The organism is Mycobacterium alsense (assembly GCF_002086635.1).
Taxonomy (GTDB): domain Bacteria; phylum Actinomycetota; class Actinomycetes; order Mycobacteriales; family Mycobacteriaceae; genus Mycobacterium; species Mycobacterium alsense.
In genome coordinates this window covers 1-56,970 of sequence record NZ_MVHD01000013.1, presented here as the reverse complement: position 1 = coordinate 56,970, position 56,970 = coordinate 1, and the positions used below count along the sequence as shown (strand labels likewise).

At 69.7% G+C, this 56,970-nt stretch carries 52 protein-coding genes and 3 pseudogenes (1 of these 55 only partly in view); 21 read left to right on the top strand and 34 right to left on the bottom strand.

Features of this window, described 5'->3' with window-relative positions:
• On the bottom strand, window positions 1-1,667 hold the 5' end (the start) of the coding sequence (gene cobN, locus BST11_RS10305) for a cobaltochelatase subunit CobN (RefSeq protein ID WP_083137933.1). The gene continues 1,909 nt to the left of window position 1, outside the view; only the first 1,667 of its 3,576 coding nucleotides appear in the window; it begins with the start codon at window positions 1,665-1,667; the stop codon falls past the left edge of the window.
• 56 nt (window positions 1,668-1,723) lie between these two features.
• Here cobN and BST11_RS10300 point away from each other — a divergent pair, with 56 nt between their 5' ends.
• Window positions 1,724-1,924, top strand: coding sequence for a hypothetical protein (locus BST11_RS10300; protein WP_083137883.1), 201 nt, complete (start codon window positions 1,724-1,726; stop codon window positions 1,922-1,924).
• Between the two features lie 3 nt (window positions 1,925-1,927).
• Here the strand turns inward: BST11_RS10300 and BST11_RS10295 are convergent, their stop codons facing one another.
• A complete protein-coding gene (locus BST11_RS10295; RefSeq protein WP_083137882.1) occupies window positions 1,928-3,442 on the bottom strand; it encodes a molybdopterin-dependent oxidoreductase in 1,515 nt (504 codons plus the stop codon).
• Between the two features lie 143 nt (window positions 3,443-3,585).
• Here BST11_RS10295 and BST11_RS10290 point away from each other — a divergent pair, with 143 nt between their 5' ends.
• A complete protein-coding gene (locus BST11_RS10290; protein WP_083137881.1) occupies window positions 3,586-4,428 on the top strand; it encodes an SDR family oxidoreductase in 843 nt (280 codons plus the stop codon).
• A 60-nt stretch (window positions 4,429-4,488) separates the two neighbouring features.
• Here BST11_RS10290 and BST11_RS10285 read toward each other — a convergent pair whose 3' ends face one another.
• Complete coding sequence (locus BST11_RS10285) at window positions 4,489-5,163, bottom strand: alpha/beta hydrolase family protein (RefSeq protein WP_142276290.1); 675 nt, start codon at window positions 5,161-5,163, stop codon at window positions 4,489-4,491.
• A 79-nt stretch (window positions 5,164-5,242) separates the two neighbouring features.
• On the opposite strand from BST11_RS10285, the gene cobG reads away from it, so the two are divergent.
• From cobG to BST11_RS10270, 3 genes are read left to right on the top strand one after another with little or no spacing between them, the layout of a single operon-like run.
• On the top strand, window positions 5,243-6,352 hold the full coding sequence (gene cobG, locus BST11_RS10280) for a precorrin-3B synthase (RefSeq protein ID WP_083137880.1): 1,110 nt from the start codon (window positions 5,243-5,245) through the stop codon (window positions 6,350-6,352).
• Window positions 6,353-6,361: 9 nt separating this feature from the next.
• Window positions 6,362-6,988: a precorrin-8X methylmutase gene (locus BST11_RS10275; RefSeq protein ID WP_083137879.1), complete on the top strand. Its 627-nt coding sequence runs from the start codon at window positions 6,362-6,364 to the stop codon at window positions 6,986-6,988.
• The gene (locus tag BST11_RS10270) at window positions 6,985-8,460 is read left to right on the top strand and encodes a precorrin-2 C(20)-methyltransferase (RefSeq protein ID WP_083137878.1); all 1,476 of its coding nucleotides are present in this window, start codon (window positions 6,985-6,987) and stop codon (window positions 8,458-8,460) included. The genes BST11_RS10275 and BST11_RS10270 overlap by 4 nt, the downstream gene beginning before the upstream one ends.
• Before the next feature lie 4 nt (window positions 8,461-8,464).
• Here BST11_RS10270 and BST11_RS10265 read toward each other — a convergent pair whose 3' ends face one another.
• On the bottom strand, window positions 8,465-9,085 hold the full coding sequence (locus BST11_RS10265) for a flavodoxin family protein (protein ID WP_083137877.1): 621 nt from the start codon (window positions 9,083-9,085) through the stop codon (window positions 8,465-8,467).
• A gap of 39 nt (window positions 9,086-9,124) precedes the next feature.
• A complete protein-coding gene (locus BST11_RS10260) occupies window positions 9,125-10,681 on the bottom strand; it encodes a PPE family protein (protein ID WP_083137876.1) in 1,557 nt (518 codons plus the stop codon).
• On the opposite strand from BST11_RS10260, the pseudogene BST11_RS28930 reads away from it, so the two are divergent.
• Window positions 10,656-11,396: pseudogene (locus tag BST11_RS28930) on the top strand (DUF2275 domain-containing protein); the annotation flags it as partial. The gene BST11_RS10260 and the pseudogene BST11_RS28930 sit on opposite strands and share 26 nt — an antisense overlap.
• A gap of 225 nt (window positions 11,397-11,621) precedes the next feature.
• On the top strand, window positions 11,622-12,185 hold the full coding sequence (gene sigC, locus BST11_RS28495; RefSeq protein ID WP_240492201.1) for an RNA polymerase sigma factor SigC: 564 nt from the start codon (window positions 11,622-11,624) through the stop codon (window positions 12,183-12,185).
• Here the strand turns inward: sigC and BST11_RS10250 are convergent.
• Genes BST11_RS10250 through dprE2 form a run of 4 tightly spaced genes read right to left on the bottom strand, consistent with a single transcriptional unit; the run spans window position 12,182 to window position 15,568 of the window.
• A complete protein-coding gene (locus tag BST11_RS10250; protein ID WP_142276289.1) occupies window positions 12,182-12,910 on the bottom strand; it encodes a cobalt-precorrin-6A reductase in 729 nt (242 codons plus the stop codon). The genes sigC and BST11_RS10250 overlap by 4 nt on opposite strands.
• The gene (gene cobM, locus BST11_RS10245) at window positions 12,907-13,662 is read right to left on the bottom strand and encodes a precorrin-4 C(11)-methyltransferase (protein WP_083137874.1); all 756 of its coding nucleotides are present in this window, start codon (window positions 13,660-13,662) and stop codon (window positions 12,907-12,909) included. The genes BST11_RS10250 and cobM overlap by 4 nt, the downstream gene beginning before the upstream one ends.
• Entirely contained in the window at window positions 13,659-14,822 is a 1,164-nt protein-coding gene (gene cbiE / locus BST11_RS10240) for a precorrin-6y C5,15-methyltransferase (decarboxylating) subunit CbiE (RefSeq protein WP_083137873.1), read from the bottom strand. The genes cobM and cbiE overlap by 4 nt, the downstream gene beginning before the upstream one ends.
• Window positions 14,819-15,568 carry a decaprenylphospho-beta-D-erythro-pentofuranosid-2-ulose 2-reductase gene (gene dprE2, locus BST11_RS10235; protein WP_083137872.1) on the bottom strand — a complete coding sequence of 250 codons (750 nt, stop codon included), beginning with the start codon at window positions 15,566-15,568 and terminating at the stop codon, window positions 14,819-14,821. The genes cbiE and dprE2 overlap by 4 nt, the downstream gene beginning before the upstream one ends.
• 35 nt (window positions 15,569-15,603) lie before the next feature.
• Between dprE2 and BST11_RS10230 the strand changes: the two genes are divergently transcribed.
• A complete protein-coding gene (locus tag BST11_RS10230; protein WP_067327750.1) occupies window positions 15,604-16,014 on the top strand; it encodes a F420-dependent biliverdin reductase in 411 nt (136 codons plus the stop codon).
• 8 nt (window positions 16,015-16,022) lie between these two features.
• Here the strand turns inward: BST11_RS10230 and BST11_RS27100 are convergent, their stop codons facing one another.
• From BST11_RS27100 to BST11_RS10220, 3 genes are all read right to left on the bottom strand, one after another.
• Complete coding sequence (locus BST11_RS27100) at window positions 16,023-16,595, bottom strand: hypothetical protein (protein ID WP_142276288.1); 573 nt, start codon at window positions 16,593-16,595, stop codon at window positions 16,023-16,025.
• Between the two features lie 33 nt (window positions 16,596-16,628).
• Window positions 16,629-19,166 (bottom strand): TNT domain-containing protein, encoded by a 2,538-nt coding sequence (locus BST11_RS10225; protein WP_244897605.1) that lies wholly within the window; start codon window positions 19,164-19,166, stop codon window positions 16,629-16,631.
• Window positions 19,167-19,379: 213 nt separating this feature from the next.
• A complete protein-coding gene (locus BST11_RS10220) occupies window positions 19,380-20,507 on the bottom strand; it encodes a M24 family metallopeptidase (protein WP_083137871.1) in 1,128 nt (375 codons plus the stop codon).
• 103 nt (window positions 20,508-20,610) lie between these two features.
• On the opposite strand from BST11_RS10220, the gene BST11_RS10215 reads away from it, so the two are divergent.
• Window positions 20,611-21,567 (top strand): 5'-3' exonuclease, encoded by a 957-nt coding sequence (locus BST11_RS10215; protein WP_083137870.1) that lies wholly within the window; start codon window positions 20,611-20,613, stop codon window positions 21,565-21,567.
• A 3-nt stretch (window positions 21,568-21,570) separates the two neighbouring features.
• Here BST11_RS10215 and BST11_RS10210 read toward each other — a convergent pair whose 3' ends face one another.
• The 7 genes from BST11_RS10210 to pafA form a co-directional block, all read right to left on the bottom strand.
• Window positions 21,571-22,368, bottom strand: a complete 798-nt coding sequence (locus BST11_RS10210) for a DUF4333 domain-containing protein (RefSeq protein ID WP_083137869.1) — start codon at window positions 22,366-22,368, stop codon at window positions 21,571-21,573.
• A 54-nt stretch (window positions 22,369-22,422) separates the two neighbouring features.
• A complete protein-coding gene (locus tag BST11_RS10205; RefSeq protein WP_083137868.1) occupies window positions 22,423-25,200 on the bottom strand; it encodes a DEAD/DEAH box helicase in 2,778 nt (925 codons plus the stop codon).
• Window positions 25,184-26,140: a twin-arginine translocase subunit TatC gene (gene tatC / locus BST11_RS10200; RefSeq protein WP_142276286.1), complete on the bottom strand. Its 957-nt coding sequence runs from the start codon at window positions 26,138-26,140 to the stop codon at window positions 25,184-25,186. Before tatC ends, BST11_RS10205 begins: the two co-directional genes overlap by 17 nt.
• Before the next feature lie 46 nt (window positions 26,141-26,186).
• A complete protein-coding gene (gene tatA / locus BST11_RS10195) occupies window positions 26,187-26,441 on the bottom strand; it encodes a Sec-independent protein translocase subunit TatA (RefSeq protein ID WP_083137867.1) in 255 nt (84 codons plus the stop codon).
• Between the two features lie 71 nt (window positions 26,442-26,512).
• Window positions 26,513-27,478, bottom strand: a complete 966-nt coding sequence (locus BST11_RS10190) for a helix-turn-helix transcriptional regulator (RefSeq protein ID WP_083137866.1) — start codon at window positions 27,476-27,478, stop codon at window positions 26,513-26,515.
• The gene (locus BST11_RS10185) at window positions 27,475-28,476 is read right to left on the bottom strand and encodes a helix-turn-helix transcriptional regulator (protein WP_083137865.1); all 1,002 of its coding nucleotides are present in this window, start codon (window positions 28,474-28,476) and stop codon (window positions 27,475-27,477) included. The genes BST11_RS10190 and BST11_RS10185 overlap by 4 nt, the downstream gene beginning before the upstream one ends.
• A gap of 8 nt (window positions 28,477-28,484) precedes the next feature.
• On the bottom strand, window positions 28,485-29,843 hold the full coding sequence (pafA, locus tag BST11_RS10180; RefSeq protein ID WP_142276285.1) for a Pup--protein ligase: 1,359 nt from the start codon (window positions 29,841-29,843) through the stop codon (window positions 28,485-28,487).
• A gap of 107 nt (window positions 29,844-29,950) precedes the next feature.
• On the opposite strand from pafA, the pseudogene BST11_RS28490 reads away from it, so the two are divergent.
• Both BST11_RS28490 and BST11_RS28485 read left to right on the top strand, forming a co-directional pair.
• Window positions 29,951-30,226, top strand: a pseudogene (locus BST11_RS28490) (DUF222 domain-containing protein); the annotation flags it as partial.
• A 76-nt stretch (window positions 30,227-30,302) separates the two neighbouring features.
• Window positions 30,303-30,644 carry a DUF222 domain-containing protein gene (locus BST11_RS28485; protein WP_244897604.1) on the top strand — a complete coding sequence of 114 codons (342 nt, stop codon included), beginning with the start codon at window positions 30,303-30,305 and terminating at the stop codon, window positions 30,642-30,644.
• Between the two features lie 78 nt (window positions 30,645-30,722).
• Here BST11_RS28485 and BST11_RS10170 read toward each other — a convergent pair whose 3' ends face one another.
• Window positions 30,723-30,926, bottom strand: coding sequence for a restriction endonuclease (locus BST11_RS10170; protein WP_083137864.1), 204 nt, complete (start codon window positions 30,924-30,926; stop codon window positions 30,723-30,725).
• Window positions 30,923-31,519, bottom strand: coding sequence for a TetR/AcrR family transcriptional regulator (locus tag BST11_RS10165; protein WP_083137863.1), 597 nt, complete (start codon window positions 31,517-31,519; stop codon window positions 30,923-30,925). Before BST11_RS10165 ends, BST11_RS10170 begins: the two co-directional genes overlap by 4 nt.
• 212 nt (window positions 31,520-31,731) lie before the next feature.
• Between BST11_RS10165 and BST11_RS10160 the strand changes: the two genes are divergently transcribed.
• Complete coding sequence (locus BST11_RS10160) at window positions 31,732-32,961, top strand: cytochrome P450 (protein ID WP_083137862.1); 1,230 nt, start codon at window positions 31,732-31,734, stop codon at window positions 32,959-32,961.
• A gap of 53 nt (window positions 32,962-33,014) precedes the next feature.
• Window positions 33,015-34,217 carry a cytochrome P450 gene (locus BST11_RS10155; protein WP_083137861.1) on the top strand — a complete coding sequence of 401 codons (1,203 nt, stop codon included), beginning with the start codon at window positions 33,015-33,017 and terminating at the stop codon, window positions 34,215-34,217.
• A 211-nt stretch (window positions 34,218-34,428) separates the two neighbouring features.
• Here BST11_RS10155 and prcA read toward each other — a convergent pair whose 3' ends face one another.
• The 4 genes from prcA to dop form a co-directional block, all read right to left on the bottom strand.
• The gene (gene prcA / locus BST11_RS10150; protein ID WP_083137860.1) at window positions 34,429-35,211 is read right to left on the bottom strand and encodes a proteasome subunit alpha; all 783 of its coding nucleotides are present in this window, start codon (window positions 35,209-35,211) and stop codon (window positions 34,429-34,431) included.
• Window positions 35,208-36,110, bottom strand: coding sequence for a proteasome subunit beta (prcB, locus tag BST11_RS10145; protein WP_083137859.1), 903 nt, complete (start codon window positions 36,108-36,110; stop codon window positions 35,208-35,210). Before prcB ends, prcA begins: the two co-directional genes overlap by 4 nt.
• Window positions 36,107-36,301: a ubiquitin-like protein Pup gene (locus BST11_RS10140; RefSeq protein ID WP_067114400.1), complete on the bottom strand. Its 195-nt coding sequence runs from the start codon at window positions 36,299-36,301 to the stop codon at window positions 36,107-36,109. The genes prcB and BST11_RS10140 overlap by 4 nt, the downstream gene beginning before the upstream one ends.
• 84 nt (window positions 36,302-36,385) lie before the next feature.
• A complete protein-coding gene (gene dop / locus BST11_RS10135; RefSeq protein WP_083137858.1) occupies window positions 36,386-37,894 on the bottom strand; it encodes a pup deamidase/depupylase in 1,509 nt (502 codons plus the stop codon).
• 114 nt (window positions 37,895-38,008) lie between these two features.
• On the opposite strand from dop, the gene BST11_RS10130 reads away from it, so the two are divergent.
• Window positions 38,009-39,196, top strand: a complete 1,188-nt coding sequence (locus BST11_RS10130) for a hypothetical protein (protein ID WP_083137857.1) — start codon at window positions 38,009-38,011, stop codon at window positions 39,194-39,196.
• Between the two features lie 9 nt (window positions 39,197-39,205).
• A pseudogene (locus BST11_RS10125) lies at window positions 39,206-39,810 on the top strand (hypothetical protein).
• A gap of 25 nt (window positions 39,811-39,835) precedes the next feature.
• Here BST11_RS10125 and arc read toward each other — a convergent pair.
• Complete coding sequence (arc, locus tag BST11_RS10120; RefSeq protein WP_083137856.1) at window positions 39,836-41,665, bottom strand: proteasome ATPase; 1,830 nt, start codon at window positions 41,663-41,665, stop codon at window positions 39,836-39,838.
• Window positions 41,666-41,926: 261 nt separating this feature from the next.
• Here arc and lppK point away from each other — a divergent pair, with 261 nt between their 5' ends.
• Together lppK and BST11_RS10110 are read left to right on the top strand one after the other, a co-directional pair.
• Window positions 41,927-42,526 (top strand): lipoprotein LppK, encoded by a 600-nt coding sequence (gene lppK, locus BST11_RS10115; RefSeq protein WP_083137855.1) that lies wholly within the window; start codon window positions 41,927-41,929, stop codon window positions 42,524-42,526.
• A 6-nt stretch (window positions 42,527-42,532) separates the two neighbouring features.
• The gene (locus BST11_RS10110) at window positions 42,533-42,826 is read left to right on the top strand and encodes a DUF503 domain-containing protein (protein ID WP_083137854.1); all 294 of its coding nucleotides are present in this window, start codon (window positions 42,533-42,535) and stop codon (window positions 42,824-42,826) included.
• 36 nt (window positions 42,827-42,862) lie between these two features.
• Here the strand turns inward: BST11_RS10110 and trmI are convergent, their stop codons facing one another.
• Window positions 42,863-43,714, bottom strand: a complete 852-nt coding sequence (gene trmI, locus BST11_RS10105) for a tRNA (adenine(58)-N(1))-methyltransferase TrmI (RefSeq protein WP_083137853.1) — start codon at window positions 43,712-43,714, stop codon at window positions 42,863-42,865.
• Window positions 43,715-43,787: 73 nt separating this feature from the next.
• Here trmI and BST11_RS10100 point away from each other — a divergent pair, with 73 nt between their 5' ends.
• Both BST11_RS10100 and BST11_RS10095 read left to right on the top strand, forming a co-directional pair.
• Entirely contained in the window at window positions 43,788-44,657 is an 870-nt protein-coding gene (locus BST11_RS10100; RefSeq protein WP_083137852.1) for a RecB family exonuclease, read from the top strand.
• A complete protein-coding gene (locus BST11_RS10095; protein ID WP_083137851.1) occupies window positions 44,654-45,451 on the top strand; it encodes a thioesterase family protein in 798 nt (265 codons plus the stop codon). The genes BST11_RS10100 and BST11_RS10095 overlap by 4 nt, the downstream gene beginning before the upstream one ends.
• Here BST11_RS10095 and BST11_RS10090 read toward each other — a convergent pair.
• The 5 genes from BST11_RS10090 to metH form a co-directional block, all read right to left on the bottom strand.
• On the bottom strand, window positions 45,448-46,827 hold the full coding sequence (locus BST11_RS10090; protein WP_083137850.1) for an FAD-containing oxidoreductase: 1,380 nt from the start codon (window positions 46,825-46,827) through the stop codon (window positions 45,448-45,450). The two genes, BST11_RS10095 and BST11_RS10090, sit on opposite strands and share 4 nt — an antisense overlap.
• A complete protein-coding gene (locus BST11_RS10085) occupies window positions 46,824-47,339 on the bottom strand; it encodes a DUF4126 domain-containing protein (RefSeq protein WP_083137849.1) in 516 nt (171 codons plus the stop codon). The genes BST11_RS10090 and BST11_RS10085 overlap by 4 nt, the downstream gene beginning before the upstream one ends.
• Window positions 47,340-47,417: 78 nt before the next feature.
• Window positions 47,418-48,275 (bottom strand): ATP phosphoribosyltransferase, encoded by an 858-nt coding sequence (gene hisG / locus BST11_RS10080; RefSeq protein WP_083137848.1) that lies wholly within the window; start codon window positions 48,273-48,275, stop codon window positions 47,418-47,420.
• A gap of 2 nt (window positions 48,276-48,277) precedes the next feature.
• The gene (locus tag BST11_RS10075) at window positions 48,278-48,559 is read right to left on the bottom strand and encodes a phosphoribosyl-ATP diphosphatase (RefSeq protein ID WP_083137847.1); all 282 of its coding nucleotides are present in this window, start codon (window positions 48,557-48,559) and stop codon (window positions 48,278-48,280) included.
• Window positions 48,560-48,607: 48 nt separating this feature from the next.
• Window positions 48,608-52,270: a methionine synthase gene (gene metH, locus BST11_RS10070; protein WP_244897606.1), complete on the bottom strand. Its 3,663-nt coding sequence runs from the start codon at window positions 52,268-52,270 to the stop codon at window positions 48,608-48,610.
• Window positions 52,271-52,740: 470 nt separating this feature from the next.
• Here metH and BST11_RS10065 point away from each other — a divergent pair, with 470 nt between their 5' ends.
• A complete protein-coding gene (locus tag BST11_RS10065; RefSeq protein WP_067316773.1) occupies window positions 52,741-53,616 on the top strand; it encodes a PAC2 family protein in 876 nt (291 codons plus the stop codon).
• Window positions 53,617-53,644: 28 nt separating this feature from the next.
• On the opposite strand, the gene mshC is transcribed toward BST11_RS10065, so the two are convergent.
• Window positions 53,645-54,880: a cysteine--1-D-myo-inosityl 2-amino-2-deoxy-alpha-D-glucopyranoside ligase gene (gene mshC / locus BST11_RS10060; RefSeq protein WP_083137845.1), complete on the bottom strand. Its 1,236-nt coding sequence runs from the start codon at window positions 54,878-54,880 to the stop codon at window positions 53,645-53,647.
• 26 nt (window positions 54,881-54,906) lie between these two features.
• Window positions 54,907-55,719 (bottom strand): 3'(2'),5'-bisphosphate nucleotidase CysQ, encoded by an 813-nt coding sequence (locus tag BST11_RS10055; protein ID WP_083137844.1) that lies wholly within the window; start codon window positions 55,717-55,719, stop codon window positions 54,907-54,909.
• A gap of 114 nt (window positions 55,720-55,833) precedes the next feature.
• Between BST11_RS10055 and BST11_RS10050 the strand changes: the two genes are divergently transcribed.
• The coding region (locus BST11_RS10050; RefSeq protein ID WP_083137927.1) for a PE family protein at window positions 55,834-56,970 on the top strand (1,137 nt) is incomplete at its 3' end.

The following is a 56,970-nucleotide window of genomic DNA, read 5'->3' as shown; positions in this document are numbered from 1 at the left end:
GGGTCGTTGACCAGAAACGGGTAGATCATCGGCAGGTTACCCAGCGCCGCGTCGGGGCCGCAGGCCGCCGACAGGCCCAGCGTCTTGCCCGGCAGCCATTCCAGGTTGCCGTGCTTGCCCAGGTGCACCACCGCGTGCGCACCGAATCCGGTGTCCAGCCAGTGGTAGGCGGCCAGGTAGTGGTGGCTGGGCGGCAGGTCGGGGTCGTGGTAGATGGCCACCGGGTTTTCCCCGAAGCCGCGGGGTGGCTGGACCATCAGGACCAGGTTGCCGGCCCGCAACGCGGCGATGACGATCTCGCCGTCGGGGTCGGCGCTCCGGTCGACGAACAGGTCCCCCGGCGGCGGGCCCCAGTGTGCGACGACGGCGTCGGCGAGTTCGGCGGGCAGCGTGGCAAACCAGGCCCGATAGTCCTTGGCAGACACCCGGATCGGGTTGCCGGCCAGTTGCCCGTCGGTGAGCCAATCGGGGTCCTGCCCGCCCCGTTCGATGAGCGCGTGGATCAGCGCGTCGCCGTCGCCCGCCTCGACACCGGGCAGATCGCCGATCCGATACCCGCGCTCGCGCATCGCCCGCAGCAGCGCGACCGCGCTGGCCGGGGTGTCCAGCCCGACCGCGTTGCCGATGCGGGCGTGCTTGGTGGGGTAGGCCGAAAACACCATGGCGACCCGCTTTTCGGGCGGGGCGACGTGCCGCAACCGCGCGTGCCGGACGGCCAGGCCCGCGACGCGCGCGCAGCGCTCCGGGTCGGCGACGTACGAGATCAGCCCCTCGTCGTCGATCTCCTTGAACGAGAAGGGAACCGTGATGATGCGGCCGTCGAACTCGGGGACGGCGACCTGGCTGGCCACGTCGAGCGGTGACAGGCCGTCGTCGTTGTCGCGCCACTGGGAGCGCGGGCTGGTCAGGCACAGGCCCTGCAGGATCGGGATGTCCAGGGCCGCAAGGTGTTCGACGTTCCAGCTGTCGTCCTCACCGCCCGCCACCGCCGTGGCCGGCCGCAGGCCGCCTGCCGCCAGCACGGTGACCACCATGGCGTCCGCGTCGCCGAGCCGTTGCAGCAGTCCGGGTTCGGCGGTGCGCAGCGAGGCGCAGTAGACGGGCAACGGTCGTCCCCCGGCGTCCTCGACCGCCCGGCACAGCGACTCGATGTAGGAGGTGTTGCCCGCCAGCTGTTGGGCGCGGTAGTACAGCACCGCGATCCTCGGGCCTTCGGCGTCCCGGGCGTGCGGTCGCTCCAGCTCACCCCAGGTGGGGGTCACCACGGGCGGGGTGAACCCGAAACCGGTCATCAGCACCGTGTCGGAGAGGAAGGCGTGCAGCTGGCGCAGGTTTTCCACGCCGCCGTGGGCCAGGTAGATGTGCGTCTGCACCGCGATGCCGGCGGCCAGTGTGGACAGGCCGGTCAGTTCGGCGTCTGCCGCCTGCTCCCCGCTGACCAGCACCGCCGGGACACCGCTGGCGATCACGGCGTCGATCCCGCTCTGCCAGGCGCGGTAGCCGCCGAGGATGCGCACCACCGCGATCGAGGCGCCGGCCAGCAGCTCCGGCAGCTGCTCATCGGGCAGGCGTGAGGGGTTGGCCCACCGATAGTTCTTGCCGCTGGAACGGGCGCTGATCAGGTCCGTATCGGACGTCGACAGCAGCAAGATCGTCGGCTCGGCCACCCCCCATTCGTACCGCAGCCGCATCGGACGGCCGAATCGGCACGTAGGGTCCCCCTATGAGCAGAGGATTCGTCGTCACCTTCGCGCTCGGGCTGATCGTCGCGTTGTTCGGTGTGATCTGGGCGCTGCAGGGCTTCGGGGTGCTCGGCGGCAGCCCGATGAGCAACTCCACCACCTGGTCCGTCATCGGACCGATCACGGCGCTCGTGGGGATAGCGGTCGCGGTGATCAGCTGGCGGAAACTGTCGTCGAAATAGGCGCTACGCGGGCACGACGGCGAAGTTCACCGTGTGCCAGCCGGTGGCACCGTCGGGAACGGGACTGGCTTGTTGTTCGGTCTGGATCGCCCCGGTGTTGTCGATGGCCCGCACGGTGATGGTCTGTTTCCCAGGGCTTTTCGCCTCCCACGGAAAGCTCCACAAACGCCATGTCTCATTGGAATAGCTCGCACCCAGTTCGGCCGGCCGCCAGCCGCCGTCGCCGATGCGGACTTCCACCGCCCGCACGCCACGGTTCTGTGCCCACGCGACGCCGCCGAACACCACCGGCCCCACCGGCACCTTCTGGCCGCCCCTGGGCACGTCGATGCGCGACTCCGTCTTGATCGGCGCTTGCGCCGCCCAGCCCTGCCGGGTCCAGTAAGCCGTGGCCCTGTCGAACCGGGTCAGCTCCAGATCCACCACCCACTTGGTGGCCGACACGTAGCCATAGAGTCCGGGCACCACCATGCGGGCCGGATAGCCGTGCTCGACCGGCAGGGGTTGACCGTTGAGGCCGACGGCCAGCAGCGCGTCGCGCCCGTCCGTGAGGGCCTGCACGGGGGTGCCGGCGGTGAATCCGTCGATCGAGGTGGACAGCACCATGTCCGCGTCCCGGTGCACACCGGCCGCCGCCAACAGATCCGCCAGCCGATAGCCCGTCCAGATGCCCGTCGAAATAAGGTCGCCGCCAACGGGATTGGATACACACGTCAGGGTGGTCACCGTCTCGACGATACCGAAGCGGGCGAGGTCGTCGAAGCTGTAGGTGGTCTCGCGATCCACCATCCCATGGATACGCAGCCGCCAGTCGCCGCGGCCGAGCTGGGGCACGCTCAGCGCGGTGTCCACCCGGTAGAAGTCGGCGCTTGAGGTGATAAAGCCCGGCAGCGCCACACCTTTGGGCTGCACCGCGGCGGGTATGGGGCGCGCCGACGAACGTGGGGGCGGCAAAGCGAACGTCTTGCGCTCGGCTTCCACCGAATGCGCCAGCCGCGTGACGACCACCCCCGCTACCCCACTGACGACGCCCAATCCGAGCAACCCGTACATGACCAACCTGCGCCGGCCGGGATCCGGCCGCACCTGGTCGGCCGCGTCGTCGTCCGGCTCGGACCAGAAGCGCCGGGCCAGAGCGCGCAGGACCCCTACGCCACAGGCGGCGCCGACGATGGTGGGGATCGTGTCGAGCACCGTGCCGGCGGGTCGCGACAGCACGGCGACGCAGCCGAGGACGCCCGCCCCGGCAATCACGGCACTGCCGAACGGGCGGCGTCGAGTCTCGAAAGTCCCGGCGATCGCCGCGATCGTCGCGATCGCCACGAGCACGACGACGGCCAGGAACGGTTTGTCCAGCGGGCCGAGCGTTTGAATCGCCCACTCCTTGACCGGGCCCGGTGTCAGATCGACGACCGCGGCGCCGACCGCGGTGCGGGCATCGGCGCGGCCACCGAACGGGATGCCGGCCAGCTGGGCGGCACCGAGCGCGACGGAGGCCGCGGCGACCCCGGCGACCATCCGCTCATGAGACGAGGAACCGGGCACCGAACTGACTCTACTCGCGCTTCTCGTCACCGTCGCAAAAGCTTTGCGGCGCAGTGCCGGTGACGTCCGGCGCGGGAGGGGTTTCCACGGCTGCCGGCAGGCCGTACCGTGTAGCGATGAAGTCTGAGCCCCTCGCCCGAAATGTCGCCGGAAAAGTCGTCGCCGTCACCGGCGGCGCCCGCGGGATCGGCCTGGCCATCGCGACCGCGCTGCACGCCGCGGGCGCCAAGGTGGCCATCGGGGACATCGACGAAGCCACCGCCGGGCAAGCGGGTGAGCGGCTGGGCGTGGCGGTCTTTCGCCGCCTGGACGTCACCGACCGCGGATCGTTCACCGAGTTCCTCGACGCGGTGGAGAACGAGTTGGGCCCGCTGGACATCCTGGTCAACAACGCCGGCGTGATCGCGGTGGGCCGCGCCATCGACGAGCCCGACGACATCACCCGGCGCCTGTTCGATGTCAATGTGCACGGGGTCATCCTGGGCACCAAATTGGCGGCGCAACGAATGCTGCCCCGCCGCCGCGGTCACGTCATCAATATCGGCTCGCTGGGCAGCGTGCTACCCACCGAGGGCATCGCAACCTATTGCGCCACAAAGCACGCCGTCCTCGGGTACACCGACGCGGTGCGCATGGAGAATCGTGGCAGCGGGGTGAACTTCTCGGTGATCATGCCGACGCTGACGAACACAGATATGGTTGCCGGCGTCGGACACGCCAAGGGCTTCAAGAACGCCGAGCCAGAAGATGTCGCCCGGGCGGTCGTCGGGGTGATCGCCAAACCCCAACCACGAGTGGCCATCCCGCGTTCGCTCGGCGCCACCCTGTGGGCGCAGCGCCTGCTGCCCCAAACCGTGGCCGAGGCGCTCGGGCGCGCCTTGGGCACCGGGCGGGTATTCACCAGCGACCTGGAACGCGAGAAGCGCCAGGCCTATGCGCGACGCACGGGGACGTCGTGAACTCGTAGATAGTTCAACGCCAAAGTCGTTAGGCCGCGCAGGCCCGCGATCGCGTGGGCGTCATCGATCGATCAGGGCCGCGATGCGCGCGGCGACCTCCGCGGCCACCTCCAGCGCCCGCCCGCCCGTCGCCGGCTCGTAGCGATCCGCGACCGGGTCGTAGTCGGCGCCGGCGATCGACCCGTGATCGGCCGCCAGCTCGACCAGTTCCACCGGCCACCCAACCCGCTCGAGACCCGCGGCGAAGTCCCTGCTGGCCGCAACCGGCACGGCGTCGTCCGCGAGGCCGTGCAGCAGCGTGAACGGCGCCCCGACGCGATCGGGGCGCAACGCGTCGGCCGGTGTTCGGCCGGAGATCGGATCGGGGACCATGAACGCGCCCGCGAGGCACACCGTGTGCGCCGGCGCGACGCCGAAGCGCGCCGCATCGAGGGTCAGGGCCGCCGCGGCGCTCCCCCCCAGGGACCAGCCGACGAGCACCATCCCGTCGGGGTCGGCGGCGAAGTTGCGGGCGAAATCGAGCGAGGCCAGCAGGTCCGCGCGCCCACCGTCGCCGGAATGGGAGTTCCAATCCGGTGCCACCACCGCCGCGCCGTGACCGGCGAGCATGCCGGCGAGGGGGCGCACGGCCGCGCGCGCGTCGGGCTGCATGCCGTGCCACAGCAGCACCGTGGGTTGCGTCGATTCGCCAAAGACGTCGGCCCAACGGCCCGTTGCGTATTCCACCGCTTCCACCGGACGAGGGTGCCCACCGTGACCCGGATCCAACCCCGAATCGCCGCCCTCGGGAGCCGCCGAGTCGTACCGTGAATAGATGGCCCGATTCCGCGACACGGACGTCTGCCCGGGTGCGCTGCAGGTGCACCAGGCCGCCGACGGCGCCCTCGCACGGGTCCGGCTGCCGGGCGGCATCATCACGCCCGCCCAGCTGTCGACGCTGGCCTGCGTCTCCAAACAGTTCGGCTCGGCGACGCTCGAGCTGACCGCGCGCGGCAACCTGCAGCTGCGCGGGATCACCGACGTGGCGGCCGTCGCCGAGGCCATCACCCGAGCCGGGCTGGTGCCGTCCCCGACGCATGAGCGGGTCCGCAACATCGTCGCGTCGCCCCTGTCCGGCCGGGTCGGCGGGCGCACCGACGTGCGGGCGGGGGGGGGCGAGCTGGACGCGGCCATCTGCGCCGAACCCCGGCTCGCCGAGCTGGGGGGCCGGTTCTGGTTCGGCCTCGACGACGGGCGCGCCGACGTGTCCGGGCTGGGCGCCGACCTCGGCGCGCACGCGGTCGAGGACGGTGTCGCGCTGCTCTTGGCGGGGCGGGACACCGGTCTACGGCTGGCCGCCGGCGACGTGGCACGGTCGTTGGTCGCGTTGGCGTTGCGTTTCGTCGAGGTGCGCGGAAAGGCTTGGCGTGTCAGCGAATTGGCCGACACCGAGGAGTTGCTACCCGGTGTGACCCTCGGCGACGCGGCCTTCCCGCCGGTGACCAGGGCGCCGGTGGGATGGATCTGCCAGGACGACGGCCGGGTCGCGCTGGGCGCCGCGGTGCCGCTGGGCGTGCTGCCCGCGCGGGTCGCGGACTATCTGGCGGTCATCGACGCGCCGCTGGTGATCACGCCGTGGCGCTCGGTGCTGGTGTGCGACCTCAGCGAGGAGGTGGCGGACGCCGCGTTGCGCGTCCTGGCGCCGCTGGGCCTGGTGTTCGACGAGAACTCTCCCTGGCTGGGCGTCAGCGCCTGCACCGGCAGCCCCGGGTGCGCGTACTCGGCCGCCGACGTGCGGGCGGACGCGGCCGCGTCCCTCGACGCCGATGCGGCGGTGCACCGCCACTTCGTCGGCTGCGAACGCGCCTGCGGCAGCCCGCCGACGGGCGAGGTGCTGGTCGCCAACGGGCAGGGATACCGGCTGCTGCGGGAGGCCCGTGGCTAGGGTGAGCGAGTGCTCGACTACATCCGCGACGCGGCCGAGATCTATCGCCGGTCGTTCGCGGCGATCCGCGCCGAGGCCGACCTGACGCGTTTCCCGGACGACGTCGCTAGGGTCGTGGTCCGGCTGATCCACACCTGCGGGCAGGTCGACGTCGCCGAGCACGTCGCCTACACCGACGACGTCGTCGCCCGCGCCCGCGACGCCCTGCGCGCCGGCGCCCCGGTGCTGTGCGATTCGTCGATGGTGGCCGCCGGGATCACCACCGCGCGGCTCCCGGCCGACAACCGCGTGGTGTCGCTGGTGGCCGATCGGCGCGCGGCCGAGCTGGCCGCACGCCGGCAGACCACCCGTTCGGCAGCCGGAGTCGAGCTGTGGGCCGACCGGCTGGCCGGCGCGGTCCTCGCGATCGGCAACGCCCCCACCGCGCTGTTCCGGCTGCTGGAGCTGATCGACGAGGGGGCCGCCCCGCCGGCGGCGGTGCTGGGCGGCCCGGTCGGATTCGTCGGGTCCGCGCAGTCCAAGCAGGAACTCGTCGAGCGTCCGCGCGGGATGTCCTACCTGGTGGTGCGGGGCCGACGCGGCGGCAGCGCGATGGCCGCGGCGGCCGTCAACGCGATCGCGAACGACGCCGAATGAGCGCCCGACGCGGCACACTCTGGGGCGTCGGGCTGGGGCCCGGCGACCCGGAGTTGGTGACGGTCAAGGCCGCCCGGGTGATCGGCGAGGCCGACGTGGTGGCCTATCACAGCGCGCGTCATGGCCGCAGCATCGCCCGCGGGATCGCCGAACCATACCTGCGACCCGGACAGATCGAGGAGCACCTCGTCTATCCGGTGACCACCGAGACGACCGAGCACCCCGGCGGCTACGCCGGCGCGATCGAGGACTTCTACGCCGAGGCCACGCGGCGCATCGCCGCGCACCTCGACGCCGGTCGCGACGTCGCGCTGCTCGCCGAGGGCGACCCGCTTTTCTACAGCTCGTACATGCACCTGCACACCCGGCTGACCGAGCGGTTCAACGCCGTCATCGTGCCGGGCGTGACGTCGGTGAGCGCCGCCTCGGCGGCCATCGCGACACCGCTGGTGGCCGGCGACGAGGTGCTGTCGGTGCTGCCGGGCACGCTGCCCGTCGCCGAGCTCACGCGACGGCTCGCCGACGCCGACGCCGCCGTCGTGCTCAAGCTGGGCCGCTCCTATCACAATGTGCGGGAAGCGCTTTCGGCGACGGGTCAGCTCGACGACACGTTCTACGTCGAGCGGGCCAGCACCTCCGGGCAGCGGATACTGCCCGCCGCCGACGTCGACGGCACCGGCGTGCCGTACTTCTCCCTGGCCATGCTGCCCGGCGGCCGGCGGCGCGGATCGACGGCCGGCACCGTCGCCGTGGTGGGCCTGGGACCCGGCGGCAACGACTGGATGACGCCGCAGAGTCGACGCGAGCTGGCCGCCGCGACCGACCTGGTCGGCTACGCGGGCTACCTGGATCGCGTCCCGGTCCGCGACGGGCAGCGGCGCCACCCCAGCGACAACACCGACGAACCCGCGCGGGCGCGGCTGGCGTGCGCGCTGGCGGAGCAGGGGAAGTCCGTCGCCGTGGTGTCGTCGGGCGACCCGGGCGTGTTCGCGATGGCGACGGCCGTTCTGGAGGAGGCCAAACAGTGGCCGGGAGTGCGGATCCGGGTGATTCCGGCGATGACGGCCGCGCAGGCGGTCGCCAGCCGGGTCGGCGCCCCGTTGGGTCACGACTACGCGGTGATCTCGCTGTCCGACCGGCTCAAACCCTGGGACGTGATTTCCGCGCGGCTGGCCGCCGCGGCCGCCGCGGATCTTGTGCTGGCCATCTACAACCCGGCGTCCAGGGCGCGGACCTGGCAGGTGGGCGCGATGCGTGACGTGCTGCTGGCCCATCGCGAGCCGGGCACGCCGGTGGTGATCGGCCGCAACGTGTCCGGAGACGACGAGGAGGTCCGCGTGGTGCGGTTGGCCGACCTCGACCCCGCCGACGTCGACATGCGCTGCCTGCTGATCGTCGGATCCTCGCAGACCCAATGGCACACAGACGATTTCGGCGACCGGGTGTTCACGCCCCGTCGCTACCCCGCCTAACCGCCTACTCGTAGGGCGGATAGGGGTGTTGCCGCAGCACGCCGGCCAGGTGCACCGCGTTGCGGGCCGCTGACGCGGTGGTGGTCGCGATGACTTGGGGCACCTCGTCGAGGTCCTTGAAATCCCCGCCCTGCATCGCCTCGCCGTTCCAGTACGTGCAGCCCTGCGCCGGGATCGAGAATCCGACGTCGTTGAGCGCCTGGAATAGGTCGGCGACGATCTTGTGCGCGCCGTCCTCGTTGCCCACGACCGCGGCCAGCGCCACCTTGCCGAGCGTTTTGGGTCGCCCGGCCTCGTCCTTCTCGGAGAGCTCGGCGTCCAGTCGCTCCAGGACGCGCTGGGCGACGCTGGACATATGACCCACCCAGGTCGGCGTGGAAACCACGAGAATGTCTGCGGCCCTGATCTTTTCGAGCAACCCCGGCCACTCGTCGCCGGGGCCCATGTCCGCCTCGGTGCCGGGCAGCAGGTTCAGGTCGACGCAGCGGACCTTCTCGCCCTCGGCGCCGGCCTCGCGAAGCTGCTCGAGCACCCGGTCGGCCATCAGCTCACTGCTCGACGGAGCGGGGCCCTTCTTCAGCGTGCACACCAGGGCGAGGGCGCGCTGTCGCGGTGTTGAGGTCATGCCGGCGCATACCCCGGTGGCGCGGCGGCAAACCGGGTATCAGTCGGTCCCGTCGCCGTCCCACGTGCCCGGCAGCATCGGCAGCGCCGGCCCGCCGCTCCACCCGGCGCCGGACAGAGTCGCCAAACCCGCCGCCCGTCCGGCGCCGGATTTCACTGCGGCCCCGGCGAATCCGAACGGCTCGGCACCGGCGTCCGACGGCCCGATGAGCTCGGGTTCCAGGTCCATGTATTCGTAGCGGTGGGCGCGGTCCTGCGCCGTCGCCCGGAGCCGGCGCTGGTCGCGCCGCCGGCCGGCCGATGCCTCCGTGGGCGCGGGGACGTCGGCGTCGTCGGGCGCGGGTTCCTGGGAGCGGCGATGGGCGCGACCGCCGGCGCTGCCGCGCGCCGACAGCCCCGACAGGCCGACGGCATACAGGACGTCGGACAGGCTCGCGCCGATCCCGTCCGTCACGGTCGGGCCGAAGCCCGCTCCGGGCCCGGCCCCGGCGGTTCCCCCGCCGATCGCCGGGGCCGGACTCGGCGCGGCAGCGCTCGGTATGGCGGGGCCGCTGCTCGCGCTCACGGGGGTGCTGCCCGCGGCCGCGGGAGCCGGCATGCCCGCCGGTGCGGGGGCCGGGGCCGCCACGCCGCTCGCCAGGGGCGTCGCCACCGAGACCGGGACCGCGATGCCGGCCGCGGCCGCACCGCCCGCCGCCGCCCCGGCGGCTCCGGCGACCGGAAGCGCGAGCAGGGCCGGCGCGAGCGAAACGGCGAGTTGAATCGCCTGCTGCCCGAACGGCCAGAAGATCATCGCCGTGTGGAAGACGGCCCAGCCGATCGCGGTGGCGAGGGCCGGGGTCATTCCCGGGATCTGCATCAGGGGGCCACTGATCGAGTTGACGAACGGCACCGCCGGGATGGGCCAGCCGGCGGGGTTGAGGTCCTTGGACACCGGCCACGCAAAGTTTTGGGTGTATTGCTGCAGGTAGTACGTGAGCTGGTCCTGCCAGGACTTGGTCGCGGCCGGCGCCACCGCATCGGAATGGGTGGCCGCGGCGGCGCCGGACGCCTCTCCCCCCGGGGCGACGATCTGCGGCGCCGGCGCGGTCGGTGGGACCGCCGCCAGCGTCGCGCCGGTGACGACCTGGTAGGTGGTCATCGTCTCGGCGGCCTGCACCCACATGCGCGCGTAGTCGGCTTCGTTCACGGCGATGGGGATGGTGTTGATGCCGAAGAAGTTGGTCGCCACCAGCGCCGCGTGTACGGCGTGGTTTGCGGCGAGTTCGGCCAGCGTGGGCATGGCGGCCAGCGCGGTGGTGTACGCCGCGGCCGCCGTCTGGTGCAGCGAGGCGGCGGCCGCGCTCTTGGTGGCGCCCTCCGACAGCCAGCTCAGGTACGGCGCGTGGGCGGCCACGTAGCGTGCCGCCGTCGGACCGTCCCAGGACGCCTGTGCCGCGCCCAGCAGCACGGTGAGTTCGTCCGCGGCGGCGGAGTATTCGGCGGACATCGACGACCACGCCTCGGCGGCGGCGAGCAGCGGCCCGGGCCCCGGACCGCTGCTGAGCAACGTGGAGTGCACCTCGGGAGGCATGGCGATCCACATCGGGGCGGTCATCGTCGGCGGCCTTCGCTTAGGGGCACAAATACCTCTTCGGTGGCTGTCGCGGCTGCTTGCCTCCAGTGGTCGGTTTGTCGAACGGTTTGGTTCCCGCCTTTTGTCTTTTGACTTCTTTGCGCGCCGACCGAGCATGCGCAACGATGCAGGGATGCGGTGTGACGTTGCGCGTGAGGCGCTTTCTGCGCGACTGGACGGCGAGCGTCCGGAAGTGCTCGCGCAACAGGTCGACGCCCATCTGGAGTCCTGCCGGCGGTGCCGCACCTGGCTGATCGGCGCGGCGGTGCAGACCCGGCGGCTGGCGTCGATCGAGCCGGGCGAAGGACCGGACCTGGTCGAAAAGATCATGGCGAGGCTCGACCAGCAGGCCCCGGCCTACCAGCGGTCGATGCGTTGGTTGCGGGCCCGCTACCGGCGTTGGGGGCTGATCGCCGTCGGCGTGTTCCAGGTGGCCATCGCGGCGGCCCAGGTCAGCGGCATGGATTTCGGGATGGTGTCGGACCACATGCACGGCGCGATGTCGGGTGCGCATTTGATGCACGAATCGACGGCGTGGTTGCTGGCGCTGGGCCTGGCCATGGTCGCCGCGGGCGTGTGGCCCGTCACCGCGATCGGCGTGGCGGCGATCACCGGCGTGTATTGCGTCGCGCTGCTGGGCTACGTGGTCGTCGACGCCTTCGCCGGCGAGGTGACCGCGGCGCGCGTCGCGAGCCACATGCCGCTGCTGTTGGGCCTGGTTTTCGCGCTGTTGGTGGCGCGCGAGCGGCTCGGGGCCACCGGCGCGCGGCGCGCGTCGGACGCCGACACCGACCACCGCGGCCGGCCGCCGGAGCCGTCGAGCGGTCGGCGGCACCGGCATCTCTGGCCGATCAACGGCTCGACCCCGTCTACGACGACCCGTCGTAGACTTCCCCTGCCCACGCAACTAAGGTGGTTGGCCATGACCGCGTCAAGCGACGACGAGGCCGTTACCGAGCTGGCCTTGGCCGCCGCACGCGGCAACGCGCGAGCGCTGGAGGCGTTCATCAAAGCCACCCAGCAGGACGTGTGGCGCTTCGTCACCTACCTGTCCGACGCCGGCACCGCCGACGACCTGACGCAGGAAACCTTCCTGCGCGCGATCGGCGCGATCGAGCGGTTCTCCGGGCGATCCAGCGCGCGGACGTGGCTGCTGGCCATCGCCCGCCGCGTCGTGGCCGATCACATCCGCCACGCCCAATCCCGGCCGCGCGCCGCGGCCGGCGCCGATCCCGACCACTTCCTGCGCGGCGACCGCAACGCTCGCGGATTCGAAGACCTGGTCGAGGTGACCACGATGATCGCCGACCTGACCACCGAGCAGCGGGAAGCGTTGCTGCTCACCCAGCTGCTCGGCCTGCCGTACGCCGACGCCGCCGCCGTGTGCGGCTGCCCGGTGGGCACCATCCGCTCCCGCGTCGCCCGCGCCCGCGACGCGCTGCTGGCCGGCGCGGAGGGCACGGGGCGCTCGGACCTGACCGGCTAACCCAGCCGCGCGACCCATTCGGCCGCCTCCTGCACGGTGCCGACCGCCGTCACCCCATCGGGTAGCGGCGGCCGCGCGACCATCACCACCGGAATGCCCAGCGCCGCGGCGGCATCCAGCTTGGCGCGGGTCATATCGCCGCCGCTGTTCTTGGTGACCAGTGCGTCGACGCGATGCCTACGCATGATGGCGATTTCGTCGTCGTAGCGATACGGGCCGCGCGACAGCAGGATGTGGTGATGGCGCGGCAACGACACCTTGTCGGGGGCGGTGACCGCGCGGATCAGAAACCACGCGTCGCTGCGGGCGAAGGCCCTGGCGCCCGACCGGCCGGTGGTGAGAAATACCCGCGAGTACGCGTGGCGTGCAACGGCTTTCGCGGCTTCGATGTCCGATGCGACGACGATCGCCGCTCCGGGCTCCCACGGCGGGCGGGCCAGCACCAGGTGCGGCATCCGCAGCTCGGCGCACACCTCGGCGGCATGCGCGGTCATGGTCGCCGCGAACGGGTGGGTGGCGTCGACGACGGCGTCTACTCGCTCGTCCCGCAGCCAGCGCCGCAGGCCGTCGACGCCGCCGAACCCGCCGATGCGCACCGGGCCGTCCGGCAGCGCGGGATCGGGGACGCGCCCGGCCAGCGAGCTGACGATGTCCACCTGCGGGTGCAGCGCTTTCGCCAGTGCGCGGGCCTCGGCGGTGCCGCCGAGCAGCAGGAGCCGCATCAGTGCCGGCTCCCCCGGATTCGCCCGCTTGAATACAGGTAGCTGTCGGAGAACCCCTCGGCGGCCAGCACGTCGCCGACGACGATCACCGCGGTCTTGGTGATGTCGGCGTCGTGCAGCTGCCCGGCGATGTCCGCCAGCGTGCCGCGCAGCACGGTCTCCCGCGGCCAGCTGGCGAAAGCCACCACCGCCGTGGGCGTTTCGGGTCGGTAACCGCCCTCGAGCAGCTGCGGGACGATGGTGTCGATCTGGGCGGCGGCCAGGTGCAGGACCAGGGTGGCCCCGGATCGTGCGAGGGCGGCCAGCTCTTCGCCGGGCGGCATCGGCGTCGACAGGGTGGCCACCCGGGTCAGCGTCACCGTCTGCGCCACCCCCGGCACGGTGAGCTCACGCTTCAAGGCGGCCGCCGCGGCGGCGAAAGCCGGTACGCCCGGCACGATTTCGTAGCCGATGCCCAGCCCGTCGAGCCGGCGGCACTGCTCGGCCAGCGCGCTGTAGAGCGAAGGGTCACCGGAGTGCAGCCGCGCCACGTCGTGGCCGACGGCGTCGGCGTCCGCGATTTCGGTGACGATCTGCTCCAGCGTGAGCGGGCCGGTGTCGATGACGTTCGCGTTGGGCGGACACAGCGCGAGTAGGTCGTCGGGCATGATCGACCCCGCGTAAAGGCACGTCGCGCATCGGTGCAGGAGCCGTTGACCACGCACCGTGATGAGGTCGGCGGCGCCGGGGCCGGCACCGATGAAATACACCGTCACCTGGTCACCGCCCATTGGGTGACCGGCATCTGCGGGCGCCATCCGGTGAAACCGCCGAGCGGCTCACCCTGGTAGTGCTGGATGCGTCGCAGCTGCCCGCCGAGCCGCGAATATGACTGTGCGAGAATGGATTCCGACTCGGCCGTGACGGCATTGGCGACCAGTCGTCCGCCTTTAGCCAACTTGTCGAGACAAACGTCCAGCAGACCGGGTTGGGTCAGGCCGCCGCCGACGAAGATCGCCGACGGCGCTTCGGCGCCGTCGAAGGCCTTGGGCGCCTCGCCCCGGACGTCGATGCTGACGCCGAAGGCCGCGGCGTTGGACCCGATGTTGCGGCGGCGCCCCTCGTCGCGCTCGAACGCCACCGCGCTGCACCCCCGCCAGCTCAGGCACCATTGGACGCCGACACTGCCGGAGCCGGCGCCGACGTCCCACAGCCGCTCCCCCGGGCGCGGCGCCAGCGCGGCCAGCGTCACCGCCCGCACGCCGTGTTTGGTGATCTGGCCGTCGTGGGCGAACGCGTCGTCGGGATACGACGACACGCGTTCATCGGGCAGGTAGCGCACGGCGATCACGTTGAGGTCGTCTGCGTCTTGTGGCACGCGGGCCCACTGTCGCGCGGCGCCGTCGCGGCGGCGTTCGGTTGGGCCACCGAGGTTTTCGAGCACGCTGAGCTCGGAGTCGCCACGACCGTGGGCGTCGAGCAGCGCCGCGAGCTCCCCGGGGGTGGACCCGCTCTTCGACAACACGATGGCCTGGCCACCGCGGCGTACCGCGGTGTGCGCCGGCGCGGTGACCAGGCTGATCACCTCGGTGTCGTGAAGGTTCCAGCCCATCCGGGCGCACGCCAGCGCGACCGAGGACACGTGCGGCAGCACCCTGACATTGCCGGGGCCGTGCAGCCGGATCAGCGTGCCGCCGATGCCGTGCAGGAGCGGGTCGCCGCTGGCGACGATGTGCACGTCGTCGCCGGGGGGCAGTTCTTGCAACGCGGGCAGCAGCGGTGACGGCCATTCCCGCCGGGACGCGGGCACCGTGTCGTCGAGCAGGGCGAGCTGTCGTGTGGACCCATAAATGACTGTGGCCCTTCGAAGTTCGGCACGCGAGGTTTCGGACAGCCCCGCCATGCCGTCGGCGCCGATGCCGACCACGACGATCATCGCGGCATCCTGCGCCAGACGAACTGCGGCAGCATCCGCATCACGACGGACGCGGGCCGCAGCGCCCACGGGACCCACACCGTGCGCCGGCCCTTCGCCAGCGCACGCGCGGTCGCGGCGGCCACCCGCGCGGGCGTGCTCGGCAGCGGCGCGGGCGTCATGCCCCGCGTCATGCGCCCGACGACGAACCCCGGCCGCACGATCAGCACCCGCACGCCGGTGCCGTGCAGCGCGTCGGCCAGCCCGCTGGCGAAGCCGTCCAGGCCGGCCTTCGCCGAGCCGTAGACGTAGTTGGCGCGACGCACCCGCGCCCCGGCGATCGAGGAGAACACCACCAGGGCGCCCGTGCCGGCGTTGCGCATGGCGGCCGCGAGGTGGGTGAGCATGCTGACCTGGGCGACGTAGTCGGTGTGCACGACGGCGACCGCGTGCGCGGCGTCGGTCTCGGCGCGAGCTTGATCGCCCAAAATCCCGAAGGCAAGCACGGCGGTCCGGATGGGTCCGTGCTCGGCGACGATGTCGCTGACCAGGGGGCCGTGTGAGGCCAGGTCGTCGGCGTCGAACTCCCTGGTGTGCACCGCGGCGGCGCCGGCGGCCTTGACGGCGGCGACCTCGTCGTCGAGCTGGTCGGCCTTGCGCGCGGCGAGCACCACCGTCGCTTGTGGGGCAAGGCGCCGCGCCAGCTCGATGCCGATCTCGCTGCGACCGCCCAGGATTAATACCGGACCCGCGCCCGTGTCGTCCACGGCTGCGATTATCACCTGCGCTAGCGTGAGCGATGATGGCGAACACCACTACGCGGCTCACCGACGATGCGCTGGCCTTCCTGTCAGAACGTCACCTGGCCATGTTGACCACGCTGCGGGCCGACAATTCGCCGCATGTGGTCGCCGTCGGTTTCACCTTCGATCCCAAGACGCACATCGCGCGCGTCATCACCACCGGCGGTTCCCAGAAGGCCGTCAACGCCGACCGCGCCGGGCTGGCCGTGCTCAGCCAGGTCGACGGCGCCCGGTGGCTGTCGCTGGAGGGCCGCTCGAAGGTCAACAGCGATGCCGATGCCGTGCGCGACGCCGAGCTGCGCTACGCCCAGCGCTACCGCACCCCGCGCCCCAACCCGCGACGGGTCGTCATCGAGGTGCAGGTGGAGAGGGTGCTCGGGTCGTCGGATCTGCTGGACCGGAGCGAGTAGTTCGGCGGTTACCGCGATTCGGTGTTGATGCGCGACGTAACGCTTTCGGGGAAGCCATCGAGAAGCACGGCGTCCAATTCGCTATAAGAGAGCGGGAGTAAGTGGCTGCAGCGCATGTCCGCGCGCGTCATGACGAAATATGCGTTGGGATTCGTTCGGAGCACATACCTGACCACCCTGTCACTTTGAACGTCCGCATCTACTTGCGGGTCAAGACCTGCATTATCCCATTTCCAACCCACCGGATCCATTCGACTGTCTATTCGTAGCGATTCCGCTATCGAATAGATTATAAATTTCCCAGCATCTTCGATTCGGGAAAAAATGCCCAGCGAGGATTCTACGGGAACCGCACGTCTTTCAGTTGACGTCCGCAACACCCGATAACATCCCTCAGCTGTCGCTTCGAGGATGTAGCCCCACCAGTCCGGAGAAGGGTAGCCGAAGCGGAAATATAACCGCCCACGATCCCAATGCACTTCGTCGGGAGGAGGTTGTTCCGCATATCCGTATATTTGCCGCCAGCGGTTGTACCAAACCGCTAATTCGGCGATCTCTGGATCGTCCCGGTCCAGAATCATAGTCCAAACTCCTTTAAGCTCATTGATAGCCTATCATTCTTGCGGACTGATCTCCTGAATAAGTCGTTCCAAAATCAGTTCCGCCACCGGAACAGGCTCTCCGATGCCTTTATCGAGTACAACCCACTGGTCCCCACCCCCGGGCTGACCGAATGCGTCTTTGGCGGGACCATGCTGCACAACCCAATCTCTTCCGGGAGGGATTTCTCGACCAGTACCTTCGAATAAATGGTATTGAGCTGCCAACCCGGGCGGCGTAGCGCGCTCTGCCAGCGGGACCCCCTCCAACGATAAGAATCCACCATGATTTGAACCGAGGCGATCGAGGCGCAGGCCATTGGGGATATGGGTAGTTTCAGCAGGCACTCCTGCAAATCCATTGTTTGGTGCTTGATTAGCCCAGTCCCACGAGATTTGGCCGTCTAGCCCGCGGATCGTGAACTCTCGGCCGAACTCGTCCACCGTGCGCCCGGCCAGGGGTTCATAGCCGTCGAGGATGCCGTGTGGAACGCCTCCGTACGCCAAGCGCTCGAGTTCAGCGCCGGGATGCTCCAAGAGCTGCAATGCATCTGGGGCCGGCAACGCGTAGTCGACCCCGGGCAGCTTCGCGAGCGTGGCTGGCTCGTGAACGACGCCGGCTCCGTCAGGCGCGTCGCCGGTGGCGTCGCCTCCGTCGGGACCCCCGTGCTGGCCGTTAGGACCTTCATCCGCTGGGCGCGAGTGCGATAGACCATCGCCAGGCCCCCAACCGTGCGGCGACCGTCCGTGTGGTCGCCCGCTCAGTGCGCCGTCGTTACCCGGCGCGGGCCAGCCGCCGGGCGCCGGCGGTTCGGGAGGGTGGGCCGCCGGAGGCGTGAAATGCGGTGCGGTGAACGAGGGCGCCGACGGCGGAGGGTGCGCGGCGATGGGCGCGGAGTCGGCGCGCGAAGCGCTGGGCGACCGCGGCACGTGAACGGGTGAGTGTTCGACCAACGGCGGGACGGTGGAGGGCACGCGCTCGCCGACGGCGGCGGGCACCGGCGCCAGCGGTGGCCCGCCGGCGGGCGCCGCTACCGGTTCGTGCGGACCTGCCACCGGCTCGTGCGGAACGCGGGCCGGTGCGGGGGCAGCGTCCGGACGCTCGGCCGGCCCGGGCGCGTGCGGTGCACCCTGCGCCATATCCGGCGGGCGGGGCGCCGACTCGGCGGGAGGGTCCAACGGCTTGGGCGCAGGCGGCTCCACCGGGCGCCCGCCGAACGCGGGGTCGACCTTGGGCAGGTTGTCGGCGACGCCGTCGAGGCTTCTGGTCAGGTCGCCGCCCGCCTCGGCGAGGTCGGCCAGCTCGCCGCGAATACCGGCGAGGCCCTTGAGCCCGTCGACCGCTCGCGCGCCACGCCCGGCAGTTTCCGCCGCGGCCCCGGCGCCGCGCGCGGCCGCACCGGCGCCGTCGGCCGCCGCACCGGCTTCACCCCCGCCGGGAGCGAAGAGCAACGCCGCGTCGAAGAGGTTTTCGCCAAAACCCAATCCCGGCCGGGCCGTACTCCAATCATCCAGGTGCAGCAGGGATTTCAACATCTGTATGTTGGCTCGCGATGCCTCCTGGGGATTGAGGACGCCGTTGATCAGGCTGCCCTTCCACAGGCTCTTCCCCATGTCCGACCAGGTGGCCGCGGCGCCCTCAGGATCCACGACGAACCACCGCGGATCGAGATCGCTCAGCGCCAGCGCCGTGCCAACGGCCCCCTTGAGCACACCCTCGTTGGTGTTCACCCACGTGTCGAACACGGTCGCGACCGGATTGCCCACCTCGTCGCCCATGAACTGGATCAACTCGCCGCGCACGTACTTCTCGAATTTGACGACGAGGCCGTCGGCCGCCTGCATGCCGAGCTTCATTTCCTGTTCGCCGGCCCGGGCCTCGCGCCCCAAGTGGTGCAGCACCCCGTTGATGTCCTGCGCGATCTTTTTGATCTCTTCGAGGGCGTCGCCCTTGACGATCAGCATCAGGTCGTGCCCGATGTCGGTCAGCGACCCCAGCCGGTGCAACAAATCCCGGATTGCGTTCCGGGCGCCCTCGACCTCGTCGGCGAAACCGTCGAGGGAGGCAGCGAGCTTTCCGGACGCGTCGGCGATTTTGCCCATGCAGTCGCCGATCTGGGACAGCGCGTCGTCGATCTTGCCGCCCTCGGGGATCTGCTGCGCGTCCAGCAGCGACTTGGCCGCGGTGAGCGCGCTTCGCATCCCGCCGGCCGCCCCGGCGAATCCGCGCCAACGAGTCGCGGCCGCGCGTATCCCGGCCAGGTCGCCGTCGGGCCAGAGGTCGTCGACGAACGACTGCACCACCGCCCACAGCAGCGGCGGCGGATCCCCCTTGCCCCACGTCCCGGGCGCCCCGGGCGCGGTGATCTTGACCGGCGCCGGTGGCGCCCGCAGCGCGTCGCCGCCGCCGCCGAGCGTCGACGCGGCTTCGGCCCTCGAATAGTTCGCCGCGCCCTGCTGAATCAGGGCCCCGCTCTGCCGGCACGCGTTGATGGCCGCCGCCACGGCTTTCAGCAGCGACCCCGCCGCGTCCTGATACGCCAGGCCGAACACCGTCCCGGCCGCATCCAGGCCGGTGTGAGCGGCAAAACCCGACGTCAAGACCGTCAGGTTCGCGGCCAACCCCCCGCCGGCGGCGCCCACGGCGCTGCCCACCGCGAACAACGCCTCCGGGTCAACCACCAGCGGAGGAGCCACGCGCGGAATTCTCGCCCAGCTCGTCGCGCGCCGCTATTCACCCGGGCGCGCGTCGGGGTCGCCAGCCAGTCAGGACGCGGGAACGACGATCAGGTCGTGCGGCCGGTTGTTGACCGCCTCGGCGCCGTTTTCGGTGACGACGACGATGTCCTCGATCCGCGCGCCCCACCGGCCCGGAAAGTAGACGCCGGGCTCGACGGAAAAGGCCATGCCCGCCGCCAGCGGCAGGTCGTTGCCGGTGACGATGTAGGGCTCCTCGTGCACCGACAGCCCGATGCCGTGCCCGGTGCGGTGCACGAAAGCCTCCGCAAGCCCGGCGCCAGCCAGCACGTCGCGGGCGGCGGCGTCGACCTGCTCGGCGGTCGCGCCGGGACGCACCGCCTCGACGGCCGCGCGCTGAGCGCGCTGCAGCACCGAATAGCGTTGTGCCACTTTGGCTTCGGGCTCCCCGATGCTGTACGTGCGGGTCGAATCGGAGTGATATCCGGGTTCGTAGGCGCCGCCGATGTCGACGACGACAATGTCACCCACCCGCAGCTCCCGATCCGAATAGCCGTGATGCGGGTCGGCGGCGTGCGGCCCGGAGCCGACGATGATGAACGCCACCTCCGAATGCCCTTCGGCGACAATTGCTTCGGCGATGTCGGCGGCGACGTCGGCCTCGGTGCGGCCCGGGCGCAGGAAGTCGGGCACGCGGGCGTGGACGCGGTCGATGGCCGCACCGGCCTTGCGCAGCGCGTCGATCTCACACTGCTCCTTGACCATCCGCAACCGGCGCAGCACGTCGGTGGCCAGCACCGGCGGCACCCCCAGCACGTCGGCCAGCGGCACCAGGTGCAGCGCGGGCATGGAATCGGTGACGGCGGTCGCCGCGGGCCCACCACCGAACGCCGCGCATACCAACGCGTAGGGGTCGTCGCCGTCGACCCAATCCCGCACCGCCAGGCCCAGTTCCGCGACCGCCGACCCCTTCAGGGAGGCCAGTTCCAGCCGCGGCACCACGACCGTCGGGTCGCCGGAGGCCGGCAACACCAGCGCGGTGAGCCGCTCGAGGGTCTGGGCGCGCGATCCGATGAGGTAACGCAGGTCGTAGCCGGGGGTGATCACCAGGCCGGCCAGGCCCGCGTCGGCGGTTGCGGAGGCGGCCGCGGCCAGGCGACGCGCATACACGCCGGCGTCGAATCGGTGAGAATCCATGGCAGCCAGGCTAACCTGGCCGGCCGAACGGCGACTTGTCGTGTCGATTCCGCGAGATTGTCGACAACAACTCGACGCTGGGCGCCATGAGAAGATAGCCGGCATGCCCGCACCCGTTTTGCTGCTCGACGGCGCCAGCATGTGGTTCCGCTCGTACTTCGGGGTGCCGTCGTCGATCACCTCCCCCGACGGCCGGCCCGTCAACGCCGTGCGCGGATTCATCGACGCGATGGCCGCGGTGATCAGCCAGCAGCGCCCGGCCCGCCTGGTGGTGTGCCTGGACCTGGACTGGCGCCCGCAGTTCCGGGTGGACCTCATCCCGTCCTACAAGGCGCACCGCGTCGCCGAACCCGAGCCCGCCGGCGAGCCCGACATCGAGGAGGTGCCCGACGACCTGACGCCGCAGATCGACATGATCATCGACCTGCTGGACGCGTTCGGGATCCCGACGGCAGGCGCCGACGGTTTCGAGGCCGACGACGTGCTGGGCACGCTCGCGGCGCGGGAACGCACCGACCCGGTCGTGGTGGTCAGCGGCGACCGCGACCTGCTGCAGGTGGTCTCCGACGACCCCGTCCCGGTACGGGTGCTCTACCTGGGCCGCGGGCTGACCAAGGCGACGTTGTTCGGGCCGGCGGAGGTCGCCGAGCACTACGGCGTGCCGCGGGAGCGGGCGGGGCCGGCCTACGCCGAGCTGGCGCTGCTGCGCGGAGACCCGTCCGACGGCCTGCCCGGGGTGCCGGGCATCGGCGAGAAGACGGCGGCCACCCTGCTGGCCCAGCACGGTTCGCTGGAGCGGATCCTGGCCGCCGCGCACGACCCAAAGTCGAAGATGGCCAAGGGTTTGCGCGCGAAGCTGCTCGGCGCGACCGACTACATCGAGGCCGCGGGCACGGTGGTGCGGGTGGCCACCGACGCGCCGGTCAGGCTGTCGACGCCCACCGACGCCCTGCCGCTGGCGGCCGCGCACCCGGGACGCACCGCCAAACTGGCGACCGAGCTGGGCGTCGGGTCCCCGATCGCCCGCCTGCAGAAAGCGCTCGACGCGCTGCCCGGGTGACCCCTACTGGGGCCGGCCCACCTCGTAGGTGCCCTTGTTGTCCTGGAAGGTCACGGTGACGCGCTTCTTGGCGCCGTCGATGCTGACGTCGCAGTCGAAGCTGCCGCCCTTCTTGACGACGGGATTTTGGCCGTGGTTGCACTGGACGTCCTTGACGTTCTTGGCGCCGTAGCCGTTGGTCTCGTCGCTGAGCACCTGCTGAACGCCCGCCTGGGCCTTGTTGATGTCCAGTTTGGTGGTGACGAAGAACCCGGGCTGCCAGAAACCGAGCACCAGCACCACGGCGATCACCAGGAGCGCGATCCCGGCGGCCACGCCCCCGATCAGCGCCGTCGGGCGCTTCCTGCCGGGCTGCTCGTACGGCGGGTACTGCTGCGGATACTGGCCCGGCTGGCCGTACTGGCCATACTGGCCCGGCTGGGCGTACTGGCCCGGCTGGGCGTACTGGCCGGGCTGGGCGTACTGACCCTGGCCGTACTGGCCCTGGGCGTACTGGCCCTGGCCGTACTGACCGGGCTGCGGGTACTGGCCCGGCTGCGCGTACTGGGTGGGCTGGCCGTAGCCGGGCTGCTGGGAGTACTGCTGTGGGTACGCCTGCTCCGTCGGCTGCTGGTATTGCGGGTAATCCACGGAAGGCGTGGCGGGGGTGGGCGGCGTGTAGGCCGGGGCCTGCCATGTCGCGTCCTGGCCGGGGTGCTGCTGCCAGGGCGATCCCACCTGGGTGGGATCCGACGACTGATCGCCGGCCTGGCCGGACGGTTGCCACTGCTGGCCCGGCTCCGATCCCTGCGGTCCGCTCATCGTTTCTCCTCAATTCCCATCGGTCCTGGCCCGTAACGGTAGCTCGCGCCCAGCCTACCCGGCGTCAACTGCGACGACGCCGCGCCGAACGTCGCTGATCGCGCGCTTGGCGGTCGCGCGCAGCTCGGCTTCCGGCGCGGCGTTGCGCACCTGGTCCAGCAGGTCGAGCACCTGGCGGCACCACCGCACGAAGTCGCCCGCCGATAGGGGCGCGCCGGCGCCCGCCGACGGGTGGGCGTCGGCGGCGGCCAGCGCCGCGGTCAGGTCTCCGGTCCGGGCCCACCGGTAGATGACGTGGACGAAGCCGTCGTCGGGCTCGCGGCTCGGGGCGATCCGGTGCGCCTGCTCGTCGGCGCGCAGCGCGCTGGACAGCCGCGACGTCTGCTGCAGCGCCCGGCGCAACGGCTGCGTGGGCACCTCGGCGGCCAGCGCGGCGCCCGCGCCGTCACCGCCCCGGGACTCGTAGAGCACCGCCGACACCACCGCCGCCAGCTCGGCCGGTTTCAGCCCGGCCCACGCACCCGAACGCAGGCATTCGGCCACCAGCAGGTCGCTCTCGCTGTAGATGCGGGCCAGCAAGCGGCCGTCGTCGGTGACGTGCGGGTCGGCGGCCGGACCCCGGATGAAGCCGCGTTCGGTGAGCAGGCCGACGATCCGGTCGAAGGTGCGGGCCAGCGAGTTGGTGGCGGCGCCCACCTTTTTCTCCAGTTGGGCGTTGTCGCGTTCGATGCGCAGGTAGCGCTCGGCCTGGCGCATCCGGTCCTCGAGGCCCGGGCCGTTGTGCGCGGGGTGCCGGCGCAGTTGTTCCCGCAGCGACGACAGCTCCGGATCGTGAAACGCCCCGTCGTTGTCGCCGCGCCCGCCGGGGCGGGCGGCCGGAAGGTCCAGCCCGGTCCGCCCTTCCATGGCCTTCCGCAGCGCGGAGGCAAGGTCGCGCCGGACCCGTGGCTGGCGGTGCTCCACCCGCTTGGGCAACGACATCGACCCGACCGGACCCGACGCACCCGTGTAGTCCGCCGACGAAATCCTTCCCGCCCAACGGTTTTCGGTGAGCACCAACGGTCGGGGGTCGTAGCTGTCACGGGCCGATTCCAGGACCACCGCCAGTCCGCCGCGGCGGCCGTGGGTGATGTTGATGATGTCGCCGCGACGCAGCGCGGCCAGCGCGTCGGTCGCCGCCTGCCGCCGCTGCAGCCGCGACGCGCGGGACTGCGCGCGCTCCATCTCGGAGATGCGCGCGCGCAGCCGGGCGTATTCGAAGATCGGCGCGTCGTGCCCGCCGAGCTCGCCGGCGATCTCGTCGAGCATGAGCTTGCCGCGCTCGATGCCGCGGACCAGGCCGACGACGGAGCGGTCGGCCTGATACTGGGCGAACGACTGCTCGAGCAGCTCGTGCGCCTGCTCGGGGCCCATGTGCTGCACCAGGTTGATCGTCATGTTGTACGACGGGGCGAACGAACTGCGCAGCGGGAAGGTGCGGGTGGAGGCCAGGCCGGCCACCGCGGCGGGTTCGGTGGTCTCCTCGCTGGGGTTCCACAGCACCACCGCGTGCCCCTCGACGTCGATGCCGCGCCGGCCGGCGCGGCCGGTCAGCTGCGTGTACTCGCCCGGCGTCAGCGGCAGGTGCTGCTCGCCGTTGAACTTGACCAGCCGCTCGAGCACCACCGTGCGGGCGGGCATGTTGATGCCCAGGGCCAGGGTCTCGGTGGCGAACACCGCCTTGACCAGGCCGGCGGTGAACAGCTCCTCGACCGTGTGCCGGAACGCCGGCAGCATCCCGGCGTGATGGGCCGCCAGCCCGCGCAGCAGCCCCTCGCGCCACTCGTAGTAGCCCAGCACCGCGAGGTCGGAGTCGGCCAAGTCGCCGCAGCGGTGGTCGATCACCTCGGCGATCTGCGCGCGCTCCTCCTCGGTGGTCAGCCGCAGCGGCGACCGCAGGCATTGCTGCACCGCGGCGTCGCAGCCGGCCCGGGAGAACACGAACGTGATCGCCGGCAGCAGCCCCTGGGAGTCCAGGATCGCGAGCACGTCCGGCCGCGCCGGCGGGCGGTAGAGGCGCGGCCGGCCGGCGCCGGCGCGTCCCCGCCCCGCCTGGCGGCGGGGGGCGCGCCAGTCCGACATCCGGTCCGCCTCGCGGCGATGCGCGATGTGGCGCACCAGATCCGGGTCGACCCGCGAGCCTTCGGCGTCGTAATCGAAGAGGTCGAACAGGCGCTTGCCCACCAGGACGTGCTGCCACAGCGGGACGGGCCGGTGCTCGTCGACGACGACGGTGGTGTCGCCCCGCACGGTCTGGATCCAGCCGCCGAACTCCTCCGCGTTGCTCACCGTCGCCGAGAGGCTGACCAGCCGCACCTCCTCGGGCAGGTGCAGGATCACCTCCTCCCACACCGGGCCCCGCATCCGGTCGGCCAAAAAGTGCACCTCGTCCATGACCACATAGGAAAGCCCTTGCAGCGCAGGCGAATCCGCGTAAAGCATGTTGCGCAGCACTTCGGTGGTCATCACCACGACGGGCGCGTCGCCGTTCACGGACATGTCCCCGGTCAGCAGCCCGATCCGGTCGCGGCCGTAGCGCGCGGTCAGGTCGGTGTGCTTCTGGTTGCTCAGGGCCTTGAGCGGCGTGGTGTAGAAGCACTTGCCACCGGACGCCAGCGCCAAGTGCACGGCGAACTCGCCGACCACCGTCTTGCCGGCGCCGGTCGGTGCGCACACCAGCACGCCATGACCGTTTTCCAGCGCCGCGCAGGCCCGCTGCTGAAAGTCGTCGAGGGTGAAGCTCAGCTCGGCGGCGAACCGGCCCAGTTCAGTTGGTTCACGTGACGTCGTCATGAGTTCCGGCGGTGACCGGTGCCTCCTCAATCGGCGCGGGCGGCTCGATGACCGAGGCCTCGTCGTCGGGGATCGCGGCCTGGGCTTCGCGCTTGGCTTTGCGCCTGTCGTGCAGCCGCGCGGTCTGGATGGCGAACTCCAGGAGCACCGACAGCGCCATCCCGAGCGCCGTCATCGAGAACGGGTCGGATCCCGGCGTGAACACCGCCGCGAAGACGAACATGGCGAAGATCAGCCCCCGCCGCCACGCCTTGAGCCGCTCGTAGGAAAGCACGCCCGTCATGTTGAGCATGACGATCAGCAACGGGAACTCGAAGCTGACGCCGAAGACCACCAGCAGATTGATCAGGAACCCGAAGTACCGGTCGCCCGACAGCGCGGTCACCTGCACGTCGCTGCCGACGGTCAGCAGGAAGCCCAGCGCCTTGGACAGCACGAAGTACGCCAGCACCGCGCCGGCCAGGAACAACACCACCGCGGGGATCACGAACGCGACGGCGAAGCGGCGCTCCTTCTGGTAGAGCCCCGGCGTGATGAAGGCCCACAGCTGGTAGAACCACACCGGGCAGGCCAGGACGATCCCGGCGGTCAGCCCGACCTTGAGCCGCAGCATGAACTGGTCGAACGGCGCCGTGGCAAGCAGCCGGCACTGCCCGTCGGCGCTGATGCTCGCCCGGGCCGATTGGGGCAGCGAACAGTACGGGTGGCGCAGCCATTCGCCGAGGCTTTCCAGCCCGAAGATCGGGTGCGAGTACCAGACGAAGCCGAAAATCGTGGTGAGCAGGATCGCGGCGAGCGCGATCAGCAGCCGGGTGCGCAGCTCGGTCAGGTGGTCGACCAGCGACATCGTCGCGTCGGGGTTGATGCGACTGCGCCTGTTGCGAGGGTTGAGCCGCTTCAGCAGGCCGGCGGTGCGCGCTGAAACCTTGAAACCTTTCACGCTTTAGTGCTCGGTCACTGGCGCTGGGGCACCGCGGGCGACGCGGCTACGCCGGGCGTGCTTCGGTGTGCCCCTGCTCGGTGGTCGAAGGCGGGTCGACCCGCTGCGACTGCACTGGCTGGGGGGTCTCGATCGAGGGTGCCTCGGGCTTGTGCTCGGTCTGCATCTCACGGATCTCGGACTTGAAGATGCGCATCGACTTGCCCAACGAGCGCGCCGCATCGGGGAGCTTCTTGGCACCGAACAGAAGGACCACGACGACCGCGAGGATCGCCCAGTGCCACGGACTAAGACTGCCCACTTTGATTACCTCCAGACGTCCACCCGATGCTACCGCAGCGCGGCGGTGCGCCGGTGTGCCCGCGCCGGGCGTTATGCGGTGACGTCCTGGTAGGAGCGCAGGGCGGCCGCGGCGGCATCCCGCACCCGTTGGGCCAGCGACTCGGGTTCCAGCACCCGCACGGCCGCCCCGAAGCCGAGCACCAGTCGCGTCATCCAGTCCTCGGAGGCGTACGTCATGACGGCCTCGCACGAGCCGTCCGGCAGCTCGCGCACGTCGCGCATCGGGTAGTACTCGAACATCCACGCGGCCGACGGCGCCACCCGCAGCCTGGCCGACGGCAGGGACGGGTCGCCCTCGAACAGGGAGGTGTCCGGCGGCGCGTGCAGCGCCGGCTCGGGCGCGGCGGCCGGCTCCCCCAGCTCGCGGGCCTCGACGATCCGGTCGAAGCGGAACAAGCGAACCGCCTCGACATCCCGCGACCAGGCCTCCAGGTAGCTGTGGCCGCCGATGAGCAGGACGCGGATGGGGTCGACGACGCGGCTGGTCAGGGTGTCGTGGGAGGCGGAGTAGTAGTCGATGCCCAGCGCGCGCTGGTACTGCACGGCCGTGCGCACCGCGGCCGCCGCCCGGCTTTCGGCGGCGGCGCGCTCGTCGACGGCCGCCGCCGTGCCGTCCTGCCCGACGGCGCCGGCGGCCGCCTCGATCTTGGCGATCGCGCTGCGCGCCGCCTGCGGATCGACCACGCCCGGGATGTCGGCCAGCGCCCGCAGCGCCACCAGCAGCCCCGTCGCCTCCGGTGACGTGAGCTTGAGCGGCCGGTCGATGCCCGCCGAGAACGTCACCTCGATGGTGTCGCCGGAGAACTCGAAATCGATGAGGTCGCCCGGGTAGTAGCCGGGGAGGCCACACATCCACAGCTGGTTGAGGTCGTCCTCCAGCTGCTTGGCCGACACCCCCAGGTCGGCGGCCGCCTTGGCCCGCGTGACCTTCGGGTTGGCCTGGAAATAGGGCACCATGTTGAGCAACCGGACCAGCCGGGTCGATATCGGCGTCACTGCGGGCCTGCCTGAGCTTTCAAGCGGGCCAGCACGTCCTCGCGCAGGGACTCCGGTTCGAGCACGACGGCGTCGGCCCCGTAGCCGGCGACGTCGCGGGCCAGCTGGTCGGCGAATCCGAAGTCGAGCTCGATCACGTCGCCCGAGCGGCCGCCCAATTGCCGTGCGGCCGTTGCCCTTCCGGCGCGCCGCAGCGCGGTCGCCCGCCCGTCGGCGACCCACACGCGGGCCGGGCCGCCCGCCGGCGCCGCCGAGACCTCGGTGACCGTCTGGGCGACGATCTTGCGCAGATCCACGTCTGGCACGGTGACCGCGCCCGGCGGGCCGATCGGCGTGACGTCGGAACCGATCCGGGACAGCCGGAAGGTGCGGGTGGCGTTTCGGTCGCGGTCGTGGCCCACCAGATACCAGCGGCCCTTCTCGGTGACGACGCCCCACGGCTCGACCGTGCGCATGGCGTAAGGCTCGGCCCGCGAGGGCCGATGCGGGAAGCGCACCGCTTGGCGGGAATCGATGGCGGACAACAGGATTTCGAGAACGTCCTCCGACCCGCGCAGGCCCGGCACCCCGGCCGGGGACGCGATGGCCACCGGGGCCGCGGAATCGGGGGCGTCGACGTCCACCCCGGCGGCGCGCAGCTTCAGCAACGCGCCCTGCGTCGCGGTGATCAGCTCGGGCGACTCCCACAGCTGCGTGGCGACGGCGACCGCGGCCGCCTCGTCCGGGGTCAGGTCGACCGGCGGCAGCGCGTAGGCGTCGCGGTTGATGCGGTAGCCCTCGGTGGGGTCCGTCACCGACACCCGGCCGACCTCGAGCGGGATGCCGAGGTCGCGCAGCTCGTTTTTGTCGCGCTCGAACATCCGCGAGAAAGCCTCGGCGGTGGGGCTGTCGGAATAGCCGGCGACGCTGGACCTGATCTTCTCGGCGGTGATGTAGCCCCGGGTGGACAGCAGGGCGATGACGAGGTTGACCAGCCGCTCGACTTTCGAGATCGCCATTCGCCGGTTTACATGCTCGCGATCAGCCGCTTGACCCGCTCGTCGACGGACCGGAACGGGTCCTTGCACAGCACCGTGCGCTGGGCCTGGTCGTTGAGCTTGAGGTGCACCCAGTCGACGGTGAAGTCGCGGCCCGCCGCCTGAGCGGCGCTGATGAACTCCCCGCGCAGCCGGGCGCGGGTGGTCTGCGGCGGGTGGTCGACGGCCTCGGCGATGTCCTCGTCGGTGGTGACGCGGGTGGCCAGGCCCTTTCGCTGCAGCAGGTCGAAGACGCCGCGGCCGCGCTTGATGTCGTGGTAGGCCAGGTCCAGCTGGGCGATCTTGGGGTCGGACAGCTCCATGTCGTAGCGGTCCTGGTAGCGCTGGAACAGCTTGCGCTTGATCACCCAGTCGATCTCGGTGTCCACCTTGGCGAAGTCCTGGCTCTCGACGGCGTCGAGCTGGCGGCCCCACAGGTCGACGATCTGCTCGATCTGGGCGTTGGGCTCCCGGGTCTGCAGGTGCTCGACGGCGCGGCTGTAGTACTCGCGCTGGATGTCCAGCGCGCTGGCCTGGCGCCCCCCGGCCAGCCGCACCGGCCGCCGGCCCGTGATGTCGTGGCTCACCTCGCGGATGGCGCGGATCGGGTTGTCCAGCGAGAAGTCGCGGAACGGAACGCCGGCCTCGATCATCTCCAGCACCAGCGCGGCGGTGCCCACCTTGAGCATGGTGGTGGTCTCGCACATGTTGGAGTCGCCGACGATGACGTGCAGCCGCCGGTACTTCTCGGCGTCGGCGTGCGGCTCGTCGCGGGTGTTGATGATCGGGCGGCTGCGGGTGGTCGCGCTGGAGACGCCCTCCCAGATGTGCTCGGCGCGTTGGGAGAGGCAGAACGTCGCGGCCTTGGGCGTCTGCAACACCTTGCCGGCCCCGCAGATCAGCTGGCGGGTGACCAGGAACGGCAGCAGCACGTCGGAGATCCGGGAGAACTCGCCGGCCCGCACGATCAGGTAGTTCTCGTGGCAGCCGTAGGAGTTGCCCGCGGAGTCGGTGTTGTTCTTGAACAGGTAGATGTCGCCGCCGATGCCCTCGTCGGCGAGCCGCTGCTCGGCGTCGACGAGCAGGTCTTCCAGCACCCATTCACCGGCGCGGTCGTGGGTGACCAGCTGCACCAGGCTGTCGCATTCGGCGGTGGCGTACTCGGGGTGGCTGCCGACGTCGAGGTACAGGCGGGCGCCGTTGCGCAGGAAAACGTTGGAGCTCCGGCCCCAGGAGACCACCCGGCGGAACAGGTAGCGGGCGACCTCGTCGGGAGATAGGCGACGGTGGCCGTGGAACGTGCAGGTAACACCGAACTCGGTCTCGATTCCCATGATTCGCCGCTGCACGTAATTGAGGGTACTGGTTGTCTCGATGCGGCGGTGGGCAGCCGCGCGCATTGGTGGAGCGCGCCGCCGACCGGTCTTGTCAGCGGTGCCGGGTACTCCGCGAAAGTATGTTCGAATTGTCGTTGCCGGACCCTGCGGAGCTGCGCCGCTCCGGTGATGCCGCGCTGGTCGCCGCGATCGAGGAGTGTGCGCGCGCGGAGGCGGCCGCCGGCGCGCGGCGCCTGTCGGCGATCGCCGAGCTGACCCGGCGGCGCACCGGCAGCGACGAGCACGCCGACTGGGCCTGCGACGAATGGGATTGTGCGGCCGCGGAAGTGGCGGCCGCGCTGGGCCTCAGCCACCGCAAGGCCTCGGGCGAGATGCACCTGAGCCTGGTGCTGAAACGATTGCCGGCGGTGGCGGCGTTGTTCTTCGCCGGGCGGCTCAGCTCGCGGCTGATGTCGGTGCACCGACGCGGCCATGCTGGATCGGCGCCTGCTGCAGATGGCCCATTCGGTGTGCGACGACGACCCCCGCACCATCGCGCAGCGCCGCGCCGATGCGCTGGCGGCCGGCGCCGACCGGCTCGCGTGCGCGTGCGGGAGCGCCGACTGCCTCGTCGGTGCGGGCGCCGATGAGCGAGCGACCAATGTCGTTCTTTATCTCATCGGCGAGGCCGCGGCGTTCGACGCTCAACCCGACCCGCACATGTCGGGCGAGCGGCCACCGGGGCGACCCATCACGCCGGGCATGACCCTGGAAGAGATGATGACCCCGACCCCGAGCCCGACCCGCCCGCGACGTCATCGCCGGCCGCGCTGATCACCGGTGGCGGCGTGGTGTCGCCGGCGCTGGTGGCCGAATCGGTCCGCGGCGGCGCCAAATCGTTCTCTGCGAACTTCAATGCACGGGCGAGAACCGACCAGTCGTGAGGGATACGCCACGACTTGTCTGGGCACCCTGCAACACTCCGACAAGGGCTTGTATGTCTGGACGTTGCACAGTCTTTTCTTTGTCGTACCGTTTCGCCTTGACCCCAACGTGGTCTAGACCGAGGGCATCCTGGCGGACGATCCCGTCGGCAGCGATGTGGAGGCAGGTCAATCGGCGTCCGGAGGGTCACCCTCAAGTTCGCGGATGTAGCGTTCGGCGAATTGAATGGTTTTGGCGTGGCCTAGAGTCACACCGAGTGTCTCTTCGATAGCCAGTACACCGGTCACGCTGCGCATCAACGTCATCACAACTTCGGGTGGCACTTCCTCTGGCGGGATTCCGTAGCGTTCGAGAATGCCCGACAGGGCTTGAATTTGCTCGTTGCGTAACAATTCAACATATCGCGCGAGCTCGTCTTTTAAGGCTTTGCGGCGGTTGGCGAGAGCGATGAACTCAATGCCAAAAATGATCACCCGCGTGTCGGTACCGATACGCCACAGGGCCCATAGCGGTTTGTCGGTCTTGAGCGCCTGACGTTGAAGTTCGAGTCCTTGATCTGCGCGCCGCCGTAGGACCGCGAGGAACAGATCGTCCATCGTGCCGAAGTGGTAGGGGACCAACTGCGACCTCAGGCCGGCTTTCTTCGCGACATTACGACCCGTGACAGCAGAGTAGCCGTCTTCCAGCAACAATCGTTCGGCGGCGTCGAGAAGCAGCTGACGGGTCTTCGCGTCCGGCGACCCGGTTCTTCGCGGCGATGCCACCCACTTGCTCGATTCGTGCGACTGACCTGATTTTCGGCTGTCATCCTAAGCCATCTTGAACAAGGAGCTCGCCTTGGCTAATGTTAAGCAGGTGCTTAAAACACCTGTAGAGAGGGGCCTTTGCGAGGACTGGGTCCTGTTACGACCCTAGGCGCGTCGCCTGGACACGCGGTCGGCGCCGCATCGGTAGCGATGGAAAAGGAGCTACACCATTGAGTTCGTCGTCGAGTACTCCTACTGTGCCAGCACCTGTCGAATTTGATCCTTACTCCGACGTCTTCTTCGATTCACCGTTTGAGACATATCGACGGATGCGCGATGAAGCGCCTGTGTACTACAACCCAAAATATGACTTCTATGCGCTGACTCGGTACGACGATGTCGCCTCGGCTTACAAGGACACCGCCACGTATTCGTCAGCCCACGGTGCCAGCCTCGATCAGGTCAAGTCCGACGACATGCATGTCCGCGACCTCAAACTCATCATCATGATGGACCCGCCCGAACACGAGCGCATGCGCAAACTGATCAGCAGGGCGTTTACCCCGCGCGCGATGGCGGCCCTCGAGTCGATGGTTCGCCAGCAGATCAGCCAAGTGCTGGCGGTGCTAGATCCGGCTTCGTTCGACGCTGTAGCGGATTTTTCAGCTCTATTTCCAGTCGAGATCATCACCGCTATGCTCGGTGTCCCCCCGGAGGACAGGCAGCAGGTTCGACAGTGGATCGACCTCGGCCTGGAACGAGAACCAGGCAACATGGGGCTTACGCAACAGAGCATGGACGCCATCCTGCAGACCGGCGCGTACTACTACCAACTGGTCCAGGAGCGTCGCGCAGGTCCCCGAGACGACATGATCAGTCGATTGATCGACGCCAAAATCCATGACGATGGCAAATCGCGAAGGTTAGACGACGTCGAGATAGCTGGATTTGCAAGCCTTCTCGGGGGGGCCGGCGCAGAGACGGTGACAAAACTGGTCGGCAACGCGGTAGTCATCTTCGCCGACCACACCGAGCAGTGGCAACTGCTGCGACGCGACCGCACCAAAATCGGTGCTGCAGTGGAAGAACTCTTACGCTACGAAGGCCCTTCCCAGTACAACGTGCGGTACACCCTGCGCGAAGCGACCCTGCACAACACGACGATTCCGGCAGGAAGCGCCGTGCTCCTGATCAATGGATCAGCTAACCGCGATGAGCGGGCCTTTCCGGACCCGGATCGGTTCGACATCAACCGCCATCGAAAGTTCGGTTACAACATTGGATTTGGGTACGGAGTTCACAGTTGTCTCGGTGCGGCGCTGGCAAGACTTGAAAGTCGAATCGCGCTGGAACTGCTGCTCGACTTCATTCCTCAGTATGAAGTCGATCGAGCCGGCCTGCGTCGGGTGCACATGACCAACGTATCGGGTTGGTCCAACGTGCCGGTACACGCGCAATAACATTCGACCCCCAGCCGTTGCGACTTACCACCACGAAGGGACCTTCACCACACATGACGCCGAGCACCTCAACGAATGTCTATTTCGACCCGTATGACACCTCGCTGATCATCGATCCCTATCCGACGTATAAGCGGTTGCGCGATGAAGCGCCGCTGTACCGAAACGACCAATATGACTTTTTCGCGCTCAGCCGCTTCGCCGACGTGGAAAAGGGGCTCCGCGACCACGAGACGTTCAGCTCATCCCGAGGGAACGTACTTGAAGTGATCAAAGCGGGGATAGACATTCCGTCAGGTCTCATCGTCATGGACGATCCGCCCCGCCAAACCATCCACCGCAAATTGTTGTCGCGCATGTTCACACCGCGCAAGATCGCGCAACTGGAGCCCATGATCCGTGGATACTGCGTGCGCAGCCTGGACTCCCTGGTCGGCGCGGGGGAGTTCGATTTCGTCGCTGACCTGGGCGCGCAGATGCCGATGCGTGTGATCGGAATGCTGCTGGGCATTCCCGAGGAGCGGCAGGAAGCCGGGAGAGACCGCGTGTTCGCGACGGTCAACGCTGAGAGCGGTGGCGGGATGTCTCTCCCGACGGCGGGTTTCCTGGACGACGAGTTCATCGCGGAATACGTTGACTGGCGCGCCGAAAACCCATCCGACGACATCGTTACGGAACTACTGAACGTGGAATTCGAGGATGAAATCGGAGCTCGTCGGCGGCTGGATCGAGCGGAAATACTCGCTTATGTTGCGCTCCTCCAAGTGGCAGGCAACGAAACAACCACGAAGCTCATCGGATGGGCTGGCAAGATACTTGCCGAAAACCCCGATCAGCGCGCACAACTCGTCGCCGACCCCTCGCTGATCCCTAGCGCGGTCGAGGAGATCCTCCGCCTGGAAACCCCCGCACCGCGTGTGGCTCGGTATGTCACGCGCGACGTCGAGTTCTACGACCAGAGCGTGCCTCAAGGCAGCATCATGATGTTCCTGATCGGTGCCGCCAACCACGATCACCGGCAATTCCCTCCCGACGGAGACAGTTTCGACATCCACCGTTGCGGCAAGGCCCATATCAGCTTCGCCGCAGGCGCGCATTTCTGCCTAGGTGCCGCCCTGGCGCGTTTGGAAGGCAGGATCGCCTTGGAGGAGTTGCTGCTTCGTTTCCCGGAATGGGATATCGACCTGTCGAAGGCCATAATGTCGCCCTCGTCAACCGTGCGCGGTTGGGAGAGAATGCCGGCCATCATCCCCTGAAGATCGTCTACCCTGGCTCGACCCCACCTCGGCCTGGCTGACTGTCAGCCGGGCCATCGGTACCTCCGATCGTGGCGTTCCCGTTGATGAGCGGCAGGTCATCGCGGCGGCCAGCTCATCGTCCAAACGCATCCAAAACCGCCTGCGCCGCAGCGCTTCTCATGCGCACAATGCGACCCTACTCGGTGCGACGACGCAGGCCGCCGCCCTTCTAGTCCGACGATTTGCCGTCGGCTTTTGCACCCTTCGAAGCGTCCTTGGCGTCCTTGGCGCCCTTCGAACCCGCCTTCTGCAGCAGCGTTTCCAGCGCGGCGCCGCTGATTCGCCGAAACGCCCGTCGCGGGCGGTTGGCGTCGAGGATGGCCACCTCCAGGTTGGACACGTCCAGTGGGGGCTGGTCGCCGGAGCCACCGTTGGTGCTGCCGGCGCGCAGCGCCTCGACCGCGATGCGCACGGCGTCGGTGAGGTCGGCGTTTTCGGCGTACGACGCCTTCAGCGCCGTGGTGATCGGCTCGGTGGTGCCGCCCATCACGACGAAATGCGGTTCGTCGGCGATGGACCCGTCGTAGGTGATCCGGTACAGCTCAGGCGGTTTGGTCTCGCCGTAGTGGGCGACCTCGGCGACGCACAGCTCCACCTCGTAGGGCTTGGCCTGCTCGGTGAAGATGGTGCCCAGGGTCTGCGCGTAGACATTGGCCAGCTGCCTGCCGGTGACATCGCGGCGGTCGTAGGCGTAGCCGCGCGTGTCGGCGAACTGGATGCCGCCGCGGCGCAGGTTGTCGAACTCGTTGAACTTGCCCGCGGCCGCGAAGCCGACGCGGTCGTAGAGTTCGCTGATCTTCTGCAGGGACCGCGACGGGTTCTCCGCGACGAACAGCACCCCGCCCGCGTAGGCCAGCGCCACCACGCTCTTGCCCCGGGCGATGCCCTTGCGCGCCAGTTCGCTGCGCTCGCGCATCGCCTGCTCGGGCGAGATGAAATACGGGAAACTCACTTGTCACCCCGCGGCTCGGCGTCCGGACCGAAAGTGTCCGCGCGCGAGCGGCTTTCGATGACCTCCCGGGCCAGTTCGGCGATGCGGCCCTCCGGCACGTCGGCCGCGCCCTCGGCGCCGATGGTGACCGCCGTGGGGTAGATGCCGCGGACCAGATCCGGACCGCCGGTGGCGGAGTCGTCGTCGGCGGCGTCGTACAGCGCCTCGACGGCCACCCGGACCGCCGAATCGGCGTCGGTGACTTGCGAATACAACTTCTTCATCGACGACTTGGCGAAGATCGACCCCGAACCGACGGCCTGGTAGCCCTCTTCCTCGATGTTCCACCCGCCGGCGGCGTCGAACGACACGATGCGGCCCGCCTTGTCCGGGTCGGGATCGTCGAGGTCGAGCCCCGCGAGCAACGGCAGCGCCACCAAACCCTGCATCGCCGCTGCGAGGTTGCCGCGCACCATGTTCGCCAGCCGGTTTACCTTGCCGGGGAAGGTCAGCGCCACACCTTCGAGCTTCTCGTAGTGCTCGAGTTCGACCGCGTAGAGCCGGGCGAATTCGACGGCGATGGCGGCGGTGCCGGCGATCCCGGTCGCGGTGTAGTCGTCGGTGATGTACACCTTCTTGATGTCGCGGCCGGCGATCATGTTGCCCTGCGTCGAGCGGCGGTCGCCCGCCATCACGACACCGCCGGGGTATTTCAGCGCGACGATGGTGGTGCCGTGCGGCAGCTGGCCGCCCGCGCCCCCGGATTGCGCGCCGCCGGCTTGCGCGCCGCCGCCGAAACTGGCCGGCAACAGCTCGGGCGCCTGACGGCGAAGAAAGTCGGCAAACGACGACAGGTCTACAGCCGGGCTCGTGGGAAGTGCGGAGTTAGTGGATAGGCGATCGGAAAAGGGCCAGGTCACTGTCCGCCCTTTTGGACGTACGCGCGGACGAAGTCCTCGGCGTTTTCCTCAAGGACGTCGTCAATCTCGTCGAGCAGATCGTCGGTTTCCTCGGCCAACTTCTCGCGACGCTCCTGGCCCGCGGCCGTGCCGTCGGCGAAGTCGTCATCGTCGCCGCCGCCACCGCCACGCTTGGTCTGCTCCTGAGCCATCGCCGCCTCCTGCTTGGTCTGGGCCTGTTTCCCTACATTACCGGTCCATACGGGTCGATCCCCGTTTTACCGGTCTAACGGGCATTAGCTGGTCAGTTGTTCCACCAGTTCGACGGCGCTGTCCACCGAGTCCAACAACGCCCCGACGTGCGCCTTGCTGCCGCGCAGCGGCTCGAGCGTCGGGATGCGCACCAGCGAATCGCCGCCCAGGTCGAAAATCACCGAGTCCCAGCTGGCCGCGGCGATGTCGGCGCCGAACCTGCGCAGGCACTCGCCGCGGAAGTATGCGCGCGTGTCCGTCGGCGGGTTGTCGACGGCATCGAGCACCTGGTGCTCGCTGACGAGGCGCTTCATCGAACCGCGCGCCACGAGCCGGTTGTACAGGCCCTTGTCGAGGCGGACATCGGAATATTGCAGGTCGACCAGGTGCAGCCGGGGCGCCGACCAGCTCAGGTTCTCGCGCTGCCGGAAGCCGTCGAGCAGGCGCAGCTTGGCCGGCCAGTCCAGCAACTCGGCGCAGTCCATCGGGTCGCGCTCGAGTTTGTCGAGCACATCTGCCCAGGTCTCGACGATGTCGGCCGCGCGGGGGTCGGGGTCACGGCCGTCGACCAGTTTCGCCACCCGGTCGAGATAGACCCGTTGCAGCGCAAGGCCGGTCAGTTCGCGCCCGTCGGCCAGGGCGACGGTGGCGCGCAGCGACGGGTCGCGGCTGATGGCGTGCACGGCGTGCACCGGCCGGGCCAGCGCCAGATCGGTCAGGTCGATTCCGTGCGCGGGGCCCTCTTCGATCAGGTCCAGCACCAGCGCCGTGGTGCCCAGCTTCAGGTACGTCGACGTCTCGGCGAGGTTGGCGTCGCCGATGATGACGTGCAGCCGCCGATACCTGTCGGCGTCGGCGTGCGGTTCGTCGCGGGTGTTGATGATGCCGCGTTTGAGGGTGGTTTCCAGCCCGACCTCGACCTCGATGTAGTCGGAGCGCTGCGACAGCTGGAAGCCGGGCTCGTCGCCGGCGGGCCCGATGCCGACCCGCCCGGAGCCGGTGACCACCTGGCGCGAGACCAGAAACGGGGTCAGGCCCGCGATGATCGCCGAGAACGGCGTCTGGCGGCTCATCAGGTAGTTCTCGTGCGATCCGTAGGAGGCGCCCTTGCCGTCGACGTTGTTCTTGTAAAGCTGCAGCTTGGCGGCCCCGGGCACGCTGGCGACGTGCCGCGCCGCGGCCTCCATCACGCGCTCGCCGGCCTTGTCCCAGATCACCGCGTCCAGCGGGTCGGTGCACTCGGGCGCGGAGTATTCGGGGTGGGCATGGTCGACGTACAGCCGCGCGCCGTTGGTCAGGATCATGTTGGCGGCGCCGACCTCGTCGGCGTCGACCACCGGCGGGGGCCCGGCCGAGCGGCTCAGGTCGAAGCCGCGGGCGTCGCGCAGTGGCGATTCCACCTCGTAGTCCCAGCGCGTGCGTTTGGCGCGCTGGATTCCGGCGGCGGCCGCGTAGGCCAGGACCGCCTGCGTCGAGGTGAGGATCGGGTTGGCGGTCGGGTCGGACGGCGAGGAAATGCCGTACTCGACCTCCGTCCCGATAATCCGTTGCATGGCTTAAAGACTAGGCGCGGTGACTCTGGACCTCTCGAGCAGCCCGGGACGCGGGGTATACGGGGCGCGTTAACCACCGGCATGTGGGCTGGTGCGGCACTAGGGTGAGCCCGCATGGAGCTTTCCAGTGCGGCGGCCGAAGGCTGGTTTCTGGAGCGCGGTTTGCCCTCGGTGTTGACGCGAGGATCCCGCTGGCGGCGGCTCTGGTCGCGGTCGGCCCCGATGCTGGCGGCGTACGGGGCGCTGCAGGCCTGCGCGCTGGGGCTTTACCTGGTCACCGGCGGTCACGACGTCGAGATCACCGGCGAGCCGAGCACCTCCGAAGTGGTCGTGCTGACCATCGTCGGCCTCGCGCTCCCCCTGATGGCCGTCACGGGTTGGTGGGTGTCACGGTCGCGCAGCGGCCGGACCCGCGCGATCGTGGCGACCGTGGCGGCGGTTTTCGTGGGGTGCGTGGGCGCCATTGTGGGCGGACTCACGGATGTGGTCCAGAACGCCGCCGTCGTCGCGGGGGTGCTGATCCTGACCGCCTGCGGAATCGGGTCGGTCGTCGGGTGGGCGGTGCGCACGATGCTGTCGCACCTGGCGACGGTGGGCGCCCTGGCCGTGCGGGCCCTGCCGGTGGTGCTGCTGACCGCGTTGGTGTTCTTCAACAGCTACGTCTGGATCATGGCGACGACGATCAGCGGGGATCGGCTGGCGCTGGCGATCGCGTTCCTGCTCTCCATCGCGGCGGCGTTCGTCGTTTCCGCCACCCGCGAACGGGTCAGGCCGATGCTGCGGGGGGCGGCGGGGCAACGCGAAGACCCCGTCGACCCCAAAGACACTGAACGGCTTGCCCACACGCCCTTCGCCGCCATGCCAGACACCCCGGACTGCGCGCCGCTGAAACGGTCCGAACGGCTCAACGTCGTGTTCGTGCTGGCCACCTCGCAGCTGGCGCAGATCCTGGTGGTGGCGGTGGTCACGGCCGCGATCTACCTGATCCTGGGGCTGATCGTGCTCACCCCGTCGCTGCTGAACGAATGGACCCATACCTACACGAGCACCGCGACGGTGCTGGGATTCACGCTGCCGGTGCCCGATTCGCTGATCCACATGACCCTGTTCCTCGGCGCGCTGACGTTCATGTACATCAGCGCACGCGCGGCCGGTGATGCCGAATACCGCGCCACGTTCCTCGACCCGCTGATCGACGACCTGCGCATGACGCTGGTCGCGCGCAACCGCTACCGCGGCGCGCTGGCCGCCATCGGGTGTGAGACCGCCGGCGAAGTTGACGCCACCCGGGGCAGTGACTAACTTCACACCGTGACTGATTTGGCCGGGAAACGTTATGGCGAAGTGCTTCTCGTGACGCCCGGCGAGGCCGGCCCACAGGCCACGGTCTACAACAGCTTTCCGCTCAACGACTGTCCCGCCGAGCTGTGGTCGGCTCTGGACCCACACGCCATCGCCGCCGAAAACGGCGCGGCGGCGGCCCTGCTCAACGGCCCCCGCTATTGGCTGATGAACGCCATCGAAAAGCAGCAGCAAGGCCCGCAGATCACGAAGAACTTCGGCGGCATCGAAATGATCCAGCAGGCCACGGTGCTGCTGTCGTCGATGAATCCCGCGCTTTCACCGTCAACAGGGTCAGCCGCAATACCGTGTTCGTCTTCAACGCCGGCGAAGAGATCTACGAACTCATCGATCCTCAGGGGCGGCGCTGGGTCATGCAGACCTGGAGTCAGGTCGCCGAGCCCGACCTGGAGCGCGAGGATCTCCCCGGACTGGCCGGCCGGCTGGACCTGCCCAGCGGGTGGAGCTACCAGTCGCGCGTGCTGACCAGCGAGCTGCGGGTGGACACCACAATGCAGGCCGCGGAGGTGTTGCAGGACAACCTCACCAACAGCTACTCGCTGGAAACGGGCTGACGCTCGGCACGGCCGCCGCCGCGTCCTACAGGTACTGGCCCAGGTTCGACTCGGTGTCGATGGCCCGCGACGCGCTCGAACTCTTGCCGGTAACCAGGGTGCGGATGTAGACGATCCGCTCGCCCTTCTTGCCCGAAATCCGCGCCCAGTCATCGGGGTTGGTGGTGTTGGGCAGGTCCTCGTTCTCGGCGAACTCGTCGACGATCGAGTCGAGCAGGTGCTGGATGCGCAGGCCCGGCTGGCCCGTTTCCAGCACCGACTTGATCGCGTTCTTCTTCGCCCGGTCGACGACGTTCTGGATCATCGCCCCGGAGTTGAAGTCCTTGAAGTACATGACCTCTTTGTCCCCGTTGGCGTAGGTGACCTCCAGGAATCGGTTGTCGTCGATCTCGGCGTACATCCGGTCGACGACCTTTTCGATCATCGCCTTGATGCAGGCGGTGCGGTCGCCGTCGAACTCGGCGAGGTCGTCGGCGTGCACGGGCAGCGCCTCGGTCAGGTACTTCGAGAAGATGTCTTGCGCCGCTTCGGCATCCGGGCGCTCGATCTTGATCTTCACGTCCAGGCGACCGGGCCGCAGGATGGCGGGGTCGATCATGTCCTCGCGGTTGGAGGCGCCGATCACGATGACGTTCTCCAGGCCCTCGACGCCGTCGATCTCACTCAGCAGCTGCGGGACCACCGTCGTCTCGACGTCGGAGGACACCCCGGTGCCGCGGGTGCGGAAGATCGAGTCCATCTCGTCGAAGAACACGATCACCGGCGTGCCTTCCGATGCCTTCTCGCGGGCGCGCTGGAAGATCAGCCGGATGTGCCGTTCGGTCTCGCCGACGAACTTGTTGAGCAGCTCGGGGCCCTTGATGTTCAGGAAGTAGGACTTGGCCTCGCGGGCGTCGTCGCCACGCACCTCGGCCATCTTCTTGGCCAGCGAGTTGGCGACGGCCTTGGCGATCAACGTCTTACCGCAACCGGGCGGGCCGTAGAGCAGCACACCCTTGGGCGGGCGCAGCGCGTACTCGCGGTAGAGCTCCTTGTGCAGGAAGGGCAGTTCGACCGCGTCGCGGATCTGCTCGATCTGGCGGGTCAGGCCGCCGATGTCCTGGTAGCTGACGTCGGGCACCTCCTCCAGCACGAGGTCCTCGACCTCGGCCTTCGGGATGCGCTCGAAGGCGTAGCCGGCCTTGGTGTCGACCAGCAGCGAATCGCCCGGGCGCAGCTTGCGGGGCTTGGTGTCGTCGTTGAGGGCGTCGGGCACGCCGTCGGGCAGGTCCTCGGCGACCAGCGGTTCGGCCAGCCACACGATGCGTTCCTCGTCGGCGTGGCCCACGACAAGGGCGCGGTGCCCGTCGTTGAGGACCTCGCGCAGGGTGGAGATCTCGCCGACCGACTCGAACGTGCCGGCCTCGACCACGGTCAGGGCCTCGTTGAGCCGGACCGTCTGGCCCTTGCGCAGGGACGCGACGTCGATGTTGGGCGAGCAGGTCAGGCGCATCTTGCGGCCCGAGGTGAACACGTCGACCGTGTCGTCGTCGTGGGTGCCCAGCAAAACCCCGTAGCCGCTGGGCGGCTGACCGAGCCGATCGACCTCTTCGCGCAGCGCCAGCAGTTGCTGGCGGGCCTCTTTGAGGGTTTCCATCAGCTTGGAATTGCGGGCGGCGAGGGAGTCGATGCGGGCTTCGAGCTGATGCACGTCGCGGGCGGAGCGAGCGCCGCCGTGGGTTCCCGCCGCGTGCTCCAGTTGCTCGCGCAGCAGCGCTGCCTCACGGCGCAGCTGTTCCAATTCGGCAGCGTCGCCGCTGGACATGCCAGTTTCACGTGCGTTACCGAATGCTTCAGAACGCTCTGAGTCACCCATGTTGCGCTCCTTTCCCGCCCCGAATAGTGCGGTGGATACTTCAACGCTACCGGCGATTGCCCGTTGATGTAGGGAGTCAAATACTCACGAAAAGCTAAGACTTTGGCCGCACTGGTAATCTCTGCCACGAATCGCGCCGATCGAAAGGACAGCCGTGGCCGCAAATGCCCTTGCCACGGGCTTCGCCGGCGCCGTGTTTCTCGCCGCGCCGACGCCCGGTGTGACATCCATTGCACCCGTTGGCCCGTGGATGCTCCCTGGATGCGGTTAGCCCCGTCCGTCGCGCTGGCCGCCGCGACGGCGGGGGCGGTCGCGCTTGCCGGTTGCTCGCACACCGGGCCCAAGGTCGTGTCGTCCCCCTCGTCGGCGGCCCCGGTTCCGTCGACCCCGGTCGTCGTCGCGGCTCCGCCCACCGCTCCCCTGCCCGCCCCCGAGGCCCTGATCGACGTGCTGAACCGGCTCGCCGACCCCAACGTGCCGGGCATCGACAAGGTGAACCTCGTCGAGGGCGCGACCCCGGACAACGCGGGCACCCTGGACAAGTTCACCAAGGCGCTGCGCGACAACGGCTACCTCCCGATGACCTTCGCGATGAAGGACGTCGCCTGGTCGGACAAGAATCCCTCCCACGTGACGGCCACCGTCACCGTCAACACCGCCCAGGCGAACAACGGCGCCTTCACCTTCCCGATGGAGTTCACGCCCTTCGCTTCCTCTCCAGGGGGCTGGCAGTTGTCCCGGCGGACGGCGGAAATGCTGCTGGCCCTGGGCAACTCGGCCACGTCGAGCACACCGCCCAGCCCGGCTCCCGCGCCACCGCCACCACCCGCTTCGCCGCCCGCGCCGCCGCCACCCGGCTGATTCGCGATGTGGATCGGCTGGCTCGAGTTCGACGTGTTGCTCGGCGACGTGCGATCACTCAAACAGAAGCGATCGGTGATTCGCCCCGTCGTGGCCGAGCTGCGGCGCAAGTTCAGCGTGTCGGCCGCCGAGATCGGAGCCCAGGATCTGTACCGGCGCGCGGGCATCGGCGTGGCCGTGGTGTCCGGCGACCGCACTCACGCCGTCGACGTGCTCGACGCGGCCGAACGTATGGTGGCCGCGCACCCCGAGTTCGAGCTGCTGTCGGTGCGGCGCTCGCTGGTTCGCAGCGACGACTAGCTGGGCCCAGCCCTTCCCAGCCCTGCCCAGCCCTGCCTATCCGTCGCGGCCCTCGCGCTTGCGGCCCAGCGGCGCGGGCGCGACGACGCCGGGGGCCAGCCGCCGGCTGAAGATCAGGAACGCGGTGTGCCCGCGCATCGAATGCTGCGGGCGGACGGCGAGCCCGACGACGTTCCAGCCGCGCTGCAGCGTCTCCCACGCCCGCGGCTCGGTCCAGCACCGCTGGTCCCGCAGGGCCTCGACCGCACGCGACAGCTGGGTGACGGTGGCCACATAAATCATCAGCACGCCGCCGGGGGCCACCAGGCGCGCCACCGCGTCGAGCACCTCCCACGGCGCGAGCATGTCGAGCACGGCGCGGTCGAACGCGCCGTCGGGCAGGTCGGAGTCCCTCAGGTCGTCGACGATCAGCTGCCAGTTGTTCGGAAGCCCGTCGTCAACGCCGAAGAAGTTGGCCACGTTGCGGCGGGCGTGCTCGGCGTGGTCGGCGCGCTGCTCGTAGGAGACCACCCGCCCGTCGGGGCCGACGGCGCGCAGCAGCGAACAGGTCAGCGCGCCGGATCCCGCCCCGGCCTCGAGCACCCGCGCCCCGGGACCGATGTCGCCCTCGTGCACGATCTGGGCGGCGTCCTTGGGGTAGATCACCTGCGGCCCGCGGGGCATCGACAGCACGTAGTCGACCAGCAGCGGGCGCAGCACGAGGAACAGGGCGCCGTTGCTGGACTTGACCACGCTGCCCTGTTCCAGCCCGATCACCGCGTCGTGCGCGATGGCGCCGCGATGCGTGTGGAACTCGGCGCCTGGCGTGAGCGTCATCGTGTAGTGCCGCCCCTTGGCGTCGGTGAGTTGGACGCGCTCACCAGCGGTCAAGGGGCCGGTGAGAGACACGCCGTCCAGCGTGCCAGCCGACTCGCCGCGGCCACTGCCCGGGGTTGTCGGCCCCCGGTTCTAGGCTGCGGGCATGGACGTCCAGCCGGAATCGCTCAGGCCGCGTCCGGCGCTCTCGCCGTCGCGGGCGGCGGACTTCAAGCAGTGCCCGTTGCTTTATCGGTTCCGGGCGATCGATCGGCTGCCCGAGGCGCCGTCGACGGCGCAGCTGCGGGGATCGCTGGTGCACGCGACCCTCGAGCAGCTCTACGGCCTGCCCGCGGGGCAGCGCGTTCCCGACACCGCGAACTCGCTGGTGGAGCCCGCCTGGGAGCGGGTGATCGCCGCCGAACCCGACCTGGCCGCCGGGCTGGACCCCGCACAGAAGACGCAACTGCTCGAGGAGGCCCGCGCGCTGCTGTCGGGCTACTACCGGCTGGAGGACCCGACCCGGTTCGACCCGCAGTGCTGCGAGGAGCGGGTGGAGGTCGAGCTCGCCGACGGCACGCTGCTGCGCGGGTTCGTGGACCGGATCGACGTCGCCGCCACCGGCGAGCTGCGCGTGGTCGACTACAAGACCGGCAAGGCGCCGCCGGAGGCGCGGGCGCTCGCCGAGTTCAAGGCGATGTTCCAGATGAAGTTCTACGCGGTGGCGCTGCTGCGCTCCCGCGGGGTGCTGGCCACCCGGCTGCGGATCATCTATCTGGCCGACGGCCAGGTGCTGGACTACACGCCCGACCACGACGAGCTGCTGCGCTTCGAGAAGACGCTGATGGCGATCTGGCGCGCGATCCAGGCCGCCGCGCCGACGGGTGATTTCCGCCCCAGCCCGTCGCGGCTGTGCGACTGGTGCCCGCACCAGCAGCTCTGCCCCGCCTTCGGCGGAACGCCGCCCCCATACCCCGGCTGGCCGGAAGACGCTGCGCCGGAAGTTATTTCGCGTCCGACCGAACCGGCGGCATGACCGGCTGCTTTTACCGTCGCCTCCCGGCCGAAGGCGACCTACAGTGCTTCGGCTCGACCGACTTCACGCGCAGCAACTGGAGCCCCGAGCTCCAGCACGGCTCGCCGCCGTTGGCGTTGCTGACCAAGCTGATCGAGGAGCGCTCGGCCGGCTCCGGCCTGCGCATCGGCCGGCTCAGCCTGGACATCCTGGGCGCGATCCCGGTGCGGCCGCTGCGCGCGCGGGCGTGGGTCCAGCGCCCGGGCTCGCGGGTCTGCATGATGGCCGCGGAGCTGTCGGCCGACCGCGACGGCGCGCCCCCGCGCGCGGTGGCCCGGGTGACGGCGTGGCTGCTGGCGGCCACCGACACCACCGACGTCGCGTGCGACCGCTATCCGCCACTGGTGGAGGGGGCCGCCCAACCGCTTCCCGCGCCGTTCGCCGACGCCGGCGGCTATTTCGACGCGATCCGCTGGCGCCCGCAGGACGTTGGGCGGCAACCGGCCGCGGTGTCCTGGTTCAGCCCACTGGCGCACGTCGTCGACGCCGAACCCACGTCGGCGCTGCAGCGCCTCGCCGCCGTCGTCGACTGCGCGAACGGCGTCGGCCGGGTGCTCGATCCGGAGCGGTTTGTGTTCATGAACACCGACACCGTCGTGCACCTGCACCGTCTTCCCCTCGGCAACGACTTCGCGCTGCGGGCGCGCGCGTCGATCGGCCCGGACGGCATCGGGGTCACCACGGCCGAGGTCTTCGACCGCGACGGCTTCATCGGGACGTCGGCGCAGACGCTGCTGCTCCAGCGCAGGCCCTAGCTCAGCGGCGACATCTCCTGCAGCATCGTGGGAATGAGCTCGCTGACGGTCGGGTGGATGTGCATGGTGCGCGACAGCGTGGTGTACGGCGCCTTGGCGGACATGACGTCCAGGATGGCGTGGATCGCCTCGTCGCCGCCGACGCCGAGGATGGCCGCCCCCAGGATCTCGTCGGTGTCGGCGTCCACCACGATCTTCATAAAGCCTTGCGTCTCACCCTTTTCCACGGCCCTGCCGACGCGGGTCATCGGCCGCTTGCCGACCAGCGCCCTGCGCCCGGACGCGCGGACCTGCTCGACGGTCATGCCCGCACGCCCCAGCGGGGGGTCGATGTAGAGCGCGTAGGTGGTGATGCGGTCGCTCACCCGGCGGGGGTCGCCGTCGAGCAGGTTGGCCGCCACGATCTCGAAGTCGTTGTAGGAGGTGTGGGTGAAGGCGCCTTTTCCGTTGCAGTCGCCCATCGCCCAGATGTGCTCGACGTTGGTCCTCAGCTGGTCGTCGACCTCGATGCAGCCGTTGGCGTCGGTGCGGACGCCGGCCGCGTCCAGGCCCAGGTCGTCGGTGTTGGGCCGGCGCCCCACGGCCACCAGCAGGTGGCTGCCCGCGATGGGGACGGCGCCGGCACGGGGCGTGAGGTCAAACCCGTTGCCCCGTTTGCTGATTCGCACGTCGTCGGCGTCGACGACGACGTCGACGCCTTCGGCCTCCAGGATGTCCCGCACGGCGGCGGAGACGTCCTCGTCTTCGCGCGACGCCGGCCGCGGGCCGCGTTCGACCACGGTCACCCGTGCGCCGAACCGGCGGTACATCTGGGCGAACTCCAGCGCGATGTAACCACCGCCGAGGATGACGAGATGGCTTGGCAACGTGTCGAGTTCGAGGATCGACACGTTGGTGAGGAATTCGACGTCGGACAGTCCCGGAACGTCGGGCACCACCGCGCGGCCGCCGACGTTGAGGAAGATCCGGTCGGCGCGCAGCACGTCGCCACCGGGGCCGCCGACCCGCAGCGTGTGTGGGTCGGTGAAACGAGCGTGGCCACGAAACACCGTGCACCCGTCCATGCCCTCCAGCCAGCTTTCGACCCCGTGGCGGTCGGCGAGCATGATGTCGTCCTTGCGCGCCTTGACCTTCGCCATGTCCACGCCGACCGGTCCGGTCGCGACGCCGTAATCCGCTCCGCGCCGGGCCAAGTGGGCGGCGTGCGCGCTGGCCACCAGCGTCTTGGTCGGGATGCATCCGGTGTTGACGCAGGTGCCGCCGATCAGTTTGCGCTCGATGACCGCGACGCGCTGCCCGGCCGCGGTCAGCCGCCCGGCCAGCGGGGGCCCGGCCTGCCCGGCGCCGACGATGATGGCGTCGAAACGCTGGGTCACTTAACGGCCGTCAGCAGGTATTCCGTCAGCACGTGGCCCGTGATTGCGAGGATGGCGAACCCGCCAAGGATTGCGACCGCGTCCTCGAGTAGCGCGATCGGCAAGTCCCTTCCAACCGCGGCGGCCAGACGTTTGCGGGCCTGATAGCCGCCGAGCGTGCCGAGCACCGCCCCGATGACGCCCGCGCCGAGGGCGGAAAAGGTCCAGTGCGGCCACGCGCCCAGCACCGCGCCCGCGAACCCGCCGGTGACGAGCCGGGCGGCGAAGATCGGTGGCGCCGTGCGGGCCGGGGTCTTGGGCAGCTTGTCGTTGACCAGTTCACCGACCGCGAGGACGCTGAACACGATCGCCGCGATGAGGGAACCCATCCAGGCCGCCCAGGTGCCGTGCAGGTTGATCCATGCGAGCGCCCCGGACGCGGCCCAGGCGACCACGGCGGGCGCCGTCAGCGAACGCAACCCGGCGACGACGCCGATCAGCAAGGCCAGCAGCAGAATGAGCGCGTGTGTCACGAAGACCCTCCTGGGGACGAACAGCGCGGCGACGGTAAGGCGGACGCTAACACAGCCGTGATCGCGGCGCGCGTCCGATCAGAACCGGCAGAACCTGATGTCGGAGGCCAGGATCGCCTTGGCCCCGATGGCTGCCAGCTCGTCCATGATCTCGTTGACGCCCCGGCGCGGCACCAGCGCGCGGATGGCCACCCAGTCCGGGTCGGCAAGCGGGGCGATGGTCGGCGACTCCAGCCCCGGCGTGATCGACGTCGCGCGGTCCAGGGCCGAGCGCGGGCAGTCGTAGTCGAGCATCAAATATTGCTGGCCGAAGACCACGCCCTGGATCCGCGCGACCAGCTGATCGCGCGCCGCTTTCGCTTCGTCGTGGCCGTCGTGGTCGGTGCGTTCGATCAGCACCGCCTCCGAGTCGCAGATCGGATCCCCGAAGGCCACCAGGTCATGCAGGCCCAGGGTGCGCCCGGACCCCACCACGTCGGCGATGGCGTCGGCCACGCCGAGCTGCACCGAGATCTCCACCGCGCCGTCGAGCCTGATGACGGTGGCCTCGATCCCCTTGTCGGCCAAGTCCTTTCGGACCAGGTTCGGGTACGCGGTGGCGATCCGCTTGCCGGCCAGGTCGGCCGTCGTCCAATCGCAACCGGCCGGGCCGGCGTAGCGGAAGCTCGACGACCCGAAACCCAGCGCGAGCCGCTCGCGCACCGGGGCGTCCGAATCGCGCACCAGGTCGCGTCCGGTGATGCCGAAATCCAGCTCGCCCGACCCGACGTAGATGGCAATGTCCTTGGGGCGCAAGAAGAAGAACTCGACCTGGTTGACCGGGTCGATGACGGTCAGGTCCTTGGAATCGGTGCGTCGCCGGTAGCCGGCCTCGGCGAGGATCTCGGTGGCGGGCTCGCTGAGCGTGCCCTTGTTGGGTACCGCAACCCGCAGCATGCTCACAGCTTCCGGTAGACGTCGTCGAGGGACAGCCCGCGCGCGATCATCAGCACCTGCGTCCAGTACAGCAACTGGCTGATCTCCTCGGCCAGCGCGTCGTCGGGTTCGTGCTCGGCGGCCAGCCACACCTCGCCGGCCTCCTCGAGGATCTTCTTGCCCAGGCCGTGGATGCCACCGTCGAGCGCGGCGACGGTGCCGCTGCCGGCCGGGCGGGTGCGGGCGCGCTCGCCGAGCTCGGCGAACAGATCCTCGAACGTCTTCACGGCGAGCGATTGTTTCACGCCGCGACGGGCATAGTCATCTGGGTTTCCGCCGCGTTATTACCGGGCTCAGTCCTCCGGGTTGTAGGCGAGGTTGGAGCTGAGCCAGCGCTCGGCCTCCCGCAGGGTCCAGCCCTTGCGCCTGGCGTAGTCGGCGACCTGGTCCTGGGCCATCCGGCCGACGACGAAGTACTGCGACTGCGGGTGCGAGAAATACCAGCCGCTGACGGCGGCACCGGGCCACATCGCCATCGACTCGGTCAGCTCGATGCCGGTCCGCTCGTGGACGTCCATCAACGTCCAGAGCGTCGCCTTCTCGGTGTGTTCCGGGCAGGCCGGGTAGCCCGGGGCGGGGCGGATTCCCTGGTACTTCTCGGCGATGAGCGCGTCGTTGTCCAGTTGCTCGTCGGGCTGGAATCCCCAGAACTCCTTGCGAACCCGCTGGTGCATCCGTTCGGCGAAGGCCTCCGCCAGCCGGTCGGCGAGCGACTCCAGCAGGATCGCGCTGTAGTCGTCGAGGGCCGCCTTGAACTCCGCGATCTTTTCTCCGCTGCCGAGCCCCGCGGTGACGGCGAAGGCGCCGACGTAGTCCGCCAGACCCGTTTCTTTGGGGGCGATGTAGTCGCCCAGCGACCGGTTCGGGATGCCCTCGCGGTGCTCGCCCTGCTGGCGCAGGTTGTGCAAGACGGTCAGCACCTCGGTGCGCGTGTCGTCGGTGTACACCTCGATGTCGTCACCGACCGCGTTGGCCGGGAAGAAGCCGATCACCGCGTTGGCCGTCAGCCACTTCTCCTTGATCAGCGTGTCGAGCATCTCCTGGGCGTCGTCGTAGAGCTTGCGGGCCGCCTCCCCCGTCGCCGGGTTGTTGAGGATGTCGGGGAAGCGGCCCTTCATCTCCCAGGCGTTGAAGAACGGCTGCCAGTCGATGTACTCGCGCAACTCGGCGAGGTCGTAGTCGTGAAACTCCCGCACGCCCAGTCCCTGGGCGGGCACCGGCGGCGTGTAGCCGTCCCACTCGATCGGCGTCCGGTTCGCGCGGGCCTTCTCCAGCGTCAGCATCGGCCGCTCGTTCTTCTGGGCGTGCCGTTCGCGCAGCGACGCGTAGTCCTTCTCGGTCGCCTCCAGCAGGGGACCGCGCTGCTTGTCGTCGAGGAGCGCCGCGGCGACCGGCACCGAGCGGGACGCGTCCTTGACCCAGACCACCGGACCGCTACGGCGCGGGGCGACCTTCACGGCCGTGTGGGCGCGCGAGGTGGTCGCGCCACCGATCAGCAGCGGGATGTCCAGACCCTCCCGTTCCATCTCGGCGGCGAAGTTGACCATCTCGTCCAGCGACGGGGTGATCAGGCCGGACAACCCGATGATGTCGGCGTCGTGCTCGTTCGCCGCGGCCAGGATCTTCTCGGCGGGCACCATCACCCCGAGGTCGATCACTTCGAAGTTGTTGCACTGCAGGACGACCCCGACGATGTTCTTGCCGATGTCGTGGACGTCGCCCTTGACGGTGGCCATCACGATGGTGCCGTTGGTGTCCTTGCCTGCGGCAGCGCCGTTCTGTTCCTTCTCCGCCTCGATGAACGGCAGCAGGTACGCCACCGCCTTCTTCATCACCCGGGCCGACTTGACCACCTGGGGCAGGAACATCTTGCCCGAGCCGAACAGGTCGCCGACGACGTTCATGCCGTCCATCAGCGGACCCTCGATCACCTCGATCGGGCGCCCACCCGCCGCGGCGATCTCGGCGCGCAACTCCTCGGTGTCCTCGTCGACGTGCGCGTCGATGCCCTTGACCAAGGCGTGCGTGATCCGCTCGCGGACCGGGAGGCTGCGCCACTCGGCCGCCGCCGGATCCTCGGACTTGCCCGAGCTGTTGAACCGCTCGGCGATCTCCAGCAGCCTCTCGGCCGCGTCCTCGCGACGGTTCAGGACGACGTCCTCGATGCGGTCCCGCAGCTCGGGGTCGATCGAGTCGTAGGGCACCAGCGCGCCGGCGTTGACGATGCCCATGTCCAGGCCGGCCTTGATGGCGTGGAACAGGAACACCGAGTGGATCGCCTCGCGGACGGGGTTGTTGCCCCGGAACGAGAACGACACGTTCGAGATGCCGCCGGAGATGTGCACCCCCGGCAGGTTCTCCTTGATCCAGGCGCAGGCCTCGATGAAGTCGATCCCGTACGTCGCGTGCTCCTCGATGCCGGTCGCCAGCGCGAAGCAGTTCGGGTCGAAGATAATGTCCTCGGCCGGGAAGCCGACCTCTTCGGTCAGGATCCGGTAGCCGCGGCCGCAGATCTGCTTGCGGCGTTCCAGGTTGTCGGCCTGCCCCTGCTCGTCGAAGGCCATCACCACGACCGCGGCACCGTACTTGCGGCACAGCCGGGCCTCGCGGATGAACTTCTCCTCGCCCTCCTTCAGGGAGATCGAGTTGACGATCGGCTTGCCCTGCACGTTCTTCAGGCCCGCCTCGATGACCTCCCACTTGGACGAGTCGATCATCACCGGGACGCGGCTGATGTCCGGCTCGGCCGCGATCAGCTTGGTGAACCGGTCCATCGCGGCGACGCCGTCGATCATGCCCTCGTCCATGTTGATGTCGATGACCTGCGCGCCCACCTCGACCTGCTGCAGGGCGACCGACAGCGCGGTGTCGTAGTCCTCGGCCTTGATCAGGTTGCGGAACCGGGCGGAGCCGGTGATGTTGGTGCGCTCACCGATGTTCACGAACAGCGAGTCGTCGGTGATGTTGAGCGGCTCCAGGCCCGCGAGCCGGGTGGCCACCGGGATCTCCGGCAGCTCGCGCGGCGGCTTGCCGTTGACGACCTTGGCGATCTCGGCGATGTGCGGCGGCGCCGTGCCGCAGCAGCCACCGACCAGGTTGACCAGGCCGGCGTCGGCGAAGTCGGCGATGTAGCTCGCCTGGCGCTCCGGGGACTCGTCGTACTCGCCGAAGGCGTTGGGCAGGCCGGCGTTCGGGTAGCAGGACACGAACGTGTCCGCGATCCGCGACATCTCGGCGATGTAGGGCCTCATCTCCGGCGCGCCCAGCGCGCAGTTGAGGCCGACCGCGAGCGGCTTGGCGTGCCGGATCGCGTTCCAGAATGCCTCGGTGACCTGACCGGACAAGGTCCGCCCGGAGGCGTCGGTGATGGTGCCCGAGATGATGACCGGCCAGCGGCGCCCGCGCTCCTCGAACAGCGTCTCCACGGCGAACACCGCCGCCTTGGCGTTCAGCGAGTCGAAGATCGTCTCGATGATGAGCAGGTCCACACCACCGTCGACCAGGCCGTTGGCGGATTCGAGGTAGGCGGCGACCAGCTGGTCGTAGGAGACGTTGCGAGCGCCCGGGTCATTGACGTCCGGCGAGATCGACGCGGTCCGCGTCGTCGGCCCGATCGCGCCGGCGACGTAGCGCGGCTTCTCCGGCGTGCTGTACTCGTCGGCGGCCTTGCGCGCCAGGGCGGCACCGGCGTAGTTCAGCTCGTAGGCCAGGTCCGCCATGTCGTAGTCGGACAGCGAGATCGCGTTCGCGTTGAACGTGTTGGTCTCCAGGATGTCGGCGCCCGCGTCGAGGTACTCGCGGTGGATCCCCTCGATGATCTGCGGCTGTGTCAGGTTGAGCAGGTCATTGTTGCCCTGAAGAGCGGTCGGCCATTCGGTGAACCGGGCGCCGCGGTAGCCGGCCTCGTCCGGCCGGTCCCGCTGGATCGCCGTGCCCATCGCGCCGTCGATCACCATGATCCGCTCGCGCAGTGCAGCCCTGAGATCGTCGGTGCAGTCGGGACGGATGTTCGGCGCGAAGGTGTCCGAGTTAGCGGCGTTCACGTACGTTCCTTCCGTAGCGGAAGGCGTCCTTAATTCTGCCGAGCGTGGCGGTAACGGGCAGCGACCCGGAACCGTTGCAACGCCTCTCGACCATGAAAGTCTACGTCGTCACCCGACGTCTGGACGCCCAGCTCGACCCGATCCGCTCGGCGATCGCGGTGCGCTCGAGCGCCAGCTCGCGGATCTTGTCGGCAATGTCGCAATTACCAAGGTTAACCAGTTTGCAGGCGAACGTATTTCGTCGTGACCGCGTCGCCGCCGGTCGCCGAAGCCGTCCAGGGCGTCCCGGGATGCCGGCGTCGTGGCGGTTCCGAGTCACCCCACAAGGATAGTCGGGCTATGCAAATGGCCGGGCGGCCCGCGAAAGGCCGTACGCTGATTCTGTGACTTCGCCTGATGGTGGCCCGACCGGCGGCGCGCTGCCCGAGCTGCACAACACCATCGTCGTGGCCGCGTTCGAGGGCTGGAACGACGCCGGCGACGCCGCCAGCGACGCGCTCCAGTACCTCGACGCCATCTGGGAGGCCGACCCGATCGTCGAGATCGACGACGAGGCGTACTACGACTACCAGGTGAACCGCCCCGTCATCCGGCAAATCGACGGGGTCACCCGGGAGCTGGTGTGGCCGGCGATGCGGATCACCCACTGCCGCCCGCCCGGCAGCGATCGCGACGTCGTGCTGATGCACGGCGTGGAGCCGAACATGCGCTGGCGCACCTTCTGCGCCGAGTTGCTGGCCATCGCCGACAAGCTGAACGTCGACACCGTCGTCATCCTCGGGGCCCTGCTGGCCGACACCCCGCACACCCGCCCGGTTCCGGTGTCGGGCGCGGCCTACTCCCCCGAGTCGGCCAAACGCTTCGGCCTCGAGGAGACCCGCTACGAGGGCCCGACCGGGATCGCGGGGGTGTTCCAGGACGCCTGCGTGGCCGCCGGCATCCCGGCGGTGACGTTCTGGGCCGCGGTGCCCCACTACGTGTCGAGCCCGCCCAACCCGAAAGCCACGGTGGCGCTGCTGCGGCGCGTCGAAGACGTGCTCGACATCGAGGTCCCGCTCGGTGACCTGCCCGCGCAGGCCGAGGAATGGGAGCAGGCCGTCACCGAGATGGCCGCCGAGGACGAGGACCTCGCCGAATACGTTGCGTCGCTGGAGCAGCGGGGCGACGCCGAGGTCGACTTGAACGAAGCCCTGGGCAAGATCGACGGCGACGCGCTGGCCGCGGAGTTCGAGCGGTATCTGCGGCGACGGCGCAAGTAGGCCGCCGCGGGCTATTCCCGCGACGCCGTCACAGCTCCACCCCCAGCAGCGCGTCGACCGCGGCCGCCACCAGCGCCGGCGCCGCGGCGTCGTGGCCGCCGTACTCCAGCGCGTCGGTGGCCCAACCGTCAAGGGCGGCAAGGGCTTTCGTGGTGTCAAGGTCGTCGGCCAGATAGCGGCGTACCCGGGCGACGGCGTCGGTGGCGTCCGGGGCGGCGGCCAGCGAGGTGGCCGCGCGCCAGCGCCGCAGCCGGGCGTTCGCCTCGTCGAGCACCTGCGGGCTCCAGAACCGGTCGGCGCGGTAGTGCCCGGCCAGCAGGCCCAGCCGGATGGCCGCCGGTTCCACCCCCTGCGCGCGCAGCGCCGACACCAGCACCAGGTTGCCGCGGCTCTTGGACATCTTGTGCCCGTCCCAGCCGATCATGCCGGCGTGTACGTAGTGCCGGGCGAATCTCCGCTCGCCGCGCACGCACTCGGCGTGGGCGGCGGTGAACTCGTGGTGCGGGAAGATCAGGTCGCTGCCCCCGCCCTGGATGTCCAGGCCGCTGCCGATGCGGCTGAGCGCGATCGCGGCGCACTCGACGTGCCAGCCGGGCCGCCCGGCGCCGAACGGCGACGGCCAACTGGGCTCGCCGGGCCGCGCGGCCCGCCACAGCAGGGCGTCGAGCTCGTCGGTCTTGCCGGCGCGGTGCGGGTCGCCGCCGCGCTCGCCGAACAGCCGCAGCATGGTGTCGCGGTCGAAGCCGGACTCGTAGCCGAACTGCGCCGTGGCGTCGGCGCGGTAGTAGACGTCCGGGTGGTCACCGTCGAGGACGTACGCGGCACCCGACGCCAGCATCTTCTCGACGAGCTCGACCACCTCGGGGATCGCCTCGGTCGCCGCGACGTACTCGTGCGGCGGCAGTATCCGCAGCGCCGCCATGTCCTCGCGGAACAGGGCGACTTCGCCCTCGGCCAGCTCCCGCCAGTCGACGCCGTCGCGCGCGGCGCGCTCCAGCAGGGGATCGTCGATGTCGGTGACGTTCTGCACGTAGTGCACGTCGTGGCCGAGGTCGAGCCACAGCCGGTACACGAGGTCGAATGCCAGGTAGGTGGCCGCGTGACCCAGGTGGGTGGCGTCGTAGGGGGTGATCCCGCAGACGTACATGGTCGCTTTCGACCCGGCCGCCACCGGACGGACCTGCCGATCGGAGGTGTCGTAGAGGCGAAGCTCCGGTCCGCGCCCCGGCACCACCGGAACCTGTGCGGAAGACCACGCCTGCATATCGTCGACTCTAAACGCGCGCGCGATCAGCGAAATTCCTGGCGGATGGCGCCGAGCAGGATCGGCGCCAGCTCGGCGCGGCACATGACGAAGTCGGGCAGGTACGGGTCGAGCTGGTTGTAGCGCAGCGGCGAGCCGTCCAGCCGCGAGGCGTGCATGCCGGCGGCCATCAGCACCCCGGCCGGCGCCGCCGAGTCCCATTCCCACTGGCCGCCGGCGTGCACGTAGGCGTCGACGTCGCCGTCGATGACGGCCATCGCCTTGGCGCCCGCCGAGCCGATCGCCACCGGCTGGATGTGCAGCGTCTGGCTCATGCGGTACAGGACCGCGGGTGGCCGGGTGGCGCTGACGGCGATGCGGATCGTGCCGGGGATGCCGACGCGCGCGGCGCCGGCGGTGACGGTGTCGCTGCGGTACACCGTGTTTCCACGGGCGGGCAGGGACACGGCCGCGTCGGTGATCTCGCGCCGGCCGTCGCCGGGCTCGCCGGTGGGACGCCGCCACAGCGCGATGTGGACGGCCCAGTCGTCGCGGCCCGGCGTGGAGAACTCGCGGGTGCCGTCCAGCGGGTCGATGATCCACACCCGGTCGTGATTCACCCGCGAGAGGTCGTCGTAGGCCTCCTCGCTGAGCACCGCGTCGCCCGGGCGTTCCGCGCGCAGCCGCCGCAGGATCAACTGGTTTGCCAGGGCGTCGCCGGCGTCGCCCAGCGCCCAGGGATGGCCGAAGCCCATCTCGTCGCGCACCTTCAGCAGCAGCTCCCCCGCGTCCGCGGCGAGATCGGCGGCCAGCGCCGCGTCGGTCAGGTCATTCGTCGCATCCTCGGCGGCCGGGCTCACCGCATCAGTATCACCGACCCGAGACAATCCCGAACTTTCGAACTCCGGCGTGTGCCCGCCGGTTGCGATTTATGCTTCGAGCTCAAGGAGTCTCGATCGGACGGGGCCAGCTTCATGTCGTTTGTCGTCGCGTCACCCGAAGCGCTGGCGGCGGCGGCCGGCGATTTGACCGCGATCGGTTCGGCGATCAGGACGGCCAACTCCGCGGCCGCGGGCCTGACCACCGACGTGTTGCCGCTGGCCGCGGACGAGGTGTCGGGAGCCATCACCGGGCTGTTCGGCGACTACGCCCAGGCCTATCAGGCGCTGAGCGCTCGGGTGGCCGGCTTCCATGACCAGTTTGTGCGGGCCGTCACCGCCGCTGCGAGCTCCTACGCGGCCGCCGAGGCGGCCAACGCCGCGCCCCTGCAGGCCGTGCAGCAAGAGCTGCTCGACCTGGTCAACGGGCCCACCCAGGCGTTGCTGGGCCGCCCGCTCGTCGGCAACGGCGCCGACGGGGCGCCCGGGACCGGTCAGAACGGCGGGGACGGCGGACTGCTGTACGGCAACGGCGGCAACGGTGGGTCCGGTGGCGCCGCCCACCCCAACGGCGGCAACGGCGGCAACGCCGGGCTGATCGGCAACGGCGGCAGGGGCGGGGGCGGCCTTGTCTCCGCGGTCGCCAGCGGCGGCAACGGTGGCAACGGCGGCAACGGCGGATGGCTCTATGGCGCCGCCGGCGGCGGCGGCGCCGGCGGCATGGGCGCCATCAACGGCGGCAATGGCGGCGCCGGTGGCAACGCGGGCCTGATCGGAAGCGGCGGCGCCGGCGGTGACGGCGGGAGTTCCGACAACGCCGTCCCGAACTCGGTCGGTGGCGGTGGTGGCAACGGCGGCCACGGCGGGTTCGTCGGCAACGGCGGGGCCGGCGGCAACGGCGGCGCCGGCTTGCTGGGCGGCCCGGGCGGATCCGGTGGCGCGGGGGGCCGGCTGTTCGGTTCCGGCGGCACCGGCGGTCACGGCGGTGCCGGCCCGGTCGTCAACGGGTACGGCGGTCACGGCGGCACCGCCGGGCTGATCGGCGACGGCGGCGCCGGCGGCGACGCCGGTGCCGGCATCGGTGCCGGCAACGTCGGTGGGGGCGGCGGCAACGCCCAGCTGATCGGCAACGGCGGCGCCGCGGGCAACGGCTCGGGCGTCTTCGCCGGCGGGGCGGGCGGCGTCGGCGGCCTGCTGTACGGCACCGGCGGAGCCGGCGGAACCGGCGGCGCC

Bases quoted from the DNA above. Each gene is read 5' to 3' on its own strand.
- BST11_RS10230 (WP_067327750.1), top strand. From the start codon at position 15,604: ATGGCGAACACCACTACGCGGCTCACCGACGATGCGCTGGCCTTCCTG.
- sigC (WP_240492201.1), top strand. From the start codon at position 11,622: ATGACCGCGTCAAGCGACGACGAGGCCGTTACCGAGCTGGCCTTGGCC.
- BST11_RS10185 (WP_083137865.1), bottom strand. From the start codon at position 28,476: ATGGCGATCTCGAAAGTCGAGCGGCTGGTCAACCTCGTCATCGCCCTG.
- BST11_RS10130 (WP_083137857.1), top strand. From the start codon at position 38,009: ATGGAGCTTTCCAGTGCGGCGGCCGAAGGCTGGTTTCTGGAGCGCGGT.
- cbiE (WP_083137873.1), bottom strand. From the start codon at position 14,822: ATGATCGTCGTGGTCGGCATCGGCGCCGACGGCATGGCGGGGCTGTCC.
- BST11_RS10220 (WP_083137871.1), bottom strand. From the start codon at position 20,507: ATGGATTCTCACCGATTCGACGCCGGCGTGTATGCGCGTCGCCTGGCC.
- BST11_RS10110 (WP_083137854.1), top strand. From the start codon at position 42,533: ATGTGGATCGGCTGGCTCGAGTTCGACGTGTTGCTCGGCGACGTGCGA.
- hisG (WP_083137848.1), bottom strand. From the start codon at position 48,275: ATGCTGCGGGTTGCGGTACCCAACAAGGGCACGCTCAGCGAGCCCGCC.
- BST11_RS10140 (WP_067114400.1), bottom strand. From the start codon at position 36,301: ATGGCTCAGGAGCAGACCAAGCGTGGCGGTGGCGGCGGCGACGATGAC.
- BST11_RS10210 (WP_083137869.1), bottom strand. From the start codon at position 22,368: ATGAGCGGACCGCAGGGATCGGAGCCGGGCCAGCAGTGGCAACCGTCC.
- BST11_RS10155 (WP_083137861.1), top strand. From the start codon at position 33,015: ATGACGCCGAGCACCTCAACGAATGTCTATTTCGACCCGTATGACACC.
- cobG (WP_083137880.1), top strand. From the start codon at position 5,243: ATGGCCCGATTCCGCGACACGGACGTCTGCCCGGGTGCGCTGCAGGTG.
- BST11_RS10205 (WP_083137868.1), bottom strand. From the start codon at position 25,200: ATGACGACGTCACGTGAACCAACTGAACTGGGCCGGTTCGCCGCCGAG.
- BST11_RS10290 (WP_083137881.1), top strand. From the start codon at position 3,586: ATGAAGTCTGAGCCCCTCGCCCGAAATGTCGCCGGAAAAGTCGTCGCC.
- BST11_RS10265 (WP_083137877.1), bottom strand. From the start codon at position 9,085: ATGACCTCAACACCGCGACAGCGCGCCCTCGCCCTGGTGTGCACGCTG.
- BST11_RS27100 (WP_142276288.1), bottom strand. From the start codon at position 16,595: ATGATTCTGGACCGGGACGATCCAGAGATCGCCGAATTAGCGGTTTGG.
- BST11_RS10295 (WP_083137882.1), bottom strand. From the start codon at position 3,442: ATGGTCGCCGGGGTCGCCGCGGCCTCCGTCGCGCTCGGTGCCGCCCAG.
- BST11_RS10095 (WP_083137851.1), top strand. From the start codon at position 44,654: ATGACCGGCTGCTTTTACCGTCGCCTCCCGGCCGAAGGCGACCTACAG.
- BST11_RS10215 (WP_083137870.1), top strand. From the start codon at position 20,611: ATGCCCGCACCCGTTTTGCTGCTCGACGGCGCCAGCATGTGGTTCCGC.
- BST11_RS10260 (WP_083137876.1), bottom strand. From the start codon at position 10,681: ATGACCGCCCCGATGTGGATCGCCATGCCTCCCGAGGTGCACTCCACG.
- mshC (WP_083137845.1), bottom strand. From the start codon at position 54,880: ATGCAGGCGTGGTCTTCCGCACAGGTTCCGGTGGTGCCGGGGCGCGGA.
- BST11_RS28485 (WP_244897604.1), top strand. From the start codon at position 30,303: ATGCTGGATCGGCGCCTGCTGCAGATGGCCCATTCGGTGTGCGACGAC.
- BST11_RS10100 (WP_083137852.1), top strand. From the start codon at position 43,788: ATGGACGTCCAGCCGGAATCGCTCAGGCCGCGTCCGGCGCTCTCGCCG.
- metH (WP_244897606.1), bottom strand. From the start codon at position 52,270: ATGGTGATCGACGGCGCGATGGGCACGGCGATCCAGCGGGACCGGCCG.
- BST11_RS10270 (WP_083137878.1), top strand. From the start codon at position 6,985: ATGAGCGCCCGACGCGGCACACTCTGGGGCGTCGGGCTGGGGCCCGGC.
- arc (WP_083137856.1), bottom strand. From the start codon at position 41,665: ATGGGTGACTCAGAGCGTTCTGAAGCATTCGGTAACGCACGTGAAACT.
- BST11_RS10300 (WP_083137883.1), top strand. From the start codon at position 1,724: ATGAGCAGAGGATTCGTCGTCACCTTCGCGCTCGGGCTGATCGTCGCG.
- lppK (WP_083137855.1), top strand. From the start codon at position 41,927: ATGCGGTTAGCCCCGTCCGTCGCGCTGGCCGCCGCGACGGCGGGGGCG.
- dop (WP_083137858.1), bottom strand. From the start codon at position 37,894: ATGCAACGGATTATCGGGACGGAGGTCGAGTACGGCATTTCCTCGCCG.